The organism is Pseudomonas sp. GQ91, from assembly GCF_059758795.1.
Window position 1 is genome coordinate 1 of the sequence record NZ_JCAXED010000022.1, and the last position, 56,749, is coordinate 56,749.

Here is a 56,749-nt window from a genome sequence, read left to right on the forward strand (position 1 = left end):
CCAGGCCCATGGACCGCCTGACAGCGGTCCATGGGCAATTAGCCAAGGCAATCGTGATTTATGTCCAGTCAAACCATCAAGACGCCCTGCGTCGGCTTGTGTTCCACCGTCTACGGCGACCTGGTGTGCCGGGGCTGCAAGCGCTATCACCATGAAGTCATTCAATGGAATGGCTACAGCGCGCAGGCGAAACACGCCGTATGGCTGCGCCTCGAGCAATTGCTGGGGCAAGTCATGGCCAGCAAGCTGGAGGTGTTCGATGCCGCCCGCCTGCGTCAACAGCTGGAAGCGCGCAACATCCGGTTTATGCCGCAACAGTCGCCCTATTGCTGGGCTTATCAACTGATTGCCCGCGGCGCGCGGATGATTTCAAACCTGGAGGCCTATGGGCTGGCGCTGTTGCCAGAATTCCGTGAGCGCCCCTTGGCTGATTTGCGCGATGCCATTGACCGGGAGTTCTTCCTGCTGTCGGAGGCACATTACGAGCGCTATATTGCGCCTGAGTTTTTGCGGATGAGCGTCGGAGCGCCCTTGATAGCCACGTGCGCGTCACCCACCTGAAACAGCGCAATTGTGTTTAAAATGCCGCCCGCTCAATGACCACCGACGCTGCCCGATGACCCCAGACACACTCGCCACCCTCGACACTCACTTACTCGCCGCCCTGCGCACCGCACCCGCGGAGACCCGACGCCTGTTCCACGGTCGCGGCCGTTGCTGGCCGGGCCTGGAACAGTTGACGGTGGATTGGTTGCAAGGCGTGGTCCTGGTTTCGTTGTTCAAGGCGCCAGAAGCGGCGCACCTGCAAGCGCTGAAGCAACAGTTGACGCGGCTCCCCGCCTCCGGCGAATGGCAACAGGCCGGTGCCCATACGCTGGCGCTGCAGCACCGTTACTTACCGCAAAGCACCACTGAATGGTTGGTGGGGGAAGTGGTCGACGAATTGACCATCACCGAAGGCGGCCTGCGCTATCGCATCGATCTGGGCAAAAAGCAGAACAGCGGGTTGTTCCTCGATATGCGCTACGGCCGCAATTGGGTGCGTGAGCACGCTCAGGGCATGCGCGTGTTGAACCTGTTTGCCTACACCTGCGGTTTTTCCGTGGCGGCCATCGAAGGCGGCGCCGAGCATGTGGTCAACCTGGACATGGCGCGTGGCGCGCTGAGCCGTGGTCGCGACAACCATCGCCTGAACGGCCACGATATGGGCAAGATCAGTTTTCTCGGCCACGACCTGTTCAAGTCGTGGGCCAAGGTGACCAGCGGCGGTCCCTATGACCTGGTGATCATTGATCCACCGTCCTTTCAAAGAGGCAGTTTTCTGCTGACCAAAGACTACCAGCGGGTGCTGCGGCGCCTGCCCGACTTGCTGACGCCGCAGGGCACGGTGCTGGCCTGCATGAACGATCCGGCGTACGGCGAAGACTTCCTGATTGACGGCGTCACCCGCGAAGCGCCTGGTCTACGCTTTGCACAGCGCCTGGAAAACCCGCCCGAATTTCCCGACATCGATCCGCAGAGCGGCCTGAAGGCCTTGGTGTTCCGTCAGGGCTGATGCCGAATCATCCAACGCTTGCTACGCTAATCGTAACGCCGGGGTGGTGAACCTTATTCCCCCCTTTCCGGTCGATACTTGCATCCCTTGGCCAGATTCGACGGCCTTCCCCCGTCGGCTGTGCTGTTTCATCTTTTGGAGAACGTCCCTGTGATATCGACCCTGCATGTAGCCAGACTAAAAGCCTGGGGCGCCCATGGCTTTACCGCCACGGGCGTGGTCCTGGCCTTTCTGGCGACCCTCGCGTTGCTGGAAAACCAACCCAAGGCCTGCCTGTTGTGGCTCGGCCTGGCATTGGTGGTGGATGGGGTGGACGGTTCGCTTGCGCGTCGGCTCAATGTGCAGACGCTCTTGCCGAGTTTTGATGGCTCGGTATTGGACCTGGTGATTGATTACCTGACCTATGTGTTTATCCCGGCGCTGTTTATCTACCGTTATATCGACCTGCCGGACTTCACTCATCTGTTTACGGTGTCGGTAATTCTGGTGTCTTCGCTGTTCTGCTTTTGCAACGTGAACATGAAGAGCAAGGACAATTACTTCCAGGGTTTCCCCGCGGCCTGGAACGTGGTGGCACTGTGCGTGTACATCATCGACCCGCCCGCCTGGATCACGCTGGCGACGGTGATTGGCTTGGCGCTGTTGACGGTGACGCCGATGAAGTTTCTGCACCCGTTCCGGGTCAAGCGCTTTATGCCGATCAACATCGCGGTCACGACCGTGTGGTTGTTATGCAGTTTGCTGTTGGTGATCGACCATCCGTATACCAACAAGCTGACCATGGGCTTGTGGTTGTTGATGTCGGCGTATTTCCTGGGGATCTGTATTTGGCGCACGGCGGTGGAATGGCTGGATAAGTCGCGTCAGCCTTAGTGGGGGGAAGCCGCCTTCTGTAGGAGCGAGCGTGCTCGCGAATGACCGCCTCGGGGTATCAGATTTCCCCTGTCATGGTTAACGATTTTCGCGAGCAAGCTCGCTCCTACAGAAAAACGAGGGGATTTTCAGGCCGCCGTGCTTGCTCCGTTAAACTACGATGGCCGTAGTCCGACATTTCAGAACGCCAACTTAAACCCAATCAACCCCAACATCACCGCCAGACACGGCCGCAACAGCTCGTCCGAGACCCGGCCAGACATATGGCTGCCCACATAAATCCCCGGCAGCGAGCCCATCAACAAGAACCCCAACAACTGCCAATCCATATTGCCCATGCTCGCATGGCCCAGGCCTGCGACCAGTGTCAGCGGGACAGCATGCGCAATTTCGGTGCCTACCAGGCGTTTGGTGGCCAAGAATGGATACAGGATAAACAACGCCACCGTGCCCAACGCACCCGCGCCAATGGATGTCAGCGCCACCATGGCGCCAAGGATCGCCCCCGTGAAGACGGTCAGCCCGTTCAGATTGCGCGGGCTCATGTGGTAGTGGTCGCCGGCATGGCGCTGGGCGAAAGCCAAGAGCTTTTTCTTGAACAGAATCGCCAGGGCCGTCAGCAGCAGCACCATACCCAACGCCTGCTTGATCACCTCGTTCATCGCGCTGGGATCGGTGTGCAGGCTTTTGAGGAACCAAAGCGTCAACAACACCGCCGGGACACTGCCCAAGGTCAGCCAGCCGGTGATGGTCCAATCAATGTTCTTGTTCTTGCCGTGCACCGCCACGCCGCCGGCCTTGGTAATGGCGGCATACAGCAGGTCGGTGCCGACCGCCGTCGCCGGGTTGATCCCAAACCACAGCAGGATGGGGGTCATCAACGAACCACCGCCGACGCCGGTCATGCCGACGATAAAACCGACAATCAGGCCCGCCACCACGAAACCAAAATTACCTGCATCCATTACAACTACCTGTGGCCTTGTAAAATTCTCGCGGCAGCATAGCGATTTTTCTTATAACCACTTATACCAATGCGATCTGACTTTATTCCTTTTACGCTTAGAAGCCTGTCCAGCAGATTGATTTGCAGCGCGAGGCTCCGTTCACCGGGACCTGCGGTAAAGATGATCTAACGCTGGATTAAATCGCTCGCACGCGCCATCCTCCGCGTTTTACGCCGCCTTATCAGCGGCGCTGGACGCACTAAGGATATTTTCATGCACGATCAAGCCCTCGCCCCCGCCGATTTCGAGTTCATCGAAGAGATTCTGCTGACGTACGGCGACGATCACTCGGTATTGAACCTGGCCGAACTGGATGGCTACTTCACTGCCCTGGTCTCCGGCCCGGGCCTGGTGGATGTGGCCGTGTGGTTCCCGGCGATCTGGGGTGGGCAGCAACCGGATTGGGAGAGTGAGAGCCAAGCCAAGCGCTTCCTCGAACTGTGCGTGCGCCATATGAATGCCATCGCCGGCCAACTGGCGATGAACGCCCAAGGGTTCAAGGCGCGCTTCGAGGAAACCGAGCATCAGGAGCAACCCCTGACGCTGGCCGAAGAGTGGTGCTTTGGCTATATCCGTGGCGCGGCCGTCGGTGAATGGCCGGCACTGCCCGCCGAGCAGGCCGCACAGCTGGAAGCGATCGCCTGGTGCGCCGAACAGGACAACTTTGAATTACCCGCGGACCTGGACGTACAAGCCCACCAGCAACGCGTGGCAGCCATCGAGCCAGCCGCCAGGGCCTTGCACGATTACTGGTCAAGCAAGCGCTGATGCACCGGCGGTGACGGCATTTGACCATTCCCTGTGGTTTGGTCGATTATTCGTTTCCGCCAGCCGGCCACTCCCAGCCACCCTCGCCCTGAATCAGGAGCCTTGTCCCTTGAGTTCGCAGAAAACCGTGACCGTTACGCCGCCTAATTTTCCATTGAACGGCAAGGTAGCACCGCCCGGCTCCAAATCCATCACTAACCGTGCCCTGTTGCTGGCAGCCCTGGCCAAAGGCACCAGCCGTCTGAGCGGTGCCTTGAAAAGCGACGACACCCGACATATGTCGGTGGCGTTGCGGCAGATGGGCGTGGTCATCGATGAACCGGATGAGGTGACCTTCGTCGTAACCGGCCAAGGCAAGCTGCAATTACCCGCCCAACCGCTGTTTCTCGGCAACGCCGGCACCGCGATGCGCTTTCTCACGGCCGCGGTCGCGACGGTCCAGGGCTCGGTGGTGCTGGATGGCGACGCGTACATGCAAAAGCGCCCCATCGGCCCGCTGCTGGCAACCCTCGGCCAGAACGGTGTCCGGGTGGATAGCCCCAGCGGTTGTCCGCCGGTGACCGTGCATGGCACCGGCCGGGTTCAGGCCACGCGTTTCGAGATCGACGGCGGCCTGTCGAGCCAATACGTATCGGCCCTGTTGATGCTCGCCGCCTGTGGCGAAGCCCCGATTGAAGTGGCGTTGACCGGCAAGGACATCGGCGCCCGTGGCTACGTCGATCTCACCCTGGACTGCATGCGCGCGTTCGGTGCCCAGGTGGAAGTGGTCGACGACAGCACCTGGCGCGTAGCCCCCACCGGCTACACCGCCAACGACTACCTGATCGAACCTGACGCCTCCGCCGCGACCTACCTGTGGGCCGCGCAAGTGCTCACCGGCGGCAAGATTGACCTGGGCGTCGCCCCAGAAGATTTCACCCAGCCCGACGCCAAGGCCCAGGCAGTGATCGCGCAATTTCCACAGATGCCGGCCTGCGTCGTAGGCTCGCAAATGCAGGACGCCATTCCCACGCTGGCGGTACTCGCGGCCTTCAACAATACGCCGGTGCGTTTCACCGAACTCGCCAACCTGCGGGTCAAGGAATGCGACCGGGTTCAGGCGCTGCACGACGGCCTTAACGAAATCCGCCCCGGTCTGGCGACGATCGAGGGCGACGATCTGTTGGTGGCCAGCGATCCGGCACTCGCAGGCACGTCCTGCAGCGCCCTGATCGACACCCACGCCGACCACCGCATCGCCATGTGCTTTGCCTTGGCGGGCCTGAAAGTAGCAGGCATTAAAATCCAGGACCCGGACTGTGTCGGCAAGACCTACCCTGAATACTGGAACGCCTTGGGCAGTCTCGGCGTGCAGCTCAGCTACTGAGCATCAGGCGCCAACGTGGGGAGGGAGTGATCATGACAATTCGCCAGCCCTGCCCACCCGCTCTCTGTGACTGCGAGCGCGAGCGACTGCTGGCGCTTCCCGGCGCAGACCAGCGCATTCTGCAACTGACCCGCCAGGAAGAAAAACGCCTGCTGGAACGCCTGGAGAACCTGCAAAGCCTGGCGGACCTGGAGCGTATGCAGCAACTGATGCATCAGCAACTGGGCATTCGCGTACACATCGCCCCCGGCCACACCGAAGTCAAAAGCATGCGCGGGATTCAAATCGCTATCGATGAACTGCCGGGGCTTTGTCGCAAAACCCGGCAATCGATTCCGGCGGCAATCCGCAAGGGCCTGGAGAACCAGCCAGAGATTGCCTATCGCTTGCTCGATGCCCATGACTTGTTCAGAGAGGGTTGATGAGCGGTTGCGGACTAGAACGATAGCGCCGCTGTTTCATTGCATTTCGCACCAGCAAAGATCCCCTGCCCGGTGCGCCATGCGGCCTCCAGATGAACCTGCGGCGCGCGCAACTCGGACTCCAGCAACAACTGCGAACTCAGCACTTGCGCGCCGCAATAATCAAAAATCCCGTGGTCGATCTGCGTACGCAGTGCATTGGCATAGCCATGACGTTCGAACGTGCCTTCATCGGCTCCGCCCACGCCCAGCAGATGCACGCGCAAACGCCCCAGTTTCTTTATGGTTTTGCCAGTCTGCATGTCGTACTCCAAGGCCCAGCCATTGCTGAATACCCGGTCGATCCACCCTTTGAGCAGCGCCGGCATGGACCACCAATAAATCGGGTAGACCAGTATCAGCGCGTCAGCGCGGTCGATGCGTGCCTGCTCCGCCTGAACATCGGCCGGCGGCGTGGCGCGGGCGCGGTGCACGGTATGATCAGCGAGGGTGAACCGTGGATCGAAGCCTTCGGCGGCCAAGTCAGCGATTTCAGATGTATGCCCTTCGCTGGCAAGACCCGCTGCGACCTGCGCGGCCAGGCCATGAGTCAATGAACGAGGGTCGTGATGAGCGACAACGATAAGCGCATGCATGACGGATGCTCCAGTGATAAGCTGAGTTAAGTTACGATTAGTAAGTTACTTTTGGTATATAAGCATGTCAAGCACAGAAACACCTGCGCCCCGCCGCCGCCTTTCCCGGGAAGATCGTTTGCGCCAGTTACTGGACGTGGCCTGGCAACTGGTACGTGAAGAAGGCACCGAAGCGCTGACGTTAGGGCGTTTGGCGGAAATGGCAGGGATCACGAAACCGGTGGTGTACGACCACTTCACCACCCGTGCAGGCTTGCTGGCGGCGTTGTACAAGGATTTTGACGAACGCCAGAACGCCTTGCTCGCAGAAGCTCTGGCGGCCAGCGAACCGAGCCTTGAGGGTCGGGCCTGGGTGATCGCCTCATCCTATGTCGACTGCGTACTGCTTCAGGGTCGCGAGATACCGGGCGTGATCGCTGCCTTGAGCGGCGCTCCGGAACTGGACATCCTCAAGCGCGAGTACGAGATGATTTTCATGCTCAAGTGCCGCGATGTACTCGCGCCGTTCGCCCCTTCGGGCGACATCTCGCTGGCCGGGCTGCGGGCCATGCTGGGCGCGGCCGAGGCACTTTCCCAGGCAGCGGCCAGCGGTGAAATCAGCCCCGTGCAGGCCCAGGAAGAACTGCTGGAAACCATCAAGGCAATGGTCAATCGAAGCACGCGGCTGAAGAACTGAGGGCTATACCTGCCGCCCTTGCACAAACGCCTGGGCCTTGCGGGTCATCTGGTCAAAATGCCGGTCCCGTTGTTTCTCGGCATCGATCATTGCCCGCTTGCCGTGTTTTTGCAGCAGGTAGGTATGAATCTGCCGCACTTCCAGCGAGCTATAGATCGACGCCACGTCCAACAGGCCCATCAGGCCAGCGGTGCTGTAGTCACGGGTGTTCATCAACACCTGAGTGCCGCGCACGCCGCGGACGTTGAACCCCATGGACTCGAACGCCGGCACTTTCTCCACCGCGCAGGTCAATTCGGCGTGGGGATAGCGGCCGAGCATGTCCTGCAGCATTGCCCGCGCCACCCCTTTACGCCGCCAGGCCGCGTGCACCGCCAGATACGCCACGCCGCAGGCTTCGGGATCGTCCTTGACCGGCAGGTACAACAGGAAGCCGATGACCTTGTCCGGGTCCTGTTCGTCCAATGCAACGATCAACTCAACCGCAATCCCCTTGGAACCACCGACCGCCTCCAGGTAAAGATGCACCTCGTAGCCAATCGCATATTGATAAACGTTGTACAGCAGGTTGCTCGGAGGAATCGCGACCATGCTGATGTCAGTCAGGTAATCGACCACCATCTGCAGAATCTGGCTGTTGATGGGTTCCGGGCATGGGTTTGGGTAATGAGTCAGGGTGTACATCGAATTCCTGTTTCCTGGTATTTCGCATTAAGGCAGGGAAGAGTGTACCTGCTGCAGCAACGCTTCGACGCACCGACTGCCATCAACTCGCAGGGAAGGCTGTTTCAACTGTTTGAACCACGCCTCATGGCGTGGCCGGCTACGCCCGGCAAATGCGCCACGGTCATAGCCAGCGGCCCACGCCAAAAAAGCCAGATGGCTGGCATGCATATCCCCACCGGGTGCAACGCGCTCGCCAAAGCGCAGCGCCTCCCGCGCTTTGAGGCGCTTGATACGCAGCGGCGTCGGCGTATCAACCAACACCACCTGCTGCGCGTCCACGATCAGTTCGTCGCCCCAACCATCCAATGAACCGGATAACACCCAGTGGCCGTGCGCCAATGCCCGCTTGAGCAAAGCAACGCGATCAACCACAGGCCGCGATTGTACGTAGGGTGGGTCCGTGGGATACCAGTAATAATCGTCCACATCCACATGCGGCAGTTGCAGGGCCGAAGCCAGCGCCTTGCCCAGCGTGGTCACGCCCGCCCCGGAAGCGCCCGTCAGGTATATCCGCTGAATCATTGCGCGCACACCTCCCGCAAACAACTACGCAACCAACGATGCGCCAGATCGGCATCCAGTCGTGGGTGCCAGAGCATCGCCACACTGAACTCCGGCAGGTCGATGGGCAAGGCGAAGCTGTGCAGGCCATCTCGCAGGCCGCTGGTGTAGCGCTCCGGGACACTGGCGATCAGGTCGGTGCGATGCGCCAGAGCCACCGCCGTGGAAAAGCCAGTAACGATGCTGGCCACGTCGCGCGTGAGATGCAGGGCCTCGAGCGCATCGTCTATCTGCCCGCGTGCCCGACCGCGTCTAGACACGTAGATATGCTTGCCGGCAGCGTAGCGTTGCGCGTTGATTTCGCCGCGACTCAAGGGGTGGCCGTTACACACCACCCCGATAAACCGGTCACGAAACAGCAGTTGGGTCAGGACTTCGGGATGAGCGTGCTCGTCGACCACACCGGTTTCCAAGTCAACCTTGCCGTCGCGCAGTGGCGTGCCCTGCCCGTCCGGCTTGTGGACGAAGTGCAACCTCACGCCCGGAGCCTGTTCAGCCACGCGCGCGATCAACGCGGGGCCGAAGCTTTCGACGAAACCTTCGCTGGTGCGCAGGATAAAGGTCCGCACCAGTTGCGTAAGATCCAGGGCCTGCACCGGTCGCAGCACGGCTTCGGCGTCCTGCACCAATTGGCTGACCTGGGCGCGCAGTTGCTGCGCACGCGGCGTTGGCACCAGGCCTCGTCCGGCGCGTACCAAGAGCGGATCACCGGTGGTTTCACGCAAGCGCGCCAAGGCCCGGCTCATGGCTGAAGGACTCAGGCCCAGGCGCTGGGCGGCACGTGCCACGCTGCCTTCGGCCAGCAATACATCCAGGGTAACGAGCAGGTTGAAATCGGGATGCGACACGGGGTAGTTCCTTTCATGGCGTCTGATGCAGGTATAACGTGCAATCGCTGCGTCTTCCGCCATCTTAGGTGACGTCGTAGATTTCTGACAGCTGCCCATTTGGCGGTGGCCCAAATCAGGAATCCGTTATGACCTCTATTCCCCATCGCGGCGGCCTCGTCAGCCTGTCACTGGCCACACTGCTGGCATCCCTGGGCAGCAGTATCGCGAATGTCGGCCTGCCCGAAATGGCCCGGGCGTTCGAGGCCGCCTTTTCAATGGTGCAGTGGATTGTCTTGGCGTACTTGTTGTCCATCACCGCGATGATTGTCAGTGTCGGGCGACTTGGCGATCGGTTTGGCTACCGCCGCCTGTTGCTCGCGGGTTTGCTGCTGTTTGTCGTCGCATCCGCCTTGTGCGGCGTGGCGGCGTCCCTGGCTTGGCTTATTGCCGCCCGCGCGATACAAGGACTCGGCGCGGCGATGATGATGACAATGGCGCTGGCCCTGGCCGGCCAGACCGTGCCCAAGGCGCACACCGGCCGCGTCATGGGCCTGCTCGGGAGCATGTCGGCGATCGGCACGGCTGCCGGGCCGGCGGTCGGCGGAGTGATGATAGCCGGGTTCGGCTGGCGCGGATTGTTCCTCGCCCTGGTGCCGCTGGGGCTTGTGACCTTTGCCCTCGCCCGACGCGCCTTGAGCGTCGAGCCAACCGCGGCGCCTGCGAGGCGAGCCGCGTTCAGCCTGGTCGCGACGCTGCGCAACCGGCCGCTCGGGGCCGGCCTGATCATGAGCATGCTGGTGATGGCGGTGATGATGACCACGCTGGTGGCCGGACCGTTTTACCTGACCCGGGGCGTCGGGCTCAACCCGGCCTGGATGGGCTTGGCAATGGCTGTCGGACCGAGCGTTGCCGCGCTGGCGGGAGTGCCTGCCGGACGCTTGACCGAGCGTTTCGGCTGCCGGGGCATGATCCTGGTCGGGCTGATCGCGATGCTGGCCGGGTGTTTGTTGCTGGCGCTGATGCCACGGCAGGTCGGTCTCACCGGCTACATCGGCGCGCTGGTGATCCTCACTCTCGGCTACGCCCAATTCCAGACAGCCAACAACACCTCGGTGATGAACGACCTGGCGCCTGACCGCCGAGGCGTGATTGCAGGCCTGTTGAACCTTTCACGCAACCTGGGGCTGATCATCGGCGCCTGGGCATTGGCTGCGCTGTTTGCCTGGGTTACGGGAGATCTCAACCGCGCCTCACCCGAAGCAGTGAGCAGCGGCCTGCACGTCACCTTTGGCGTAGCGCTGGGGTTAATCCTGCTGGCCTTGACGCTGGCCATGAGTCGCCTGCCGAGTCCGGCGCTGAATGCACCAGCACCTTGATCAGGGAAAAAACCCGCCAAGGGGTGCATGGAGCCCCTTCATCGCGCATCATGTGCACTTTCATGCTCAAGGGAAACGTCCATGCGCGCGCTGTCATTGATGATGGTTTTTACGACGCTGGCCACCAGTCTGGTGTTTTGCGCCACGGCATCGGCGAGCGAAGAGAGTCAATTGGTCGATTCGATCAACCAGTACCGCAGCCAGGTGCAGCGCTGTGGTGACCAGGGTTCCCAGGAACTGCCGCCGCTGGCGGTCGATCCGCGACTGGTGCTGCCAGTCAATAATGTCGGCGACCTCCAACAGGCGTTGGCTCAGGTGGCCTACCCGATGGTCAATGTCCAGGCCATCAGCCTGTCCGGGCCTCGGGACGCCCAGTCCGCCATGAAAGCAGTCCGTGAAAGCTTCTGCCGCGTGGTCCTGGATCCGCAATTCGTCGACATCGGCGTCAGCAACAACGGCCAGGACTGGCGCATCGTCCTGGCCCGCCCACTGCTGACCAGCGGCCTGGGCAGCTCGCAAACGGCCGGGCAGCAAGTGCTCGACATGATCAACGCCGCCCGTAAGCAACCGCGCCAGTGCGGTACCCAAGCCTTTAAAGCCACCACGCCCCTGGTCTGGAATGCCCAGTTGGCGAGCGCCGCCGAAAGCCACTCGCGCAGCATGGCCAACAAAAACTACTTCGATCACCTGGACCGCGATGGCCGCACACCGGGCGATCGCGCGGAACTGGCGGGCTACATTGCGAAAAATATCGGCGAAAACATCGCTGCCGGCCTGGACACACCGCGCAAGGTGGTCGACGGTTGGCTCGCCAGCCCCGGTCATTGCGCGAACCTGATGAATCCACAGTTTCAGGAGCTGGGCGCCGCTTACGGGCTGGATCCGAAAAGCGATGCAGGGATCTATTGGACTACATTGTTCGGCACACAATAAGCGCCAACAACGTTCGCGCTGAACTGGCTGAGTTTGCCTGGGTCTGTTGCTTGGCAAACTGTATCAATCAAGTAATAGGCGATCCGGAAAAACAAGGTAGTGGGCGAATGAAAGACTGGCTGCAAGGCGACGGTGAAATGGCCGAACGGGTGCGCCGCCACGACTGGGCGAGCACGTCACTCGGAGCGATGGAGCAATGGCCAGATGTGCTCAAGACCACGGTGGCGCTGAGCTTCGCCTCGCATTTTCCTCAGGCGATTGTCTGGGGCCCCGATCTGATCATGCTGTACAACGACGCGTTCGTGCCCATTCTTGGCGACAAACCTGAAGCGCTGGGCCAGCCATTCAGCGCCGTGTGGCAGGAAGCCTGGGAGGTTATCCGGCCTATCGCCGACGCTGCCTTCGAAGGGCGCGCCACCTATATTGAAAATTTCCCGCTGATAATCGAACGTGGCGTCGGTCCGGAACAAGCGTATTTCACCTTTTGCTACAGCCCGATTCGTGACTCTCAGGGTGCCGTGGTGGGAATCCTCGACACCGTTACCGAAACCACCAACGCCGTGTTCATGGCACGGCGCCTGGCGGTGCTGGACGCAATCAGCAGCGCAATCGCCAACGCCACCGATCCGGCGACCATCATGGCGGTGACTACAGAAGTAGTGGCCAAGCACCTGCAACTGTCCAACTGTGCTTATGCGGATATGGAGCCCGACGAAGATGGCTTTACCATTCGCGGTAACTGGGCGGCGCCAGGCTCACCGAGCATCGTCGGGCATTACAGCCTGGCCGATTTCGGGCAATTGGCGGTCAGCCGCCTGCAAGCGGGTGAGCCGCTGATTATTCATGACAACCTGCTGGAACTGCCGCCGGAGGAAGCGGCATCCTTTCAAGCCCTTGGGGTGACGGCAACGCTGTGCATGCCGCTGATGAAAGATGGCCGTCTGGCCGCCTTGATGGCGATCCATGACAATAAGCCACGCCGGTGGTCGTCCTACGATTTATCGTTGTTGGGCGAAGTCACGGAAAGATCCTGGGCTCATATCGAACGGGTTCGCGCCGATGCCATCGTGCGCGAAGGTTTGTCGGCGCTGGAGGATTTGAATGCGACCCTGGAGCAGCGGGTCGAAGAGCGCACCACCCTGCTGATCCAGACCGAAGCCGCGCTGCGCCAATCACAGAAGCTCGAAGCCATCGGTCAGTTGACTGGCGGCGTGGCCCATGATTTCAACAACCTGCTGACGATCATTCGCTCGTCGGTAGACTTCCTGCGCTCACCCGACCTGTCCGAGGAACGTCGCCAACGTTACATGAATGCGGTGGCCGACACGGTGGAACGGGCCAGCAAGTTGACCAGCCAATTACTCGCGTTTGCTCGACGCCAGCCGCTGAACCCGGAAATATTCGACGCCGGCCAACGCGTCCGGAATATTGGCGACATGCTGGAAACGGTCACTGGCGCACGCATTCATGTGCAGGTGCAGCTACCCGAGCGCAGTTGCTATATCCGCGCCGACTCCAGCCAATTTGAAACCGCCTTGATCAACGTCGCGCTCAACGCGCGGGACGCCATGGACGGCCAGGGTACGCTGGTGTTGCGCCTGGAGGGCGACCGTCCGCTGCCGTGCATACGCGGGCACGGCGGCTCGAAAAAAGCCTTTGTGGCGATCTCCCTCACGGATACCGGGACGGGCATCTCCTCACAGACATTCGAGCACATCTTCGAACCGTTCTTCACCACCAAGGGCGTCGGCAAAGGCACCGGTCTCGGACTGTCGCAGGTGTTTGGGTTCGCCAAGCAGTCAGGGGGCAACGTCGATGTCGCCAGCGTCGTCGGCGAAGGCACGGTGTTTACTGTGTACCTACCGCAGGTAGAGCCTGAAGCGGTACTCGACAGCCACGCACAGGAAGTCCTCGAACCGGCCCTGGACGGGACACGACGACGCATTCTGATCGTGGAGGACAATCTGGAAGTCGGCCGTTTCGCCAATCAGATCCTGCAGGACCTTGGTTATCAGACTGTCTGGGCGACCCACGCCGACGAAGCGCTGGAGATGGTCGGCCCGGACGCCATGGCGTTCGATGGGGTTTTCTCCGACGTGGTCATGCCGGGCATCGGTGGCGTGGCGCTGGCCAAGGAGTTGCGTCGACGCAGACCAGGCTTGCCGGTGGTCCTGACGTCGGGTTACAGCGAGGAGTTGGCCAAGAACGGCTACGAGGGTTTTGAGTTTCTGGCCAAGCCTTACTCTGCCGACCAGGTTTCTCGGGTGCTGGCCAAGGCTATGTGCAGGGACTAGATCTTCAGTCCCGCCAGACATGGAGGGGTATTTACAGATTCTTTGGCGTGGGTTGGGTCGGTCTTTCCCAACCCGCCCCGCTCTCTAATTCTGCTTACAACGTGTAGGAGATACCCGCCTGCAGCGTACGTGGCGCGCCTGGGTAGGCGTAGTCGCCGAAAGCGCCTTCTTCATAATCGGCGTCGAACAGGTTTTTCAGATCCAGGTTGAGGCGGATCTTGTCGTTGACCTTGTAGTACGCCAGCAAATCCACAACGCTGTAGCTGTCCATCATGAACGCCGTGGCCGTTTGCTGACCGGCACGTTCGGAGACATATTTGCCGCCCAGGCCCAGACCCAGGCCCTTGAGGCCACCGTCCTGGAACTCATAGACGTTCAACAGGCTGAAGCTGTTGCGCGGGATGTTGAGCAAGCGTGTGCCGGACTTGAGCACACTGTCTTTTGCCACTTCGGCATCCACATAAGCGTAACCGCCGATCATCCGCCATTCGGGCGTCAGGTTGCCGGCCACGGTCAGATCGAAGCCGCGGCTGTGTACTTCACCGGTGGCGATCTTGAAGTTGCTGTCTAGGGGGTCGGCGGTCAGCACGTTGGTTTTTTCTATCTGGTACAGCGCCGCGTCAACACTCAACTGGCGATCCAAGGCTTGCCACTTGACTCCCACTTCATAGGACTTGCCCTTCTCCGGTTTGAACCCGGCTTTCTGGCGATTGGCGCCGGTATTGGGCTTGAACGAACGTGCAGTATCGGCATACACCGCCAGCGTGTCGGTCAAATCGTAGATCAACCCCAGGCGCGGGGTGACCGCATTATCACTGGCCGTCCAGTCATTGGCGCCTTCCACGTAGGTCTGGTAGTCATGCTCAAACCGCTCGAAACGTGCGCCGGCCAGCACTTTCAAGCGCTCGGTGAGGGCCACCTGGTCCTGGATGAACGCGGCGTAGGTCTTGAGGTTTTCCTTGTCATGGGTGGGCGTGCGCGTCAGCGGCGGACGCGGCAGGCCGTAGACCGGGTCGTAGATATCGATCGGGTACGTTCCGACATCCGCGGAGGAGCGCTGAATGATCGACTTGTAGTCGTAATCCTCGTACTCGATGCCGGTCAGCAAAGTGTGTTCAAACGCACCGGTGGAAAATTTACCGGTGAGGTTGAGCTGGTAGTCGCGGTCGGTCCATTCCAGCTTGCGATAGCTGAAATTACGCTCCAGGGTCCGACCGTCGGATCCAAGCCGCTGAGCCTCGACGGCGTTGCCCTGCAAGGTACCATCGAGCCATTGCATGCCGCCGGCCAAGGTCCAGTTATCGTTGAGCGAATGCTCGAAACGCAACTGCGCCATGTTGTTGTCGTTGTGCAACTTGCCGGCGTCTTTCTCACCGAAGAACGTGCTGCGCGAAGCCGTGCCACGCTGGTTCGAGTAGCGCGTGAGGCCGCGATCGAGCGGGTGATTGTTGCGCATGAAGTCACCCTCGAATATCACGCGGGTGCTGTCGTTGACCTGCCAGCTCAACACCGGGGCAATGCCGTAGCGCTCAGTCTCGACGTGATCGCGAAAGGTATCGCCGCCCTCGCCCACCACGTTCAAGCGATAGGAGAAACGTCCGTCTTCGTCCAGCGGCCCGGAGGTGTCGAGGGTGCCGCGACGCATGCCCTGATCATTGATCTGGCTGCCGAGAGTGACTGTGCGTTCGCTCAACGGCTGCTTGGACACGACGTTGAAGGTGCCGCCTGGATCACCCCGGCCATACAGCATGGTGGCTGGTCCGCGCAGCACTTCCAGGCGCTCGATGGTGTTGGCATCGGGCATGTTCGGGTAGCCACGGTTGACCGGGAAGCCATTGCGGTAGAACTCACCGGTGGTAAAACCGCGTACGGTAAAGGTGGTCAGGCCCTGGCCACCAAAGTTGTTGGCGCGCCCCACGCCTCCCGCGTAATCCAGCGCGTCCTGCAAGCGAGTGGCGCCGAGGTCTTCCACCACATCGCGGGAGACCACGGTAATCGACTGCGGGGTTTCATGAATCGAGGTGTCGGTACGTGTGGCGCTGGCCGAACGTGTGGCGTGGTAGCCCGTTACCGGCCCATAAGCGCTTTCAACCTGCTCTTCGCCCGTGATATCGATGGCTTGAAGCTGCAAGGTGGCCGGATCAGCCGCGACCGGCTCCTCTGCCCAAACGTTAAAAGAAGAGGCCTGGAGAACGCACAGAGAAACCATAAGCCGACGCATCGATGACTTGCCCTTGGATAGACGCCAAGCGCGGGAAACGCTCGGCCAAAAATATGCCGGGCAAGATACATGAATAAATTGTCATTTGATATTAGTTCCCATTAACTTATGCAGAATTTCGAGGCGAGCGCGATTGCGGGCCCGGCGGGAATCGTGCTTACGCAGCGCCCTGCGTCAAGATTTTGAGCCAAGGCCAGCGCGCCTGATAACTCTTGGCTTTCTGTTCGAACAAATCCGGTTGCGGGGTATGGGGGTTCGCCCGCAACAGACCCTGCTCCGCGTCCGTCAGCCCATAAGGCGCATACACCTCGCCCGAGGCCACGTCCAAGGCAATACAGGTACCTGCCACCAGGTAACGATCAACCCCGTCTCTGGCCGACCGTAACTGCGGGTAAGGCCTGCCAAAGCGTTGTGGGTACCAAAGGTGGACGCGGGCTTGATTCTTGATCTCGATGGTCGCGTCAAGGTCCTGGAAAAGCGCCTGCGCACGCTGGATGACCTGGTCTTCGGCCGCCCATGACAGATCGCTATCGAAGTAGAACACGTCATAGTCCTTCACCCCCCAGTCCGGCGAAAGGCCTGCCTGGAGATTCCACACCGCCTGGAACAGGCAGCCCGCCGTGAGCAGACACTGGTCCAGACCGAGCGCAGGCAAGCGCGCAATTACTTGCGCGTTGATGGGGTTGGCCAGGGCTATTTCGAGCAGGCGGTCAGCGGTCAATCTCATGTTCATTCCAGGGTCAAGGCGCACGTTTTTGCGGTTATTTTCCGCGCACACGGTTTTGAAAGGATCAACACCCCGGCGCTTCAACGTGGACCATCAGGCTAAGGCCAGGCAACTCCCGGTCAAGTCAGGGAACCCTGGAAAACGTGTTAACTGTTTCTTGCTCAAGGCTTTTTTGAACTAAAACAATCTGTCACACTAATACGAATAATTATCAGAAACATTAGTGTTTGCCATGGATGGCTTTCGGGAGAGTCAGATTCATGTCGGAGCAAGTCGCGCAACACCCTAAGCATTTTTCAGCAAATCTGCTAGCGATGGCCATCTGTGTCGCCAGCTCTCAGGTCGCTGCCGCCGCCCCCCAGGCGCTCGACGCTCAGACCGGGCAGCAGCCACCCGCTACGCTGGAACTGGGCGCCACCAACATCACCAGCGACCAGCTCGGGGCAACTACCGAAGATACCGGTTCCTACACCACCGGTATCATGCAGACGGCAACCAAACTGCCCCTGAGCATGCGTGAAACGCCGCAAGCGGTGACCGTCATCACTCGCCAGCGCATGGACGACCAGGCCATGACCAGCGTCAATGATGTGGTCAAACACACGCCTGGGCTATTCCTCAGCCAATCCAGCGGGCCGGGTCGTCAGACCTACAAGTCACGCGGTTTCGACATCGATAACATCATGTACGACGGCCTGCCCAGCGCCTATAACGGATGGAGCATGGGCGTCCAGCCAAACCTGGCGATGTTCGACCGCGTCGAGGTGATCCGGGGCGCGACCGGCCTGGTGACCGGAGCCGGCAACCCTTCGGCAGCCATCAACATGGTGCGCAAGCGTCCTACCGCCGACCAGCGGGTGACGCTGACCGGTGCGGCCGGCAGTTGGGATGACTACCGGGGTGAATTCGACGCCTCGAGCCCCTTGAACGAAAGTGGCACCTTGCGTGGACGCGTGGTGGGCTCTTACCGCGATACCAACAGCTTCCGCGACAAAGAGGCATCCGATCACGGGCTGTTCTATGCCATCGGCGAAGCCGACCTGAGCGACAGCACCACCGCAACCCTCGGCTTCTCGCGCCAGGAGGACCAGACCAACCTGTTCTGGGGCGGCTTGCCCGTCGGCACCAACGGGCATCACCTGAACCTGCCCCGCTCCACCTATCCCGGCAGCGATTGGGAAAACAAGGAATTGCAGGTCGATAGCGTGTTCGGTGATCTGGTACATCGTTTCGACAACGGATGGAAACTCAACGTCGCCGGCTCATCTTCATCCCTGGACGGTCTGTTCTCGGGGACTTATCTGTCGCGCTACGACGGCCCACTGGAAACCACCGCCTATCAATCCCGAGAGGATGAAAAGCAACTGGCTTTTGACACCTATGCCAGCGGGCCGGTGCAAGCCTTTGGTCGCACCCACGAAATAGTCGTGGGCACCAGCAAGCGCATCTATGACAAAACCACCAAGCAATACAGCCCCTACGACCTCGGCCTGCCCATTGCGGCGCCGAAGCCTGACTTCGTGCGCAGCGGTAAAAGCCACGACATCACCACCCAGGACGCGGTCTACCTCACCACCCGTCTCAGCCTCGCCGAACCGCTGAACCTGATTCTCGGCGGGCGCCTGGACTGGTATGACTTCGACGACCGTGCCGGCGATGCCGACTTCAAGGTCACCCGCAACCTGACGCGCTATGCGGGTCTGATTTACCAGCTTGACGACCACCATTCCGTGTACGCCAGCTACACCGACATTTTCACCCCGCAATCGTCCAAGGACCTGGCCGGCAAGACACTCGAGCCGATCGTGGGCGAGAACTACGAGGTCGGTATCAAGGGCGAATACTTCAATGGCGGCCTCAATGCCAGCCTGGCCGTGTTCCGGATGGACCAGAAAAACCGCGCCACCCAAGCCACGACGCAACTCGGCTGTCCGGTCCTCACCTGCTACGACACTTCCGGCATGATCCGCAGCCAGGGTATCGATCTGGAACTGCAAGGCGCGCTGACCGAGAACTGGCAGTTGGCCGCTGGTTATACCTACACCCGAACCCATTACATCAAGGACTCTGACGCGGCCAAAGAAAACCAACCGTTCGAGAGCGATACTCCCGAGCATCTGTTCAAAGTCTCAACCCTGTATCGCTTTCAGGGCCCGCTGGAAAAACTGCGCATCGGTGGCAACGTCTATTGGCAGAGCCGCATGTATAACGACCTGGACCTGGTCGGCGGCGGCAGCTATCGCCTTGAACAAGGCAGCTATGCCGTCGCCGATCTGATGGCGGGCTATCGAGTCAACAAGCACCTGGACCTGCAACTGAACGCGAATAACCTCTTTGATCGTGTCTACTATTCGGCGATTGGCACCAGCACTACCTGGGGCTCGACCGACACCTACGGCGTCCCGCGCAGCTATGCGCTGACGGCGAAGTACACCTTCTGAGCCCAACGGAGACTGCTGCTGCCGGTGATCGGCGGCAGCGCTGGGGAACCCGCGTCAGTGCAGTAAAAAACCCTGCCGCAAAGGGGAAAAATTCGATACGGTGAGCAAAATCCGTGCTGTACGAATCAGGACGCCCCCTGCATGCCACCCATCGACCCCAGCAAACGCAGCAGCCCTTGGGCGGTGTTTGTGATTTTCCTGCGCCTTGGCTTGACCTCCTTCGGCGGTCCCGTTGCCCATCTGGGTTACTTTCGCGACGAGTTCGTCAGCCGACGGCGCTGGTTGAGCGAGCGCAGCTATGCCGACCTGGTCGCGCTCTGCCAATTCCTGCCGGGACCGGCCAGCAGCCAGGTCGGTATCGCGCTGGGTCTGTCACGGGGTGGGTATGGTGGGGCATTGGCGGCCTGGGCAGGTTTTACCCTGCCTTCGGCGATTGCGCTGATCCTGTTTGCATCGGGTATTTCCGAATGGGGCAGCGCTTTTGCACCTGGCGTGCTACATGGCCTCAAAGTAGTCGCCGTGGCGGTCGTTGCCCAAGCGGTCTGGGGCATGGCGCGCAACCTGTGTACAGACGTGCCGAAAGTGACACTCATGCTCAGCGCCGCGTGTGTGGTGCTGTTGCTGCCATCCACGTGGACGCAGGTCAGCGTGATTATCGCAGCGGGCCTGGTCGGACTCCTGCTGTTCAAACCCACGCACGGCGGCGAACACGATCCACTGCCAATCACCATTAGCCGCCGCACCGGAGCGGTGTGGCTGGTAGTGTTCGGGGTTCTATTGGTGGGTCTGCCGCTCTTGGTCCGCTGGCTGCCTGGCCACACCCTGGCACTGGTAGATGCCTTCTACCGCGCCGGATCGCTGGTATTCGGTGGCGGCCACGTGGTGCTGCCCTTGCTGCAAGCTGAAGTGGTGCCCAGCGGCTGGGTCGGCAATGACGTGTTCCTTGCAGGCTACGGCGCCGCGCAAGCCGTGCCCGGTCCGCTGTTTACCTTTGCCGCCTTCCTCGGCGCGTCAATGGACACGCCTTCGGGCTGGGTCGCTGGCATCGTCTGTTTGCTGGCAATCTTTTTGCCATCGTTTCTGTTGATCTTCGGCGCCCTGCCGTTCTGGGAACAGTTGCGCCGCAGCGCACGCACACAGGCCGCGCTGGCCGGCGTCAGCGCGGCGGTGGTCGGTCTGTTGCTGGCGGCGCTGTATCAGCCGGTATGGACCAGTGCGATCGAGCAGCCGGCAGATTTCGCCCTGGCCTTGCTCGCGCTGGTCGCGTTGATGTTCTGGAGGCTGCCACCCTGGTTGGTGGTGGCGGCAAGCGCCGGCATCGGCTGGGGCTTGAGTCACCTTGGATGAACGCTCAGTTGGCTGGCGCCGCCACGCGCAACAGCAGTTCGACGCCGACCATGCCGGCCAGGCCCAACAGACAGATCATCCCGACCGCATAGGCCAGCGTGCGCCACGGTTGTCGGCCGCGCAGGTACATCACGCTATGCAGCACCCGTGCAACGCTGAACAGCGTGCACAGCCACGCCGTGGCAACGCTTGGGGTGTGCAGCGCCAGGCACAGCCCGCCGAGGACGAAGAACAACGGAATGTTCTCGAGGTCATTGGCCCACGCCTTGGCCGCTCGGCTGACCTCGGGCCATTCCTGCAGATTCGCGTTGCGGCCGAAAAAGCCGGCATCCTCCGGGTTGGTAAACGCCCGTTGCCTGAGACGGAAGAACCCCTGGTAGCAGGAAATCGCCCACATTTTTCCCGACAGCACCAGTACACACGCTGCATAGACGTGCAGCGCGCTGCTCATGGCCGATCACCTGACCGGCGAAACCCCTCGACCACGATGTACAGCAGCGGGCCGATCGAGACGAAGATCGCGGTCAATAGCAAGTAAGGCAGTATGCGGATCAGTGATTTGCCTTTGGCGCGTGCGTCCCGGTACATCCAGACGCATGCCATGCCGGCCATCAGATAGAGATCGATCACCACCTGCGCCGTGTCCGGCCTGGACATCAATTCGAGGCCGAAGGCAATCAGCGACTGATTGGCCGAGAACATTGTGCTCAGGGTATACAAAGAAAACATCAGCAAGCTCACAAGCGCGATATAGGGTCTGGTCATCAGCGTCTTCCTTGAGATAATCGGTCAAGATTGGGCAAGGCACAGATTAGTGATAACGTCCTCGGCATCTCAATGACCTGTGAGGTCATCGACGCGCCCGCCCCGCCCTGCCAGAGTCAGCCCATGAGCCGTCAATCCTTCCCCCGAACGAACGCCGATACCGGCGCTGGCGCAAAGCTGCGGCTATTACGCCGCCAGGCAAATTTGAGCCAATTGGAACTCGCACTGATCAGCGGGATTTCCCAGCGCCACCTCAGCTGCATCGAAACCGGCCGCGCCAGGCCCAGCCCGGGCACCTTGCATAATCTGCTGACCGCGCTGGAAGTACCGCTTGCGCAGTCCAACACGCTGTTCCTGGCCGCCGGTTATGCGCCCCGCTACGAAGCCACGCCGCTGGCTGCGCCGTCGATGGAGGTCATTCGTGATGCCATCGGCCACGTGCTGCAGGCGAACAATCCGGCACCCGCGATCGTGTTGGGCAGCCACTGGCAAGTACTCGCCGCCAACGCCAGCACGCACGTGCTGTTCGACCTGGTGGGACTGAACCCGGACGCAGCAACGGGGCTTAATCTACTGACGACCCTGCTGCAGCCCGGCGGCCTCGGCGACCACTTGATCAACGCCGAAGAAATCCGCACCCTCGCCTGGCAACGCGCGACCCGCGAGGCCCTGGACAACCCAACCCTGGCCGCACTGGTGGAAAGCCTGCCAGCGCCACAAAACACAGCGCCCCTGGCCAATGAACTACCGCCGCCGCTGGTGCTGACCCGAATCAACTCACGGCAGGGCGAGTTGAGTTTCCTGTCGACCTTCACCACGTTCGGCATGCCGCTCGACATCACCGTGACCTCATTGCGTATCGAGCATTTGATCCCGGCGGATGCGCCTACCTGGCAGGTGATGACAGCCGCTTATGAGCGATCTTCAGGCCCGCGGTGAACTTAAACCGATCTGTAGGAGCGAGCTTGCTCGCGAAAAACCTGAGGACGCCTCGGGGTGCCCGACTGCCCGCGTCATCGTTAACGACCTTCGCGAGCAAGCTCGCTCCTACAGCGGCGAAGGGCAGCTTTTTAACGCTCGACAGCCCCACCATGGTTTCATTTGCCGCCCTCACCCATTGCCAATCATCTGCCACAACGACGCCCCGACCCCGGTAATGCTTTCGCCGGCAATCAACCCCGCCGCCGCCGTAATGGCAAAGCGTTCGGTGAGGCGCGGCCAGCGACAGCTCACCAACCAGGTGAGCACCGCGCCCAGCGCCATCATCCATGACACCGAGGCCGGCAGGACAAAGGCCAGGCCCAAAGCAGCGGCGCTCGGCAGGTAGCGGCCACGCTGCGCGGGCAATAGGCCGTCGAGAACCCCCAACAGCAAACCAGCCAGGCCGCCGATGACAATCGCCCAGCGGATACTCACCGACAATGAATCCAGGCCATGGGTCAGGGTTTGCGCCACGGCTTTCCAGGTGGCCACCGCAGGGGCTGGCCACTCCTCGGTGAGCAGCATGGTGTGCGGGTCGGGGATCAGGGCGAGATAGGCGAATACCCCGACCACGCTACCGACAAAAATTCCCAGCATCTGAGCGATCAACTGTTTGTGCGGGGTCGCGCCGATCGCTTTGCCCACCTTGAAGTCGTTCATCAAGTCGGTGCATTGCCCCGCCGCACCACCGGCGGTGTTGGCACTCATCAGGTTGATCGGTACCTGCCCCGGCGCGACGATGCCGAAGCTCAGCTGCGACAGTTGGCCAATCGCGCCAATCGGCGGAATACCCGTGGCGCCGACCACTCGGGCCGCCACCGCTGCCAGGCAAATGGCCAAGGGGATGGTCAATAGCGCCATCCACAGATTGATCCCGAATAACAACGCCTGCAGGCTCACCACCAACCCGATCGCCAGCACGGAACCCACGACAGGCCAGGGTTTGGGTGCTATCCAAGCCAGCCCATCGGCGGTCTTGGTGGAACTGCGCAATGCCCATAACCGAATCGACAACGACGCCAGGGTCGAGCACACCATCAGACTCACGCCCGGCCACAGCAACCATTCCACCAATACCGCGAATTGCGGCCCGCTGCTGCCCGCCGGCAACTGCACCAGGCCCTGCGCCAGCAGCCACGGCGCCAGTCCGCCCCAGGCCAGCACGGCGCCGAGCAGCAGGGTCAGGCCAACACGAATACCGATAATTCCACCAAACCCCACCAACAGCAGCGAAGGCTCGGCGGTAAATGTCAGGCGCTCCAGTTGAGCGCTTGGCGACCAACGCGGGAAGGCCCATAAAAAAGTATCGACCCACTTCACCAGTCCGGACAGTAACGCGGCGCTGAACAGCACCTTCAAGCGCTTCGCTGCCTCGTGGCCGTGGTTGTAGATGTGCAACAGAGTTTCCAGGGTCGCCATGCCTTCGGGAAATTTCAGCGCCTTGTCGTTGAGCAACGAGGGCCGCAAGTACCAGGCGATCCAGATCCCCAGGAAGCTCACCGAAAAGACCCAGGCGATCATCGGCACCACGTCCAACTGCTGGCCGGTCAGCAAAGTGTAGGCCGGGATCGGCGCCACCAGTCCGCCGGAAATGATCGAAGCCGCGGCCGAAGCCATGGTCTGGTTGATGTTGCTTTCGTGCAGCGTCCACGGCAACTGCGTCGCCGAGCGCCTGGCCAGTCCTTGCCAGATGCCATAGCCGATCAGCAAGGCGATGATCGACATATTGAACGACCAGCCGATCTTCAACCCGGCGTACACATTCGACGGCGTCAGCAAGATACCCAGCACAGTCCCGGTAAGAACCGCACGCAGGCTGAGTTCGCGTTCGACAGGACCGCTCGGTGGGTTCGGTGGCGTGTTTGAATGCATGCGAATTCCTTATCGGCAACAAGACAGCGCGCTCATTCAACGCGGCGACCTAACAAGTGAACACAACAATCGCGCAAGGTTCACATGCCAGCGCACAGGTATCGACCTCCGCTTGCCGCCAGATTCGCGGTGGCGCAGCTTGCCCTAGGTGAACGGCTGATAGGTGTCTACGCCTGGAACATCTCGCACCAGGACTTCCGATGCATGAAGCACCGCTGAAGGTTTTTATCGAGGGCTGATTCCACGCTACTATCAGCCTTTATGCTGTTTTCCCCCGTCTCTGTAGCAGCCGGTACGGAAGGCGCATCGTCCCCGGTCGTACAGTGCGCGATCGACAGCACGGAGGCTGATATGAGCAATGCTGCAGGCACACGAGTGGTAGTGGTTGGCGCTGGAATCGTCGGCGCGTCCCTGGCGTATCACCTGGCCAGCAACGGTGCGGATGTCACCCTGGTTGAAGCCCAAAGCATAGCGTCCGGTGTGACTGCTACCTCATTCGCCTGGATCACCGCATCCCACAGCGGACCCGATCCGATCGCGCAACTACGCGGGTCAGCCATCGGTGCATACCAGCGACTCGAAAAGCAGGTGCCCGACTTGAAAATCCGCTGGACAGGTGCCCTTTCTTACGGCGAGAACGAGGATGAAGGACTGCAAGCTTCAGACATTCGCCCCTCGGCAGCCGTGGTTTCCCGTTCCCGGATTCTCGACCTTGAGCCCAACCTCAAGCACCCTCCTCGCCACGCCTTCTACAACGCTGAAGAGGGCGCACTGGATGCGGTGCAAGCCACGCACGCGTTGGTCTCGGCTGCCCAGGCCCAGGGGGCGAAAGTGCTCACCCAGACCCGGGTGCTCGGTTTTACCACACAGAACACCCAAGTCACTGGCATCAAAACCGCATCGGGCAACATTGACGCGGACATAGTGGTGTTAGCGGCGGGGACTGGCATTACGCAACTGACAGACATGCTCAATGCGCCCCTGCCAATAGAAGCATCCCCTGCAATATTCATCCGCTACATGTCACGCCCCCACCTCGTGCGCGGCATTATCTCCAACTCCGAAATGGAAGTGAGGCAAAACGCGGAGGGTGCGTTGCTGGCGGCGGAAGACTACCTGGATGAAACCTTGGACAATCAGCCAGAAGCCCTCGCCCTGCGTACCGCCAAGGCTATCCAGAAGCAACTTCACGGGGTGGGTTGCATACAACCGGATCTGGCTTGCGTGGGGCTTAGGCCGATGCCTGTCGGTGGCGTCCCCATTATCGGTTACCTACCCAATATTGGCGGCGTATACGTCTGCGCGCTGCATCCTGGCGTCGCTCTGGCGGCGATCGTCGGGCGTCTTGCCAGCGAAGAGATGATCGGCGACAAGGTGTTTGCAGCCCTTGAGCCATGTCGCCCTGATCGATTCTTTCAAACGTAGAGACACTCGTCTTCTTCGCCGGTCGCACAACGACATTGTTCTCAGCAACCACTCAACGCCGGCTGTGGCCGCTCGCCAGCAAAGAACAGCGGACGCAGACGCACGCCCACCCCGTTCCCGATAAACGCAGCGACCAGCCACAACCAACCATGCAGGCTGCCCGAGGCGATGCCGCTGAAGTACGCGCCGATGTTGCAGCCGTACGCCAGTCGCGAGCCATAACCGAGCAACAAGCCACCGATCACTGCCGCGAGCAATGAGCGGGCCGGAATGTTCAGGTTGGGGGCGAACCGCCCCGCCAGGCCAGCGGCCAACAGCGCCCCCAGGACGATGCCGATATCCATGACGCTGGTGATGTCTTCCCACACCGGCGCAGCCAAGGCCTTGGCATTGCCCGGCATTTGCCAGAACACCCAACTGCCGACATCCACACCCAACCCACTCGCGACCTTGGCGCCCCACAGCGCGAACGCCGAGGTAATGCCCCACGGCCGTCCGGCCAACGCCAACGTGGCGTAGTTGAGCAGGGCCAGGCCAACCGCGCCCCATACCAATGGCCACGGCCCGCGCAGGAAGCGGCGCAGACCTTGGTGCTCACTGTCGACACGCCCTTCAAGCTGCCCATGCCGGGCTTTTTCCAGGCGCACGGTCAGCGCCGCAATGCTCCCGAATACCGCCAGACTGACCAGCAATGCCGGCATCACGCCGAAGCTTTTGACAATGGATGTCGCCGGGAACGAAGGCAGCGAAAACCACCAGTCGACATGGTGAGTGGCAATCAACGAGCCGCAGATAAAAAACAGCAAGGTCACCAGCATGCGCGCATTACCGCCGCCCACCGTGAACAAAGTGCCTGACGCACATCCGCCACCCAACTGCATGCCGATGCCGAAAATGAACGCGCCGAAGACAACCGAAACCCCGGCCGGCGCCACCAGCCCGACCACGGGCTGACCGAATAAAGTGCCCGCCCCCAACGCCGGGAAGAACAGCAGCACCGCCACCGCCAGCATCACCATTTGCGCACGCAAACCGGCGCCACGCCGGTCCTTGATGAACACCCGCCAGGCCGAGGTAAAACCAAAGGCGGCGTGATACAGCGTCAAACCCAGCGCCGCGCCGACCACCAGCAACAGCACCTGGCGCACGCCGACGCTGACTTGCAGGAACGCCGCGCCAAGCAACAAAAAGACCAACGCCAGCAGCGGCGCGACCGGCGTGCGCGCAGGTGGCATAGAAAGGGAACGGCTCATGAGGTATCTCGGTTGGTTTGGGTTGCGATTTGGGCCGAGTATAACCCTGGAGAGTGTCGGATGTTCGCGTCACCCACACGTTGCCCTGGCGGCGGTCTGCCTGCGCTGCCACTCGTCAACTACATCGCCCATGGTCTTGGGAATGTCGCTGCGGATCCACGCCATAAACGCCCGGTCGAACTTGAACGTGGCGCCGCAATGTTCAAGCATGAAGCGGCGTACATTCTGGGTATTCTTATAGTGTTTGCAGATGCGAGTAGCGCGTGTGATCGCGCCGCTGTGCCAGTCAAAATCCATCGTTCCTGTCCTGCATCGTCCTGGTTCAGTTGAGCATAACGTGGCATTCCGGATGTGCCCATATGCACCGGCTAACAAGCCTGCACCACCCGCCTCACCGTCAGCAACGCCGCCCGCAACGCCACCCTGTCCACCGATCCCAGCGCCAGGCGGATCGCATGGGGCACATGCGCCGAGACGCAAAACGGTTCAGCGGTGGACACCGAGATATTTTCCCGCGCCAGCGCCAGGGCGACCTGACCGGCGCGCGCGTCCTCACCCAGGGGCAGCCACAAAAAATACGAAGCGCAATGGCTGCGATAATCCAATCCTGCCAGCACTTCTTTTGCCAGGGCTTGCCGGGCCCGGGCGTCCGCGCGCTTTTGCGCTTCGAGTTGCAAGACCGTGCCGTCGTCGATCCAGGCGGCCGCAATAGCGGTCATCACCCCCGGCGCGTTCCAGGCGGTCGCCATAAGCGTACGTTCCAGGGCGGGCACCCAATGCACCGGCGCGGCGACGAACCCCACGCGCAGGCCGGTGGCGACGCTTTTCGACAATCCACCCACATACACCGTGCGCTCCGGCGCCAGTTCAGCCAAGGGGGGTGGTGCATGCTCGGCGAGGAAGGCATAGGCCGCGTCTTCGATAAGATACAGATCATAGTCGCGAGCGATGGCGACCAAGTGCTGCCGCTGTTCGAGATCCAGCACCCAGCCCAACGGGTTGTGCAACGTCGGCATGCAGTACACCGCCCGCACCGAACGCCTCTGGCAAAGGTGTTCGAGAAATTCCAGGTCAGGCCCCGTTGCAGTCACCGGGATCGCGGCAATCTCCAGGTGCAACGTCTCGGCCAACACCTTGAAACCGGAATAGGTCAACGCATCTACCGCTATCACTTCACCCGGCTTGAGCAGCGCCATCATCGCCACGGTCAATCCATGCTGGGCGCCACTGACCAGCAACACGTGTTGCGCCTCAACCGTCAGCCCACGCTGCAGCAGATGCCGCGCCACCGACGCACGTTCGTGTGGCCGACCGGCGTGGGGCTGGTAACGCAGCAGCGCTTCCAGGTCGCCGGATAAGGCCAGTTGGCGCAGCGCCGTGCGCAGCAACTCGGCCTGTCCCGGCAAGGAGGGATAGTTGAAGTTCAGGTCGACCATGCCCGCCGCCACGGCAATCTGCCCGACGCCCTGCCCCGGTGACAGCGAAATCTCCCGCACGAAGGTGCCGCGCCCGGCCTCGCCACTGACCAACCCCATCGCCTCCAGTTCGGCATACACCCGGCTGGCGGTAACCAGCGCCAAGCCGTGGCTCGCCGCCAACTGGCGGTGCGTCGGCAAGCGGGTGCCAGGCACCAGGCTCCCGGAACGAATGTCCCGGGCAAAGGCATCCACCAATGACTTGTAGCGAGCGCGGGGCATAGAGGATGTATCCATGACAATTTTTTGATTGTCATGATTTTCAATCATAGGATGCGCGAAACACAACCCATCCATTTCGAGCGCACACCTCATGCAATGTACTTCGCAGCTCAACCCAAGCGCTCACGCCAGCCGGGGCTGGCTCAATGGTTTTATCGGCGTGCTGATTTTCAGCGGCTCGCTGCCGGCCACGCGCCTGGCGGTACTGGAGTTTGACCCGGTGTTCCTGACGGTGGCCAGGGCAAGTATCGCCGCGCTGCTGGGTCTCGGCCTGCTGGCTTTGTTCAAAGAGCAGCGCCCGACGCCCAACCAATGGAAACCGCTGCTGATCGTGGCACTTGGTGTCGTCATCGGGTTTCCGCTGCTCACGGCGCTGGCGTTGCAATACGTCACGTCTGCCCACTCCATCGTGTTCATCGGTTTGCTGCCCCTGGCCACCGCGGTATTTGGCGTGCTACGGGGCGGCGAACGGCCACGCCCGGTGTTCTGGCTGTTCTCGCTACTCGGCAGTGGGCTGGTGATGGCTTACGCGCTGTCCCACGGTTTGAACGCCGCGCCCGTTGGCGATCTGCTGATGTTGCTGGCGGTGCTGGTGTGTGGGCTGGGTTATGCCGAAGGCGCAACACTGTCCCGCACCCTCGGCGGCTGGCAAGTAATCTGCTGGGCGCTGGTGATATCGCTGCCGGTGGTGCTGCCGCTGACCGTGATCCTCGCACCCGCCACCTTCACGGGCATCAGCCTGCCGGCGTGGCTCAGCCTGGGCTACGTGTCGCTGTTCAGTATGTTGATCGGCTTTGTGTTCTGGTATCGCGGGCTGGCTCAGGGCGGTATCGCGGCCGTCGGCCAGTTGCAATTGCTGCAACCGTTTTTCGGCCTGACCCTGGCGGCGACCTTGCTGCATGAATCGGTCAGCGTGGGCATGCTGGTGGTCACCGTCGCGGTGATTGCGTGTGTGGCCGGGGCGAAGAAATTTGCACGCTAGGCGCGCGCACCAGTAGGCTCGGGGATCGGAGCCAGAACAACAAGGATCAGCCATGCAGCCCCTTTCCCTGCAAGACACCACCGCGCCTGACGGCATCTGTTACGGCTGCGGCGCGAGTAATCCCGACGGCCTGCACCTCAAAAGCCGCTGGGATGACGACGCTGTCCATGTCGTCGCCGAGCACCTGCCCGATGCCAAATACAGCGGTTGGCCGGACCTGGTCTACGGTGGGCTGATCGCAATGCTGGTGGACTGCCATTCCAACTGGACCGCCATGGCCTATCACTACCGCGCGCAAAACCGCGAGCCCGGCGACCTGCCGCGCATCGACTGCGTCACCGGCAACCTGGGCATCAAGTTCATCAAGCCCACGCCGATGGGCGTGCCGCTGACCCTGCGGGCCAGGGTCGAAGGTGAGGTCGGGCGCAAGACCCGCGTGGTCTGCGAGGTCTATGCCGCAGAGGTGCTGACCGCCGTTGGCGACTCGATCTTCGTGCGGGTCGATACCGGACAATTGGCGGCATCAGCGCATGGTCGGCCGGCCTAGGCATGGTCTACATTCAATGCCACCACCGATAAAGGAGCTTGCCGATGACTCGCCTGACCGCCAAAGACTTCGCCCCTGAACTGCTGGAACTCTATGACGGCTACGCCCACGGCAAGATCAACCGACGCGAGTTTCTCGATCGTGCGGCGCTGTTCACCTTGGGTGGCCTGACGGCTTCGGCGCTGCTGGCCTCCCTGAGTCCCGACTACGCATTGGCTGAGCAGGTGAAGTTTACCGATCCGGACATCGTCGCCGACTACATCACCTATCCCTCGCCCAAGGGCAATGGCGAGGTACGGGGCTATCTGGTACGCCCGGCGAAGGCCGACGGCAAGCTGCCCGCGGTAGTGGTCGTGCATGAAAACCGTGGCCTCAACCCCTACATCGAGGACGTCGCCCGGCGTTTGGCCAAGGCTGGCTTTATCGCCCTGGCCCCCGATGGCCTGACGTCGGTGGGCGGTTACCCTGGCAACGATGAAAAAGGCGTTGAGCTGCAGAAAACCGTCGCCCCGGCCAAGTTGATGAACGACTTCTTCGCCGCCATCGAATGGCTGATGCATCACGACGCAAGCACCGGCAAGGTCGGCATCACCGGTTTCTGCTATGGCGGCGGCGTGGCCAACGCCGCCGCGGTGGCCTACCCGGAACTCGGCGCGGCCGTATCGTTTTACGGACGCCAGCCCGAGGCCAAGGATGTGCCCAGGATCAAGGCACCGGTGATGCTGCATTTCGGTGAACTGGATACGCGGATCAACGAGGGCTGGCCGGCGTATGAAAAGGCCTTGAAGGCGGCCGGCACTCCCTATGAAGCCTATATCTACAAGGCTGCCAACCACGGTTTTCACAACGATTCCACCCCACGCTACGACGAGGCCGCGGCGAATCTGGCGTGGGAAAGGACACTGGGGTGGTTTCGCAAATACCTGGCGTAACCCCCGCCTTGAACCTCACCGGGCAAGCTCACAGCTGCTTGGGGCGGACCTTGGGTTTGTATCTACGCGCTGCAGGCACAACGCTCCTGCAACCAGCCTTTGAAGGCCAGCATCGCCGGCGTTTCGGTGCGTGACTGCAAGCGTGTCAGCCAATAACTGCCGGTGGTGATTCCCACATCAAACGGCTGCCGGATCACGTCCGTGGCCAATTGTCGCGAGAACATCAGCGCAGGCGCCAGCGCGACGCCGACGCCTTGCAGCGCCGCCTCCATCATCGCCAATGACGAGTCGAACACAATGCTGCGCGGCACCAGCGTATCGACGGGCAAACCGGCCGCCTGGAACCATTGCGTCCACTCGTCGCTGCGATAGGACCGTAGCAAGGTGTGCTTCAACACATCCGCCGGGTGCTGCAATTGCTCGGCTATCGGCGGCACACACAGCACCGTCAGCGGAGCATCCAGCAACTGGCAGGCGTCGGTCCCGTGCCAGGCGCCAGCACCGAAGCGAATCGCGTAGTCCAGGCCTTCGGCGGCCACGTCAACGCGGTTATTGTGGGTCGACAAGCGCAGATCGATAAACGGCTGCCGCGTCTGAAATTCGGCCAGCCGTGGTAGCAGCCAGCCGACGGCGAAGGTGCCCACCGCGCCAACCGTCAGCACTTCGCGGTAGTGCCCGCCTTCGAACTGACCGAGCGTCTGGGCGATGCGATCGAAAGTCTCGCGCAGCACCGGCAACAGGGTTTCACCTTCACTGGTGAGCATCAAGCCACGGGGCAGGCGCTTGAAAAGTGTGACATTGAGTTGCGCCTCAAGGCTTTTGACCTGATGGCTGACCGCCGCTTGGGTCACGCACAATTCAATGGCCGCCCGTGTGAAGCTCAAGTGTCGGGCCGCGGCTTCGAAGGCCCGCAGTGCATTGAGGGGCAAATGAGAACGGAGCATGACTTAACCCAAATTTTTCTAATGGCAGGTGCGAGATTTCATCGTTTGCCCGTGAGCAACAGACTGCCTACATTTGCGACGCCTGCGCAGGCAGTGGTTTTAACTCGATTACCTTCATGGAAGCGACCTTATCATGTACAAACAAGTGCGCAACGTCACATTCTTCACCTTTTTACTGGGTGCAGGCAACTGCATGGCAGCCACCGATATCCGTACAGTGGTGGACGACACCGTCCGGCCACTGATGCAACAGCAGGCGATTCACGGCCTGTCGGTGGCCATCGTGCAACACGGCAAGACCCAATACTTTAACTACGGTGTAGCGTCAAAAGACAGTCGGCAACCAGTCACTGAAAACACCCTGTTTGAAATCGGCTCCGTCAGCAAAACCTTCGCGGCAACCCTCGCCGGCTACGCCCAGGCCACCGGTAAACTGGACTTGGCAGCCCCCGCAAGCCAGTACCTGCCGGCGTTGCATGGCAGCCCTTTCGATCGCATCAGCGTGCTCAACCTGGGCACCTACACCGCAGGTGGCCTGCCGTTGCAGTTTCCGGGCGATGCGGACAACAGCAGCAAGATGATCAGCTACTTCCAGCACTGGAAACCCGATTTCGAGCCTGGCGCCCAGCGCCTCTACTCCAACCCGAGCCTCGGCCTGTTCGGCTATCTGGCGGCGCAAAGCCTGAAGCAGCCATTCAACGCAGCGATGGAAAACACCTTGCTGCCAAAGCTCGGGCTCAAACACACCTATATAAACGTACCCAAGGCGCAAATGAGCCTGTACGCCCAAGGCTACGACAAGCAGGACAAACCGGTGCGCGTCAGCCCCGGTGCTCTCGACGGAGAAGCCTACGGGGTGAAAACCAGCCCGGCAGACCTGATCCATTACGTAGCCATGAACATCAATTCGAGCAGCCTGGAGAAACCGCTGCAACAGGCCATCGCCGCGACCCATACCGGCTACTACCGTGTCAATAACACCCTTCAGGGACTCGGCTGGGAGATGTACTCCTATCCGGTCAAGCTTGACGCCCTGCTCGCCGGTAACTCGACACCCATGGCAATGGAACCCCACAAGGCCAACTGGCTGACCCCGGCGCAACCCTTGCGCGCCAACACCCTGGTCAACAAAACCGGCTCAACCGGTGGTTTTGGCGCCTACGTCGCGTACGTGCCGAGCAAGGAGATTGGCATTGTGATCCTGGCCAACAAGAATTACCCCAACGCCGAACGCGTGAAAGCCGCCCACGCCATCTTGAGCGCCATGGACCACTAAGGCATTTCAACCGTGGCCCAATCTGTAGCAGCATAGGTACCTACACAACTTTCACACACTGACGAGTGTCCCTGTGGCGAGCGGGCTCGTCCCGCGTAGGGCTGCGAAGCAGCCCCAGTAAGCTGAATGCGGTGTCAGATACTCCGTAGCGGCTGGTTTTAGGGCTGCTCGCAGCCCTACGCGGGACGAGCCCGCTCGCCACAACAGCGCTATCTGCCTGGATTTAAGCGTTGAGGCAACGTCAGGTGTTAGGGCTGGCTCGATTGTTCCGCCGCCTTGATCAGATCGGCGCCAATTTCATCTTCGAACTTTTTCCACACCGGGCGCATGGCTTCACGCCATGCCTGCCGCTGCTCCGGCGTCAGCACGATGATTTCACTGGTCTTGGCGTCAACGATCAACTGCTTGGCCGATTGGTTCAGCGCTTCAGCCTGTTTGTTCACTTCAACGGTGACCTCCACCAGGATTTGCTCCAGCACGCTGCGCACGTCCGGTGGCAGGCCATTCCAGAACGTGGCGTTGGTGATCACCATATAGTCGATCAGGCCATGATTGGACTCGGTAAAGTACTTCTGGACCTCGTTGACCTTCTGGCTTTCATAGTTCGACCAGGTGTTTTCGGTGCCGTTGACAGTGCCCGTCTGCAGCCCCTGATACACCTCGGCGAAGCTCATCTTGCGCGGGTTGGCGCGGATCACCTTGAACTGCTCCTCGAGCACACTGGAGGCCTGCACGCGGAACTTCAGGCCGCGCGCATCGGCAGGATCATGCAGGGCCTTGTTGGCCGACAGTTGCTTGAGACCGTTGTGCCAATAAGCCAGGCCGAGGATGTTTTTGTCCTGCATCGCCGTGAGCAACTGCTTGCCCTCGGCGGCCTGGAATCGGTCGACCGCCGCCAAGTCATCGAACAGGAACGGCAGATCGTATATCTGCATCTGTGCCGTGTAATGCTCAAACTTGGCCAGGGACGGGGCCAGCATCTGCACATCGCCCAGCAACAGCGCCTCCATTTCCTTGCCATCGCCAAACAACGACGAGTTCGGGTAGACCTCGACCTTGACCTTGCCCGGCAGGCGCTCCTCCGCCAGCTTTTTGAACAGCAGGGCGCCCTGCCCCTTGGGCGTGTTTTCAGCCACCACGTGGGCGAACTTGATGAGAATCGGCTCGGCCGCCTGGGCCAGGCCCACGGTCAACAAGGTAGCGGCGCAGAACAGCGCCCGGGAGAACTTGAGCATGGTATTCACCTTCTTATTGTTGTGGTGTAAGACAAGGCGCCTGGTGTAGCACGCACCCAGGATTTCGGTTGCTTGAGACTCCATGTTCGGCGTGGACGGACGCTAGGGTTGGGCGGCCAACAACCGTTGCGCGCGCAACAGCACGGGTGCATCCACCATCTGGCCGTCAATCTGGTAAGCCCCCGCGCCCTGCGCACCGGCCTCGACAACCCGACGGGCCCAGGCCAGGTCTTCGGCGCTGGGCGCCAAGGCTTGGTGGATGACCGCGACCTGTTTCGGATGAATGCACAGGGCACCGGCAAAGCCCATTTCATAGGCATGGCGAATCGAATGGCGCAGGCCCTCGGGGTCGTCGATAGCCGGATGAACGCCGTCCAGGGGCGGCACCAGTCCAGCGGCGCGAGAATGTAAGATCAGCGCCAGACGGGCCTGGTCCAAGGCGAATTGCGCCGCCACCGAGTGGCTGCTCAGGTTCAAATCCAGCGCCAGATCCAGGCCGCCAAAGGACAAACGCTCGACCTGCGGCGCCTGGGCAATCTGTTCGATCGCCAGCAGGCCCCTGGCGCTTTCGATGATCGGCCAGATAGGTTTTCCCGCCGCCGCCACCAGCGCCACGTGGGCGGCGCTTTCGACCTTGGGCAACAACACTCCGGCCACGCCGGTACAGGCTTGGCAAAACGCGATATCCGCGCGGTGCTCAGGATGCTCCGGCGCATTGACCCGCACCCACACCCGGACCGCAGGATTGCTCCGCAGGAATAGCTCGAGATTATCGCGGGCCTGACGCTTGAGCGGCTCTTCGACCGCATCCTCGAAATCCACAATCACCGCGTCGGCGCCACTGGCCAGGGCCTTGGCGAACCGCTCGGGGCGGCTGCCAGGGACGAACAACGCGGAGCGCACAATAGGGTTTGGCATCGCTCGACTCCTGATCAAATGACGCCGCGCAGGCGCAGGGCTTCGATGTTTTCGGGGGCGTAACCCAACTGCTCGAGAATCCCCTGGCTGTGCTGCCCCACCCCCGGCACGCCGTCCATGCGCGGGCTGAACGCGGCATTACCGGCCGGCGGCAACAGCGCGGGCAACGGCCCCACCGGGCTGTCCACTTCACGCCAGCGGTCACGGGCCTTGAGTTGCGGGTGATCCCAGACGCCTTGCATGTCGTTGACCCGGGCACTGGCGATCTGCGCCTCTTCCAGACGCTGGATCAGCGCGTCGGTGCTCAGTTGCGCGAAGCTGTCGAGAATGATCTGACGCAGCACTTCACGATTGGCCGAACGCTTGAAGTTGGCTGAAAAGCGTTCATCCGCGGCCAGCTCCGGGGCCAGCAGCACCTTGTCGCAAAACACCGCCCACTCGCGCTCGTTCTGCAGCCCGAGCATCACCGTACCGCCATCACCCGCGGGAAACGGCCCGTAGGGATAAATCGTCGAATGCGCCGCTCCTGCACGCGGCGGTGGGGACGCGCCGTCGAAGGCGTAGTACATCGGATAGCCCATCCACTCCACCAGGCTCTCGAGCATGCTGACGTCGACGTGACTGCCCTGCCCGGTATTACCCCGCAACAGCAGCGCCGACAGAATGCCGCTGTAGGCATACATGCCGGCGGAGATATCGGCGATGGAACACCCGGCCTTGGCCATCTGGTCGTCGCCAGCGCCGCCGGTCACCGAGAGAAAGCCAGCTTCACTCTGGATCAGCAGGTCGTAGGCCTTCTTTTTCGCATAAGGCCCACCTTCGCCATACCCGGAGATATCGCAGACGATCAGCCGGGGAAAGCGCTCATGCAGCGCTTCGAATGACAAGCCCATGCGCGCCGCCGCGCCGGGCGCCAGGTTTTGCACCAGCACGTCAGCATCGGCCAACAACGCTTCGAGGATGTCACCGGACTCTGCCTGCTTGAGGTCCAGGGTCAGGCTTTCCTTGGAGCGGTTGGTCCACACGAAATGCGAAGCCAAGCCACGCACGCGCTCGTCATAGCCTCGCGCAAAGTCACCGGTACCAGGACGCTCGACCTTGATCACCCGTGCGCCCAGGTCGGCCAATTGGCGGGTGCAGAAGGGTGCGGCAATCGCATGTTCCAGGCTGACGACGGTGATGCCGTCCAGCGGTCGTTGATTAGCGGTCATGGCGGTTCCTCAAAGCCAGTCAGTCATGGACGCAACGTTGCGCAAATCCCAGGTTTTCTGGATCAACGCATCGACCTGGGAGGGCGTGCGCGCACCGCTGAAGTGCGCCAGACGCTGGAATTTATCGGCCAGCTCCGCACGGCTCAGGGTATTGCCCGGATCGCCCTTGGGTTCGTCGATGGCGCCGTGCAACGTGCGGCCATCGGTGGTGGTGACAGTCACCCGGCCCAGCCAACGCTGGGGATAGGCGTCGTCGACTTCAGCGTCCAGGCACAGGCTGACCTTGTCGCGAAACGCCGCAACAGCCGCGTCGTTGAGCGCCAGCGCCTTGAACTCGGGGAGCCCGGCCTTGCCATGCACGGCGATCAGGCCCAATACGGTGCCCATGGAAAACTTGGCCTGATGCACGCTGGCCGGCACGCTCACGCGTCCCAGCACGTCAATCGCTGCCTGGTGGACGCGGGCTTGCACCGTGGCGATCTGCTGATGCTCTAGACCTTCGCGCTGCATCAACTGCAACAAGGCATCGGCGGCCGGATGAGTGTGACGGCAGGACGCGTGGAATTTGAACGAGGTTTCCAGCAAGGCCCAACGACTGCCCAGCCGGTCCGACAATCGCCGCGGATCGGCGTCGCTGGACATGCCAGCGGCCAACCCCTGATCACCTTCCAGAATATTACGCGCGCCCGTCAGGCCTTCCGCGGTCATATAGGCGGCGAGCAAGCCATCCGCGGCGGCCTTGGCGGTGTGCAGTTGCTTGGAGTCCGCTGCATCGCGCAAAAACTCCCAAAGCCCCGCGGCCTGCGTGCCGGCGCTGCCCAGCAGATTGATGAACTGCTCTTCGTCGAAGTCCAGCAGTTTGCCCACCGCCACAGCCGCCGCCAGGGTGCCGACAGTGGCGCTGGTGTGGAAGATCCGGTAGTGGGAACGGCCCATGAATTCACCGATCCGAATCCCCGCTTCGTAGCCGGCGACCGAGGCCAGGAGCAACTCGCGCCCCGACTTTCGAAGATCTTGCGCAGCGGCAAATGCTGCGGGAAAGACCACGGTTGCCGGGTGCAGGACCGAGCTGTTGTGCAGGTCGTCCTGCTCCACCAGATGCGACGCCGCGCCATTCACCAGCGCCGCGAAATAGGCGCTGCTGCCCGCGCCATTGACGATCACCTGCGCAGGTCCCGAGTCCGGCCCCATCTTGCGAGCGTAACGTTCAAACAACGGGATCGGATGAGCGCCCTGGCTGGCCAATGCCGAGGCGAGCCAATCGAGAAACAGCTCTTCGGTGCGCGCCAGCACCGGGTCTGGCAACTGCTCATGACTGAGCGTCGCGAGAAACCGGCAGAGGGCTTGGGTATCGCTCATGCTCAGGCCCTCAGAAGCTGCGTGGCAGTTCGAGCAAGTGCTCGGCCACGTAGGACAGGATCAGGTTGGTGGAAATCGGCGCCACCTGGTACAGGCGGGTCTCGCGGAACTTGCGCTCGACATCGTATTCACAGGCAAAACCAAAACCGCCGTGGGTCTGCAGACAGGCGTTGGCGGCTTCCCAGGACGCCTTGGCTGCCAGGTACTTGGCCATGTTGGCGCTGGCCCCGGCGTTGACGCCGCTGTCGTACTCGGCGCAGGCACGCCAGCGCATCAGATCAGCCGCCTCGATCTCGATATGCGCTTCGGCAATCGGGAACTGCACGCCCTGGTTCTGTCCGATGGGCCGGCCAAACACCACACGGTCGCGGGCATAGGCGCTGGCCTTTTCGATAAACCAGCGACCGTCACCGATGCATTCGGCGGCAATCAGCGTGCGTTCGGCGTTCAGGCCATCGAGGATATAACGGAAGCCCTGGCCCTCCTCGCCGATCAAGCTGCTGGCGGGCAACTCCAGGTTATCGAAGAACAGTTCGTTGGTTTCGTGATTGACCATATTGGCAATCGGCTGCACGGTCAGGCCGTGGCCGATGGCCTCGCGCAAGTCCACCAGGAAAATCGACATGCCTTCGGACTTTTTCTTCACCTCGGCCAACGGCGTAGTGCGCGCCAGCAGGATCATCAGGTCGGAATGCTGCACCCGTGAGATCCAGACCTTCTGGCCATTAATCACGTACTTGTCGCCGCGCTTGATCGCGCTGGTCTTGATCTTGGTGGTGTCGGTACCGGTAGTCGGCTCGGTGACGGCCATCGATTGCAGGCGCAATTCGCCGCTGGCCAACTTAGGCAGATAGAAACTTTTCTGCGCCTCACTGCCGTGGCGCAGCAACGTGAACATGTTGTACATCTGGCCGTGAACCGTGCCGGAATTGCCGCCACAGCGATTCACTTCTTCAAGGATCACCGACGCCTCGGCCAGGCCCAGGCCCGAGCCGCCATACTCCAGCGGGATCATCGCCGCCAGCCAGCCGGCGTGGGTCAGGGCCTTGACGAAGGCTTCAGGGAAAGCCTTTTCCTGATCGATCCTACGCCAGTAGCCCGCATCGAATTCCGCGCAGAGGGCACGCACGCCGTCGCGAATAGCATTCAGTTCTTGGTTGTCATTGGGATTGATCATGGGGCTATGCGCCTATGGTGCCTGTCAGGGATTATTCGAAAAACAGTTCGGCCCGTTGCGCCAACCCATCGGCGTTGCCCGCCCAGAGTTCAGCCTCGCCCGGCGCAGTGACGCGCCCGCCCACCTCAAACGGCTGCGGCGCAATCAGCGGACGCACACCGCGATAGACAAAGCGGCGCAAGGTCGCTTGAGGATGGGCCCGGCAAAACGCACGCAGGCTCAGGGTCGCGATCATTGGGCCGTGGACCACCAATCCCGCATAGCCTTCTGTGCCGGTGACGTAGGGATAGTCGTAATGAATGCGGTGACCATTGAAGGTCACGGCGCTGTAACGGAACAGCAGGGTCGGCGTCGGCTCGATCGATTCGTACCACTCGCCGGGGACCAGAGCCTCACCGGAACCCTGCTTGGGCGGCGTGGGCTCGCGGTAGACGATGTCCTGTTCTTCGCGGATCGCCAGGCGACTGCCTTGCGAGTAGTCGTGACGCACGGTGACAAACAGCAGCGAGCCGGTACGACCGGTCTTTTCTTCCACCTGGGTGATGGTCGACACGCGACTGGCAGACTCACCGACGCGCAGCCCCTCGAAGAATTCGATGCGCCCGCCGGCCCACATGCGGTGGCGATTATCGGCTGGCGGCAGGAATCCGCCACGGGCCGGGTGGCCATCGCCACCCAGTGCTGACTCCGGCATTGGCTCCTGGAAAAAGCACCACTGCCAGAGCGGTGGCATAAGCTCGCCATGTGCCGGAGCGGCTTCACCGAACGTCGCGGCAATTCGCTTCAGCAGGTTATGGCTCAGGTGATCGTGGGCCGTTTCGCTGCGGCCAATCCAGTCTGCAGGGCTCATCAGATGCATATTCTCTGGCATGGGATCTGCCCGCATCATGCAAGGCCGTTGCCGTTCTGAGAATTTAGATTTTTATAAGCCAGCGTTCGGCTATGCTGAACGCCAAGGCGCTGATCGCCTCATCCGCGTGCCCGTGGATCGGCCCGTACCTACGTCACGTTCCATGAACAACTTGCGCTTGCTCACCGAATCCACGGGAGAGGTTTAAAGGAGTTTGTATGCACTTCGACTTGGCCGACTTGCGCCTGTTTATCCATATCGCCGAATCCCCCAGCCTTACCCAGGGCGCCAAGCGTGCGTTTCTGTCGCCCGCCGCCGCCAGTGCGCGCATCAAGGCGCTGGAAGGCCAACTCGATACACGCCTGCTGTACCGCGACAGCCGCGGCGTGGAAATCACTCCGGCCGGTGAGCGATTGCTGCATCACGCCCGCTTGATCATGCGTCAGGTCGATTATCTGAAAAGCGAATTCACCCAATACGGCGCCGACTCTGCAGGGCACATCCGCATTTTTGCCAACACCACGGCCGTCACCGAGTTCCTGCCCGAGGTGCTGGCGGGTTTCCTGTCCCAACGCCCCGGCGTGACGGTGGACCTGCAGGAGCGCCTGTCCCGCGACATCGTGCGTGGCGTGCTGGACGGCACCAGCGACATGGGCATTATCGCCGGCCCCGTGGAAGCGGCAGGCTTGCAGGTGCTGCACTTCAGCACCGATCACCTGGTGCTGATGGTGCCGGTGGGCCATCCGCTGGCCGAGCAGTCTGCGGTAACCCTGGAGCAGACGCTGGCCTATCAACACATCGGCCTGCATGAAGGCAGCACCCTGCTGAGTTTCCTGCGCGAGCATGTCGAACGTAGGGGCAAGCACTTGTCGCTGCGCATCCAGGTGTCCAGCTTCGAGGCCATCTGCCGGATGGTCGAGGCCGGCGTGGGCATTGGCATCATTCCCGAGTCCGCGGCCGTGCGGCACAGCCGGACCATGCAACTGGCAACGATCAGGCTGGATGAAGCCTGGGCGATTCGCGAACGCAGCATCCTGGTGCGCGAACTGGATGCCTTGCCCGGCACCATCCGGGCGTTAATCGCCACGCTGATGCCGGAACACCCGATGTAACCAGGCCCCTGCATTGCAGGGGAGAACATTTACCTTGCTCGAAGACTCCCACCCTTACTCGCTATACGCCCGGGCTGGCGATGTCGAACAACTGCGCCGCCGTCAATATTGGCGATGAACGCCCTGCGTATTTTTTAACCTCTCAAGCACCAATATCCGCCGCCCTCTGCACGAGTAAAAACGCCATAATCTCAACGACACCTCTGGTTCAAGCTATTGATCGGCTGTCAGTTGACTCTTTGATTCACTGAAACGAGAGCACCATGCGCAAGGATTACCTGGCTTTTTTCATCTCATTGTTCCTGTCACGGCTGGCGGACCAGATCCTGCTGTTTATCGTACCGCTGATCGTGTTCCAGACCACCAATAGCGTGGCGTGGGCCGGGCTGGCGTTTTTCGTCGAGTCACTGCCGCGCTATCTGGCATTTCCAGTATGCGGGGCGCTGTGCGACAAGTTCTCGCCGGTGCGCATCCTGCACATCAGCCAGGTTTACCGGGCATTGGCCTGTGGGGTGGCGGTGGCGCTGTACGGGGTGTTCGACGGCATCTATTGGCTGGTGATCCTGTCGGCGCTGTGTGGCGTGTTGACGACCCAGGGCATCATGGCGCGGGAAGTCGTCATGCCACACATTTTCAAGCATTACACCTACGCCAAGACCTTGTCCTATTCGCAGATCGCCGACCAGAGCGGCCTGGTGCTTGGCCCGCTGGTAGCCGCGCTGATGCTTGAGGTGTGGGCCTGGCATTGGGTGGTGTTGGGAATTGCCGGGTTGTTTGTGCTGGCGGACCTGGCGATGCTGATCTGGCAACGCAACACCACGGTAAACCTGGAAACCTTCGAGCAACACCGGGATATCTGGCTGCAACCACTGCGCATTGCGTTCAGACACATTCGTAGCCTGGCGGAATTGAGGCGCATCATTGCCCTGGCGGTGGGGGTGAATCTGATCATCGGCGTGACACTGGCCACGTCTGCGGCCATGGTCACAGGCCAATTCGCGGCGGGCAAAGATGCTTATGCCGGGGTGCAAGCGGCCGGCGCCGTGGTGACTATCGTGATTTTGTTCTACCTGGCACGCTCGACGCTGTCGTTGAAGGTGCTGGGCGGGCTGTCCTATTCGATGATTGCAGTCGGGGCCTTGATCACGGCGATCAGCCCCGGCCTGTGGGCCTACACCCTCGGTTTCCTGCTGGTCACCGGTTTCGACAAGATGTTCAACGTGTATATGCGCAGCACCCGTCAACGGGTAATCCCGGTGCAGGACTTCGGCAAAACGGTGGGTGTGATCACGTTGCTCAACAACCTGGCGCAACCCTTGGCCGGGCTGGCGATTGCCGTGCTGGCCGCGCCCTTGGGCACCCAGACGGTGATCCTGCTGCTGAGCGGGATCACCGCACTGATCGGCGTGGCCGTGGCCTCAGGCTGGCACGCCACTGTGAAAGCGGAACTCGATGTCGGGTGACTCGATCAGTTCCTGCTCGGCTCCCCTCACCCGCTCAATCACCTGGGCGATGTCCTTGGCATCGCCGTACTGGTAGGCCAGTTTCAGATAACCCTGAAAGTGCCGCGCCTCGCTTTTCAGCAGGCCAAAGTAGAACTTGCCGAGTTCTTCATCCAACTGCGGTACCAGCGCCTCGAAACGCTCGCAACTGCGGGCTTCGATAAAAGCGCCGACCACCAGGGTATCCACCAGTTTGACCGGCTCGTGATTGCGCACGACCTTGCGCAAACCCGAAGCGTAACGGCCAGCGGACAGTTGGCGCAGTTCAACCTTGCGCTTTTTCATCAGCCGCATGACCTGCTCGTGGTGCACCAGTTCTTCCCGCGCCAGGCGCGACATCATGTTGATCAGGTCGACATGGCCGTGGTACTTGGCGATCAGGCTCAAGGCAGTACTCGCGGCCTTGAATTCGCAGTTCTTGTGGTCGATCAGCAGGGTTTCCTGATCGGCCAACGCCGCCTGGATCCAGGCATCGGGAGTGCGGCAGCCGAGGAATTCGTGGATTTCGGGCAGGTTCATCGGGCTCACGGGCAAAGGATCGGAAAAAGGCCGCCGATTATACCGACCCCGCCGCAGACCACCAGTCACCGGGCTTGATGTGCATCAACATCACGCTTGGCGAGCAGCAACTATAGTTGTGCAACGCCCCTTTTCCTGGAGATCCCGATCATGCAAGCCATCCGCAGCATCCTGGTGGTCATCGAGCCCGAACATTCGGAGAGCCTGGCCCTGAAGCGCGCAAAGCTGATCGCGGGGGTCACCGACGCCCACCTGCATTTGCTGGTCTGTGACAAAAAACATGAGCATTCGGCCATGTTGAGTGTGCTCAAGCAGGGATTACTCGCGGACGGCTACAGCGTCACCACTGAACAAGCCTGGAATGACAGCCTGCATGAAACCATCATCGAGGTGCAGCAGGCCGAAGGTTGTGGGCTGGTGATCAAGCAGCACTTTTCTGACAGCCCGCTGAAAAAAGCCCTGCTGACCCCGGCGGACTGGAAGTTGTTGCGTTATTGCCCGACGCCGGTGCTGCTGGTGAAGACCGCCACGCCCTGGGCCGACGGGGTGATCCTGGCCGCCGTCGACGTGGGCAACCTCGACGGCGAGCATAAATCCCTGCATGCCGCAATCATCGACCATGGTTTCGACATCGCCAGCCTGGCCAAGGCACAGCTGCATGTGATCAGCGCCCACCCGTCACCGATGCTGTCGGCCGCCGACCCGGTATTCCAGCTCAAGGAAACCATCGAAGCGCGCTATCGCGAACAGTGCAAGGCGTTTCAAGCCGAGTTCGATATCGATGACGCCCGCTTGCATATCGAGGAAGGCCCGGCGGATGTGCTGATTCCGCACTTGGCCCATACGTTACACGCGGCAGTGACGATCATCGGCACAGTGGCACGCACCGGTATCTCGGGGACCTTGATCGGCAACACCGCCGAGGTGGTGCTGGATGCGGTGGAAAGCGATGTCCTGGTACTCAAGCCCCAGGCGCTGATGGATCATCTACAGGAACTGGCCAGCACCCCTTGACGCCGATCCTCCAGACAGTGAGGACCCACTGTAGGAGCGAGCTTGCTCGCGAAGGTCGTCAACGATGACGCGGGAAACCTGACACGCCGAGGCGCTCTCGGGTTTTTCGCGAGCAAGCTCGCTCCTACAGAAGACGGCTCGGCCCTGGCTGTTGATCCTGGGCGCGACGCTGAGCAGTGTAGGAGCGAGCTTGCTCGCGAAGGTCGTTAACGATGACGCGGGAAACCTGACACGCCGAGGCGCTCTCGGGTTTTTCGCGAGCAAGCTCGCTCCTACAGAAGACGGCTCGGCCCTGGCTGTTGATCCTGGGCGCGACGCTGAGCAGTGTAGGAGCGAGCCTGCTCGCGAAGGTCGTCAACGATGACACGGGAAACCTGACACGCCGAGGCGCTCTCGGGTTTTTCGCGAGCAAGCTCGCTCCTACAGAAGACGGCTCGGCCCTGGCTTTTGATCCTGGGCGCGACGCTGAGCAGTGTAGGAGCGAGCTTGCTCGCGAAGGTCGTTAACGATGTCACGGGAAACCTGACACGCCGAGGCGCTCTCGGGTTTTTCGCGAGCAAGCTCGCTCCTACAGGGGGTCATGCGGGGTCAGTTGGAAAATACATCCTTGAGAAACCCCGGGGCGATGTAGCGCTGGTAGTGCGCCTCGGACAGGATGAAAAACTCGCGGTCGATGGCATCGCGCAACCGCGGCAGGTTCCAGTCGCGAAACTCCGGCAGCAGCACCATGCCGTAGGCCTCAAGATTAGTGATGACCCGCGCGCCACGGGCGATCAACTGGTAAGCCCAGCAGTACTCGGACTGGTGCGGCACAAAGCGGATCTTGCGCTGCTCCAACTGCCCGCGCAGGGTTTTGGGGTCGAAGACTTCCAGCTTGCCGGCCATCACCTGCACCAATAACTGCTCCAGCCGCAGCCATACTGCGCGTTTTTCTTCTTCGTTATAGCCATTCCACTGGATCACTTCGTGGTGAAAGCGCTTGCAGCCGCGGCACACAAGATCGCCGTAAACCGTGGAACACAGGCCTACGCAGGGGGTCTTGATGGTTTGGTTGGACATGATCGACAACGCACAAATCAGCGAAACAGTTCGACATGTTAGCCCTTTGTCTAAGGTTCATCACCCTGCAAACTTAGCGCGGCAACTTACCTTTAGCTTTTTTTTGCCGTAGAATCATCCGGCCTTGTAAGGCGCCAATAATCCGCTGGAAGCTGTTTTCAAAGCGTCACGAGCACAGTCGTTCCTTCAGAACGGTGTTGGCGCTGGTTATTACCCGGTAGGTCAATAACCAGCGCCAACCCTCATCAGCTCCGTTCTGCAGGCGTAAAACTTTGAAAGCAGCTTCTATAAGGAATGGCGGCAGCGCTGGCTTTGCGGCCCAAAAAGCCCCCGAGCGCATGCGTGCCGTTCATTTCTGGATGAGCGTCCCGTGGGACTACTGATGAGGGTAATAACTGTGCTTGAAGCCTACCGCAAACATATCGAAGAGCGTACAGCCCTGGGTATCGTTCCCCAGCCACTTAACGCCGAACAAACCGCAGGCCTGGTCGAGCTGCTGAAAAATCCCCCGGCTGGCGAAGAAGAGTTCCTCGTTGACCTGATCACCAACCGCATTCCACCAGGCGTTGACGAAGCTGCCTACGTCAAGGCCGGCTTCCTGTCTGCCCTGGCCAAGGGCGAAGCAACTTCTCCCCTGATCGACAAGAAACGCGCCGTTGAACTGCTGGGCACCATGCAAGGTGGCTACAACATCGTGACCTTGGTCGAGCTGCTGGACAACGCCGAGCTGGCGCCTGTCGCGGCTGCCCAGCTCAAGCACACCCTGCTGATGTTCGATGCGTTCCACGACGTGGCCGAAAAAGCCAAGGCTGGCAACGCGTACGCCAAAGCCGTGATCCAGTCCTGGGCCGACGGCGAGTGGTTCAAGAACCGCCCGACGCTGGCCGACAAGATCAGCCTGCGCGTGTTCAAGGTTACTGGCGAAACCAACACCGACGACCTGTCCCCTGCCCCGGACGCCTGGTCCCGCCCTGACATCCCGCTGCACGCCCTGGCCATGCTGAAAATGGCCCGTGACGGCATCGTCCCGGACGAGCAAGGCAAGACCGGCCCGATGAAGCAGATCGAAGAAATGCGCGGCCAGGGTTTCCCTATCGCTTACGTCGGTGATGTGGTCGGTACCGGTTCGTCGCGCAAATCCGCCACCAACTCGGTCCTGTGGTTCTTCGGTGACGACGTGCCTTACGTGCCGAACAAGCGCGCTGGCGGTTTCTGCTTCGGCAGCAAAATCGCTCCGATCTTCTACAACACCATGGAAGATGCTGGCGCACTGCCCATCGAATTTGACGTCACCAACATGCACATGGGCGACGTGATCGACCTCTACCCGCATGCTGGCAAAGTCTGCAAGCACGGCACCGATGAAGTCCTGACCACCTTCGAAATGAAGACCCCGGTGCTGTTGGACGAAGTACGCGCCGGCGGCCGTATCCCGCTGATCATTGGCCGTGGCCTGACCGAAAAGGCCCGCGCCGAACTCGGCCTGCCACCCTCCGACCTGTTCAAGAAGCCTGAAGCACCGGCTGAAAGCACCAAGGGCTTCACCCTGGCGCAGAAAATGGTCGGCAAGGCCTGCGGTGTAGAGGGCGTTCGCCCAGGTACCTACTGCGAGCCGAAGATGACCACCGTCGGCTCCCAGGACACCACCGGTCCAATGACCCGTGACGAACTGAAAGACCTGGCGTGCCTGGGCTTCTCCACCGATCTGGTGATGCAGTCCTTCTGCCACACCGCGGCCTATCCAAAGCCGATCGACGTGACCACCCATCACACCCTGCCTGACTTCATCATGACCCGTGGCGGCGTGTCCCTGCGTCCGGGCGACGGCATCATCCACAGCTGGCTGAACCGCATGCTGCTGCCGGACACCGTCGGCACCGGTGGTGACTCCCACACCCGTTTCCCGATGGGCATCTCGTTCCCGGCCGGTTCCGGCCTGGTGGCGTTTGCCGCCGCCACTGGCGTAATGCCACTGGACATGCCGGAATCGATCCTGGTGCGCTTCAAAGGCAAAATGCAACCCGGCATCACCCTGCGTGACCTGGTGCATGCCATTCCTTACTACGCGATTCAGAAAGGCCTGTTGACCGTAGAGAAGAAAGGCAAGAAAAACGCCTTCTCCGGCCGCATCCTGGAAATCGAAGGCCTGGACGACCTGAGCATCGAGCAGGCTTTCGAACTGTCCGACGCCTCGGCCGAACGTTCGGCTGCCGGTTGCACCATCAAGCTGTCGAAAGAGTCCATCACCGAGTACCTGAACTCCAACATCACCCTGCTGCGCTGGATGATCGGCGAAGGCTACGGTGATGCGCGGACCCTGGAACGTCGCGCCCAAGCGATGGAAGCCTGGGTTGCCAACCCTGAACTGATGGTGGCCGACGCCGACGCGGAATACGCCGAAGTGATCGAGATCGACCTGGCCGAAATCAATGAGCCTGTGCTCTGCGCGCCAAACGATCCGGACGACGCCCGTCTGCTGTCCAGCGTCGCTGGCGAGAAGATCGACGAAGTCTTCATCGGTTCGTGCATGACCAACATCGGTCACTTCCGCGCTGCCGGTAAACTGCTGGATCAGGTCAAGGGTCAGCTGCCAACCCGTCTGTGGCTGTCGCCGCCGACCAAAATGGACGCTCACCAACTGACCGAAGAAGGCTACTACGGCATCTACGGCAAGGCTGGCGCGCGCATGGAAATGCCGGGCTGCTCGCTGTGCATGGGTAACCAGGCACGTGTAGAGCCGAACTCGACAGTTGTGTCGACATCGACCCGTAACTTCCCGAACCGTCTGGGTGACGGCGCGAACGTCTACCTGGCGTCGGCCGAGTTGGCGTCGGTGGCCTCGATCCTGGGTCGCCTGCCGACCGTCGAGGAGTACATGGAATACGCCGCGAAGATCAACACCATGGCCAGCGATGTCTATCGCTACCTGAGCTTTGACCAGATCGCCGAGTTCCGTGAAAGCGCGGCCAACGCGAACATTCCGGTGCTTCAAGCCTAAGGTTTCACGTTATAGCTGCACCCGTTAAAAAACGCCGCGTATCGCAAGATACGCGGCTTTTTTATGCCTGCCCCACGACAAAACACTGACTGACGACCAGCCCTGCGCAATGACCTACCAGATCAGGTAGTTGTCCCTCCGCGCCTTGAAGACTAAAACTCTCTACACCGTGACGCCTGCGTCATGGGGTCTGCCTGCTTTGGATGTTCTTCGCGTTGTAAGCCGTACTACTTCTAATAAAAAAAACAGCCATGCCTTGCCCTCGGCGCTTGAGCCCAGTGGCAGGGGCGTTTTCGCCCGTTTTTCAAGTGCTTGCTGGAGGTGTGTTATGTGGCGCAACCAATATGTGATCAAGAAGGTTTTCAAGGACTACACAGTGTCAGTGGAACAGATCGGCGATGCTCCCGACAGAAAAAACGTATTGCTGGTCAATGGAGCGATGGCCACGACGTCGGCTTTTGCCCGTACCAGCAAATGCCTGGCCGAGCACTTCAACGTGGTGCTGTTCGACTTGCCGTTTGCCGGAAACTCCCGCGCCCACAACCCGGATCGGAGCCTGGTGACCAAGGACGACGAAGTGCAGATCCTGTTGGCATTGATCAAGCGTTTCAACATCCACCACCTGGTTTCCGCGTCCTGGGGCGGCCTGTCGACCCTGCTGGCCCTCGCCAAAAAGCCGGATGGCATCGAAAGCTCGGTGGTCATGTCATTCGCTCCGGGCCTCAATGCTCCGATGCTCGACTACGTCAGCGGTGCCCAGGCCCTCATGGCCCGAGGTGACAATGCGGGTATCGGCCATTTGCTCAACCAGACCCTGGGCAAGCACCTCCCGGCCCGACTCAAGACCGCCAATCAACAACACATGGCGCTGTTGGTCAACGCCGAACCGCATCAAGCGCGGTTCCATATCGACCAGGCCCTCAAGCTCAACGAAGGGGCTTACCTGCCGCAGCTGTCGAGCATCGACAGCCATGTTCACTTCTTGAACGGCGCCTGGGATGAATACACCAGCGCAATCGACGTTCAGCGTTTCAAACAGTACATCCGCGATTGCAGCTTCTCCACCGCAGAAAGCAGCGGGCATTTTCTGGACCTGGAGTCGAGAGCGGCCGCCAACGGCGTACACAGCGCATTGCTGGGCCATTTGCTGGAGCCTCGCAACGCACCGCCAGAGGCGATGTGCAGCTCGCTCCCTCACCGAGCGCAGTTGAGTTTCGCGTGAGCACTTTTCAACAAGGATGTGGATGATGCGAGTAATCATGATTGCCATCGGCTCGGCCGGTGACGTATTCCCCTTTATCGGCCTCGGCGCCGCCCTGACCTTGCGCGGTCATCAGGTGACCTTGTGCAGCATGCCGGCGTTTCAACACACCATCGAAGCCCGGGGCCTGGAGTTTGTGCCGTTGTGCGATGAGGCGACCTACAACGCCGCCATGGGCGATCCCCGGTTGTGGGACCCGAAAACCTCCTTCACCGTGTTGTGGCAAGCGATTGCCGGCCTGTTGGAGCCGGTCTATGACTATCTCGCCGCCCAGGACCATGACGATACGGTGGTGGTCGGCTCGCTGTGGGCCTTGGGTGCACGCATCGCCCATGAGAAATACGGCTTTCCCTACTTGTCCGTCCAGGTGTCTCCTTCAACGCTGTTGTCGGCGCACTTGCCGCCGATCCACCCCACGTTCAACGTGTCGCCGCGGCTGCCCTTGACCTTGCGCAAATGGCTTTGGCGCGGGATCGAATACCTGAGCCTGGATCGTACCTGCGCACCGCAGATCAATGCGCTGCGCCACAAGCGCGGGCTGCCGGGCACGGCGAAGCACATCTTCAGTCAGTGGATGCATGCGCCCCAAGGGGTGATCTGCCTGTTTCCCGACTGGTTCGCACCGGTACAGCAAGACTGGCCGCAGCCATTGCACATGGCCGGCTTCCCACTGTTCGACGGCGGCAGTATTGGGCTCGATGAACAGACCCAAGCCTTTCTGAAGGCCGGACCGGCGCCGATTGTCTTCACCCAAGGTTCCACCGAACATTTCGACCAGCAGTTCTATCGCTTCGCCCTGGCAGCGCTGCACAGGGCCGGCGCACGCGGCATTTTCCTGACCGGTGATCGGCCAGACATCGCAGACCTGCCATCCACTGTGATGCAGCGACCGTTTTTACCCATGAGCTCGCTGCTGCCGCACGCCGCCGGCCTGGTTCATCCCGGCGGTATCGGCGCGATGAGCCAGGCCCTCGCGGCCGGCATCCCGCAAATCGCCCTGCCGATCGCCCATGACCAGTTCGATAACGCTGAACGGCTGGTGCGCATGGGTTGTGGGATACGTCTCGCCTTGCCATTGGATAAACACGACCTGCAAGGTGCGATCAGCGCACTCCTACAGGACACCCGTTTGCAAAAAGCCTGTCGTCGAGCGAGCAGCCTGACGCCCGCCGATGCAGCTTCCTGCGAGACAGCGGTCAACGCCATTGAACAATGCCACGCCCGCTATTCAATACCTCGACTGCGCCAAGCCTCATGAATGACCCGCCTCGTAGGCGAGAGTACCGTGCCAGAGCCATCGGGAAGCGTAGGAAAAGGTTGACAGACAGAACACGTGGGCTAGATTGCCAAAGGTTCCAGGAATCGAGGCGACTGTCCATGGAGAAGGAAAACGACCTCATCCGCTGGTGGAATCGCTTGCGGATCGAGATGCTCACGCTACAGACAGGGGCTCACGTGTTTGCGCTTCTGGAACGGGAAGTGTTGCAGTTGGGGTTCGAGTATTACGCCTATGGTATACGCCATCTGACCCCTTTTACCCGCCCGAAAACCGAGATTTACGGTTCATACCCCGAACGATGGCTGGAACATTACGAGGCCCAGAACTACGCGGCGGTCGATCCGTCGATTCTCCGTGGCCTGCGCTCTACCGAGATGATGCTCTGGAACGACGCGCTGTTTGATAACAGTCCAAAGCTTTGGCAAGAGGCCCGGGAATGGGGCCTGTGTGTCGGCGCCACGCTACCGATCCGCAGCCACGATCATTCGTTGCGAGTACTGTCCGTGGCCCGGAGCCAGGAGCGTATTTCACCGGCCGAAAGCGTCGAAATTCAATTGCGCCTGCGTTGCCTCCTCGAACTGGTGACACTGCGCCTCACCGACCTGGGCCACAGCGAACACGCCCACGAGTCGGTCTGCCTCAGCCTGCGTGAGCGGGAAATCCTGCAGTGGACCGCCGACGGCAAGAGTTCGGGCGAGATCGCGCTGATCCTCGCCATCTCCGTCAACACCGTGAACTTTCACCTCAAGGCCATCCAGAAGAAGTTCGGGGCAGCCAACAAAACACTTGCGGCCGCCTATGCCGCCGCACTGGGCCTGCTTTAAACCCCCACGATCACGATAAGGACATCCAATGATCAACATCATCACTCGTCATCACCATGAACTGTCTACAGCGCTCGAGGACGACCTGGGCCGCTATCGATATGAGGTATTCATCCAGCAACTGGGCTGGCAACTGGATTCCACCTATGCCCTGCCCCAACGCGAATTCGACCAGTTCGACCAGGCCGACACCCGCCATATCCTTGCCCTGGATGCCAGGCGTCGGGTCTGCGGATGCGCGCGACTGTTGCCGACGACACAACCCTATCTGTTATCGGAAGTCTTCGGATTTCTATGTGACCAGCCCATCCCCCAAAGCAGCGACACCTGGGAAGTCTCGCGTTTTGCCGCCCGCGCCCTGGAGCGCGGCACATTGCCGATGCGGGTCTGGTGGAACAGCCTGCATCATGCCTGGAGCCAAGGGGCCAACCGAGTGGTGGCGGTGACCACACCGGCGCTGGAACGTTATTTCCTGAAAAATGGCGTGCAGCTGAGTCGTCTCGGTTCCCCGCAACGCGTGAACAACGACCATGTGGTAGCGCTGAGCTTTCCGGCCTGGCAGAAAAACGGCCGAATCGCGCTGCACGCGGAATCGGCCGTTGTCTAGCGATGAGCGCTCTACTCATGTGAGCAAAGCCGAGAGCGCCGGCTCTGTCCAGATCAAGGAATCAGCGAATAAACCAGAGAGGAAATGGCCACCAGGCCGACCAGGGTCACGAACACGTTGGAGGCCTGTCCACGGTACCTGGCCATGGCCGGAACCTTGCGGATGGCGTACATCGGCATCAGGAACAGGATCGAGGCAATGATCGGTCCGCCCAGTGTCTCGATCATGCCCAGGATGCTCGGGTTCAGCGTCGCCACGACCCAGCACACGATCAGCATGAATGCCGCCGTCATGCGGTCCAGCGCCTTGGCGCCCGGACGCTTGCCACTTTTCACGACCAGACCCTTAAGGCCTTCGCTGGCACCGATGTAGTGGCCCAGGAACGACTTGGCAATTGCCACGAAGGCAATCAACGGCGCCGCGAAGGCGATGGTCGGGTTGCTGAAATGGTTGGCCAGGTAGGACAGGATCGACAGGTTCTGCGCCTTGGCCTCGGCCAGTTGCGCAGGTGACAGCGTCAGCACGCAACTGAAGACAAAAAACAGCACCATCGCGACCATCAACACGTGCGCGCGGGACAGGATCTGCGAGCTGCGCTCTTCGGCGTGGGCGCCATACTGGCGTTTCTGGTCCACCGCAAAGGCCGAGATGATCGGCGAATGATTGAACGAGAACACCATCACCGGAATCGCCAGCCACAACGTGTGCAACAACGCCGACGGCTCAGGCAGCGTAGTCGCGGTGCTGAGAATGCCACCATTCCAATGCGGCACCAGGTAGACCGCGAGAAACAGCAAGGCGACGATAAACGGGTAGACCATCAGGCTCATGGCCTTGACGATCACGTGCTCGCCACAACGCACCACGGCCAGCAGCCCGAGGATCAGCACAAACGACAACAGCGCCCGCGGTGGTGGCTCGATGTGCAGTTGATGCTGCATGAAACTGCCGACAGTATTGGTCAAGGCCACGCTGTAGATCAGCAGGATCGGAAAGATCGCAAAGAAGTACAACAAGGTGATCACCGCACCGGCCTTGATCCCGAAATGCTCCTCGACCACCTCGGTAATGTCCGAACCCGCACGGCCCGAAAGGACAAAGCGTGTCAGGCCACGGTGCGCATAGAACGTCATCGGGAAGGCCAGCAGCGCGAGGAACAGCAGCGGCCAGAAGCCGCCGAGGCCCGCGTTGATGGGCAGAAACAGTGTGCCGGCGCCAATCGCCGTGCCGAACAGGCCGAGCATCCAGGTCGTGTCCTGGCGGCTCCAGCCGGTGAGGGTTACAGGTGTCGTTGCGTAGCGTTCATCGACGCTATTGGCCTGATCATTCATCCGCTCGGATCTCCGCATTCATACGGTCGCGGCGAGTCAGAAAACCCTGACAGGCAGCGCCACAACCGTAACAGGGGCGCGATTGTCCAAGATTCACCTGAAGAAGCAAAGACTTAGCTGAGGAATGGTCAGGTTGGAAGGCGGCCCACGGAGGTCGCGAAACCGCTGAACGGAGCGTCCATCAGGCCGGTCAAAGGGATTGATCACGTGTACAAGGCATCAGTTTTTTTCTATGCCTGTAGACAGTCCGTCCTGGAAAATACCCCATACTCTCCCCCACCAAAGCCCTCAGGAAGAACCTCGCATGCCCGCCACTGTTCTGGTCCTGGTCGAAACCATCAACGACTATTTGCCCATCATCGAGAGCAATGACTTTCATGTAATCCTCGCGCCCACGCCCACCGAACGGCGTGAGGCGATCAAGCACCATGGCGGCCAGATCCAGGCCGTACTGACCCGCGGCCCCTTGGGGCTTTACGCTGAAGAAATCGCCGCCCTGCCGTTGCTGGAAATCATCTGCGTGATCGGCGCGGGTTATGAACAGGTGGACCTGCAAGCCGCCAGCGACCGGGGAATCATTGTCACCAACGGCGCCGGCGTGAATGCTCCGTCGGTGGCGGACCACGCCCTGGCGCTGTTGCTGTCGCTGGTGCGAGGCATTCCTCGAAGCGACGCCGCGGTTCGGCGTAGCGAATGGCCCAAGGTGATGCGCCCTTCGCTCTCGGGTAAACAGTTGGGCATCCTGGGCCTGGGTGCCGTCGGCATGGCTGTCGCCAAACGCGCGGCCCTGGGCTTCGACATGCACATCAGCTATCACAGCCGCCAGCCACGCGGCGATGTCGACTACACCTACTGCTCAACGCCGGTGGAGCTGGCACGCACCTCGGACTTTCTGATCATCGCCACCCCGGGCGGCCCGGGAACCCGGCATTTGATCGACCGCCAGGCGTTGGATGCCCTCGGGCCCAACGGCTTTCTGGTGAACATCGCGCGTGGCAGCGTGGTGGTGACGGCGGACCTGATCAGCGCGCTGGAGCAACGGCGCATTGGCGGCGCCGCGCTGGATGTGTTCGACGACGAGCCCAACGTCCCCGACGCCTTCAAGTCGCTGGCCAATACGGTACTGACGCCGCACGTCGCCGGCCTGTCGCCGGAAGCCGCTCACGACACCGTGCAGCGGGTGGCGGACAACCTGGTGGAACACTTCGCCGGCCGCCCGGTGCTGACCCCCGTAACGTTGCCACCGCGCAACCGCATGCCCGAGAAATGACCGATCAGGCACGCTGATCATCATCCAACACGCTAACCTATTAAGCCGACCCGACCTTGTCGCGGGTCGGCCGCGCGCATTAGATTAGCCAATAGTCCAAGGCCTCAAGAATAAGCAGAAGGGATAAGCATGGCGCTCAACGACCAATCGACCCAGATTCGCCCCGGCGAAGAACTTGATGCCAGTCTCATCGATCCCTACCTCAAGGCCCATATTCCGGGCCTGAGCGGCACGCCGAAAATCAGCCAGTTCCCTGGTGGGGCGTCCAACCTGACCTACCTGCTGGAATACCCCGAACAGGAGTTCGTCCTGCGCCGTCCGCCCTTTGGCCACAAGGCCAAGTCCGCCCATGACATGGGGCGTGAATTTCGCATTCTCAACCAGCTCAAGGACGGCTTTGCGTATTGCCCCAAGACGTACGTGCATTGCACCGACGAATCGGTGATCGGCGCCGAGTTCTACGTGATGGAACGGGTCAAGGGCATCATCCTGCGCTCGGACCTGCCACCGGAACTGGGCCTGGACGCAGCGAAGAGCGAGGCGCTATGCAAGAGTTTCATCGACAAGTTCGTCGAACTGCACCAGGTCGACTATGCCGCCTGCGGCCTGGCCGACCTGGGCAAGCCCGAAGGTTACGTGGCGCGGCAGATTCGCGGCTGGAGTGATCGCTACGAGAAAGCCTTGACCCCTGATGCGCCGAAATGGGCAGCGGTGCGCGCCTGGCTCAACGACAAGATGCCCGCCGATCACCCGACTTCCAGCATCGTCCACAATGACTACCGCTTCGATAACGTGATCCTCGACCCACACAATCCGATGCAGATCATCGGCGTGCTGGATTGGGAACTGACCACCCTTGGGGATCCGTTGATGGACCTGGGCAACAGCCTGGCCTATTGGATTGAAGCGGACGACCCGGCGCCCGTGCAATTGATGCGTCGCCAACCGAGCAATGCACCGGGCATGCTCACCCGCCGCGAATTCGTCGATTACTACGCCGCACGCTCGGGCATCCAGATCGACAACTTCGACTTCTACTACACCTACGGCCTGTTCCGCCTCGCCGGCATCGTGCAGCAGATCTACTACCGCTTCTTCCATGGCCAGACCCAGGACAAACGCTTTGCGCAGTTCATTCAGATGAACAAGCTGCTGGAGCAGATGAGCCTGAATGTCATCGGCAAATCCGTACTCTGATAGTCCGAGCTATGACCTCACAAGGAAAAACCATGTCCAAGACTCAGTTGTTCGACCTCGACGGCAAGATCGCTTTTGTTTCCGGCGCCAGCCGCGGTATCGGCGAAGCCATCGCCAAACTGCTGGCCCAGCAAGGCGCGCATGTGATTGTGTCGAGCCGTAAGATCGACGGCTGCCAGCACGTCGCCGATGCGATCATCGCCGCCGGCGGCAAGGCCACGGCGATTGCCTGCCACATCGGCGAGATGGAACAGATCAGCGCGGTGTTCGCCGGCATCCGCGAGCAATTCGGGCGCCTGGATATCCTGGTCAACAACGCGGCCACCAACCCGCAGTTCTGCAATGTGCTGGACACTGATCTCGGCGCATTCCAGAAAACCGTCGATGTGAACATTCGCGGCTACTTCTTCATGTCCGTGGAAGCCGGCAAGCTGATGCGCGAAAACGGCGGCGGCAGCATCATCAACGTGGCCTCGATCAACGGTATTTCCCCTGGGCATTTCCAGGGCATCTATTCGGTGACCAAGGCCGCGGTCATCAACATGACCAAGGTCTTCGCCAAGGAATGCGCGCAGTTCGGCATTCGCTGCAACG

The 56,749-nt window shown here is 61.0% G+C and carries 52 protein-coding genes (1 of these 52 cut by a window edge); 29 read left to right on the plus strand and 23 right to left on the minus strand.

The features are described 5' to 3' along the window. Positions 1-60 precede the first annotated feature (60 nt). The 3 genes from AC6CIA_RS24795 to pcsA all read left to right on the plus strand — a co-directional run bounded on the left by AC6CIA_RS24795 (position 61) and on the right by pcsA (position 2,428). Positions 61-561, plus strand: a complete 501-nt coding sequence (locus AC6CIA_RS24795; protein ID WP_498315735.1) for a DUF1289 domain-containing protein — start codon at positions 61-63, stop codon at positions 559-561. Positions 562-616: 55 nt separating this feature from the next. Beyond that, complete coding sequence (locus AC6CIA_RS24800) at positions 617-1,555, plus strand: class I SAM-dependent methyltransferase (RefSeq protein ID WP_498315736.1); 939 nt, start codon at positions 617-619, stop codon at positions 1,553-1,555. 150 nt (positions 1,556-1,705) lie between these two features. Beyond that, positions 1,706-2,428: a phosphatidylcholine synthase gene (pcsA, locus tag AC6CIA_RS24805; RefSeq protein ID WP_084381438.1), complete on the plus strand. Its 723-nt coding sequence runs from the start codon at positions 1,706-1,708 to the stop codon at positions 2,426-2,428. A 179-nt stretch (positions 2,429-2,607) separates the two neighbouring features. Here the strand turns inward: pcsA and AC6CIA_RS24810 are convergent, their stop codons facing one another. Further along, on the minus strand, positions 2,608-3,393 hold the full coding sequence (locus tag AC6CIA_RS24810) for a sulfite exporter TauE/SafE family protein (RefSeq protein WP_498315737.1): 786 nt from the start codon (positions 3,391-3,393) through the stop codon (positions 2,608-2,610). A gap of 255 nt (positions 3,394-3,648) precedes the next feature. Here AC6CIA_RS24810 and AC6CIA_RS24815 point away from each other — a divergent pair, with 255 nt between their 5' ends. The 3 genes from AC6CIA_RS24815 (at position 3,649) to AC6CIA_RS24825 (ending at position 5,991) form a co-directional block, all read left to right on the plus strand. Next, the gene (locus tag AC6CIA_RS24815; protein WP_498315738.1) at positions 3,649-4,203 is read left to right on the plus strand and encodes a UPF0149 family protein; all 555 of its coding nucleotides are present in this window, start codon (positions 3,649-3,651) and stop codon (positions 4,201-4,203) included. A gap of 109 nt (positions 4,204-4,312) precedes the next feature. After that, positions 4,313-5,569 carry a 3-phosphoshikimate 1-carboxyvinyltransferase gene (gene aroA / locus AC6CIA_RS24820; RefSeq protein ID WP_498315739.1) on the plus strand — a complete coding sequence of 419 codons (1,257 nt, stop codon included), beginning with the start codon at positions 4,313-4,315 and terminating at the stop codon, positions 5,567-5,569. Between the two features lie 32 nt (positions 5,570-5,601). Continuing rightward, on the plus strand, positions 5,602-5,991 hold the full coding sequence (locus tag AC6CIA_RS24825; RefSeq protein WP_498315740.1) for a hypothetical protein: 390 nt from the start codon (positions 5,602-5,604) through the stop codon (positions 5,989-5,991). Positions 5,992-6,005: 14 nt separating this feature from the next. Here AC6CIA_RS24825 and AC6CIA_RS24830 read toward each other — a convergent pair whose 3' ends face one another. Continuing rightward, complete coding sequence (locus tag AC6CIA_RS24830) at positions 6,006-6,626, minus strand: NAD(P)H-dependent oxidoreductase (RefSeq protein ID WP_498315741.1); 621 nt, start codon at positions 6,624-6,626, stop codon at positions 6,006-6,008. A 64-nt stretch (positions 6,627-6,690) separates the two neighbouring features. Between AC6CIA_RS24830 and AC6CIA_RS24835 the strand changes: the two genes are divergently transcribed. Further along, positions 6,691-7,302 carry a TetR/AcrR family transcriptional regulator gene (locus AC6CIA_RS24835; protein WP_498315742.1) on the plus strand — a complete coding sequence of 204 codons (612 nt, stop codon included), beginning with the start codon at positions 6,691-6,693 and terminating at the stop codon, positions 7,300-7,302. Between the two features lie 3 nt (positions 7,303-7,305). Here the strand turns inward: AC6CIA_RS24835 and AC6CIA_RS24840 are convergent, their stop codons facing one another. The 3 genes from AC6CIA_RS24840 to AC6CIA_RS24850 are packed head-to-tail and all read right to left on the minus strand — an operon-like array spanning position 7,306 to position 9,437. After that, entirely contained in the window at positions 7,306-7,986 is a 681-nt protein-coding gene (locus AC6CIA_RS24840) for a GNAT family N-acetyltransferase (RefSeq protein WP_498315743.1), read from the minus strand. Positions 7,987-8,013: 27 nt separating this feature from the next. Continuing rightward, on the minus strand, positions 8,014-8,550 hold the full coding sequence (locus AC6CIA_RS24845) for an AAA family ATPase (RefSeq protein ID WP_498315744.1): 537 nt from the start codon (positions 8,548-8,550) through the stop codon (positions 8,014-8,016). Next, positions 8,547-9,437 carry a LysR family transcriptional regulator gene (locus AC6CIA_RS24850; protein ID WP_498315745.1) on the minus strand — a complete coding sequence of 297 codons (891 nt, stop codon included), beginning with the start codon at positions 9,435-9,437 and terminating at the stop codon, positions 8,547-8,549. The genes AC6CIA_RS24845 and AC6CIA_RS24850 overlap by 4 nt, the downstream gene beginning before the upstream one ends. Before the next feature lie 128 nt (positions 9,438-9,565). Between AC6CIA_RS24850 and AC6CIA_RS24855 the strand changes: the two genes are divergently transcribed. The 3 genes from AC6CIA_RS24855 to AC6CIA_RS24865 all read left to right on the plus strand — a co-directional run bounded on the left by AC6CIA_RS24855 (position 9,566) and on the right by AC6CIA_RS24865 (position 14,022). Further along, on the plus strand, positions 9,566-10,795 hold the full coding sequence (locus AC6CIA_RS24855; protein ID WP_498315746.1) for an MFS transporter: 1,230 nt from the start codon (positions 9,566-9,568) through the stop codon (positions 10,793-10,795). Between the two features lie 81 nt (positions 10,796-10,876). Further along, on the plus strand, positions 10,877-11,728 hold the full coding sequence (locus tag AC6CIA_RS24860; protein WP_498315747.1) for a CAP domain-containing protein: 852 nt from the start codon (positions 10,877-10,879) through the stop codon (positions 11,726-11,728). A 107-nt stretch (positions 11,729-11,835) separates the two neighbouring features. Continuing rightward, positions 11,836-14,022 (plus strand): GAF domain-containing protein, encoded by a 2,187-nt coding sequence (locus AC6CIA_RS24865; protein ID WP_498315748.1) that lies wholly within the window; start codon positions 11,836-11,838, stop codon positions 14,020-14,022. Positions 14,023-14,116: 94 nt separating this feature from the next. Here the strand turns inward: AC6CIA_RS24865 and AC6CIA_RS24870 are convergent, their stop codons facing one another. After that, complete coding sequence (locus tag AC6CIA_RS24870) at positions 14,117-16,243, minus strand: TonB-dependent siderophore receptor (protein ID WP_498315749.1); 2,127 nt, start codon at positions 16,241-16,243, stop codon at positions 14,117-14,119. A gap of 157 nt (positions 16,244-16,400) precedes the next feature. Further along, complete coding sequence (locus tag AC6CIA_RS24875; protein WP_498315750.1) at positions 16,401-16,970, minus strand: nucleotidyltransferase family protein; 570 nt, start codon at positions 16,968-16,970, stop codon at positions 16,401-16,403. A gap of 260 nt (positions 16,971-17,230) precedes the next feature. On the opposite strand from AC6CIA_RS24875, the gene AC6CIA_RS24880 reads away from it, so the two are divergent. Continuing rightward, positions 17,231-19,411, plus strand: coding sequence for a TonB-dependent siderophore receptor (locus AC6CIA_RS24880; protein WP_498315751.1), 2,181 nt, complete (start codon positions 17,231-17,233; stop codon positions 19,409-19,411). A gap of 141 nt (positions 19,412-19,552) precedes the next feature. Next, positions 19,553-20,758, plus strand: coding sequence for a chromate efflux transporter (gene chrA / locus AC6CIA_RS24885; protein WP_498315752.1), 1,206 nt, complete (start codon positions 19,553-19,555; stop codon positions 20,756-20,758). Between the two features lie 4 nt (positions 20,759-20,762). Here chrA and AC6CIA_RS24890 read toward each other — a convergent pair whose 3' ends face one another. Next, positions 20,763-21,209 (minus strand): MAPEG family protein, encoded by a 447-nt coding sequence (locus tag AC6CIA_RS24890; RefSeq protein WP_498315753.1) that lies wholly within the window; start codon positions 21,207-21,209, stop codon positions 20,763-20,765. Further along, positions 21,206-21,523, minus strand: a complete 318-nt coding sequence (locus tag AC6CIA_RS24895; protein WP_498315754.1) for a DUF2834 domain-containing protein — start codon at positions 21,521-21,523, stop codon at positions 21,206-21,208. Before AC6CIA_RS24895 ends, AC6CIA_RS24890 begins: the two co-directional genes overlap by 4 nt. A 123-nt stretch (positions 21,524-21,646) precedes the next feature. Here AC6CIA_RS24895 and AC6CIA_RS24900 point away from each other — a divergent pair, with 123 nt between their 5' ends. Then, positions 21,647-22,462: a helix-turn-helix domain-containing protein gene (locus AC6CIA_RS24900; protein ID WP_498315755.1), complete on the plus strand. Its 816-nt coding sequence runs from the start codon at positions 21,647-21,649 to the stop codon at positions 22,460-22,462. Positions 22,463-22,633: 171 nt separating this feature from the next. Here AC6CIA_RS24900 and AC6CIA_RS24905 read toward each other — a convergent pair whose 3' ends face one another. Continuing rightward, positions 22,634-24,376, minus strand: a complete 1,743-nt coding sequence (locus AC6CIA_RS24905) for an OPT family oligopeptide transporter (RefSeq protein WP_498315756.1) — start codon at positions 24,374-24,376, stop codon at positions 22,634-22,636. Positions 24,377-24,637: 261 nt separating this feature from the next. Here AC6CIA_RS24905 and AC6CIA_RS24910 point away from each other — a divergent pair, with 261 nt between their 5' ends. Beyond that, positions 24,638-25,801, plus strand: coding sequence for an NAD(P)/FAD-dependent oxidoreductase (locus AC6CIA_RS24910; protein WP_498315757.1), 1,164 nt, complete (start codon positions 24,638-24,640; stop codon positions 25,799-25,801). A gap of 41 nt (positions 25,802-25,842) precedes the next feature. Here AC6CIA_RS24910 and AC6CIA_RS24915 read toward each other — a convergent pair whose 3' ends face one another. The 3 genes from AC6CIA_RS24915 to AC6CIA_RS24925 all read right to left on the minus strand — a co-directional run bounded on the left by AC6CIA_RS24915 (position 25,843) and on the right by AC6CIA_RS24925 (position 28,751). Beyond that, entirely contained in the window at positions 25,843-27,054 is a 1,212-nt protein-coding gene (locus AC6CIA_RS24915; protein ID WP_498315758.1) for a YeeE/YedE family protein, read from the minus strand. 69 nt (positions 27,055-27,123) lie between these two features. Further along, the gene (locus AC6CIA_RS24920) at positions 27,124-27,351 is read right to left on the minus strand and encodes a DUF6434 domain-containing protein (RefSeq protein ID WP_498315759.1); all 228 of its coding nucleotides are present in this window, start codon (positions 27,349-27,351) and stop codon (positions 27,124-27,126) included. A gap of 71 nt (positions 27,352-27,422) precedes the next feature. Then, complete coding sequence (locus AC6CIA_RS24925; protein ID WP_498315760.1) at positions 27,423-28,751, minus strand: aminotransferase-like domain-containing protein; 1,329 nt, start codon at positions 28,749-28,751, stop codon at positions 27,423-27,425. Positions 28,752-28,842: 91 nt separating this feature from the next. On the opposite strand from AC6CIA_RS24925, the gene AC6CIA_RS24930 reads away from it, so the two are divergent. From AC6CIA_RS24930 to yghX, 3 genes are read left to right on the plus strand one after another with little or no spacing between them, the layout of a single operon-like run. Beyond that, on the plus strand, positions 28,843-29,733 hold the full coding sequence (locus AC6CIA_RS24930; protein ID WP_498315761.1) for a DMT family transporter: 891 nt from the start codon (positions 28,843-28,845) through the stop codon (positions 29,731-29,733). A gap of 52 nt (positions 29,734-29,785) precedes the next feature. Further along, positions 29,786-30,280 carry a PaaI family thioesterase gene (locus AC6CIA_RS24935; RefSeq protein ID WP_498315762.1) on the plus strand — a complete coding sequence of 165 codons (495 nt, stop codon included), beginning with the start codon at positions 29,786-29,788 and terminating at the stop codon, positions 30,278-30,280. 44 nt (positions 30,281-30,324) lie between these two features. After that, positions 30,325-31,212 carry a YghX family hydrolase gene (gene yghX, locus AC6CIA_RS24940; RefSeq protein ID WP_498315763.1) on the plus strand — a complete coding sequence of 296 codons (888 nt, stop codon included), beginning with the start codon at positions 30,325-30,327 and terminating at the stop codon, positions 31,210-31,212. Between the two features lie 62 nt (positions 31,213-31,274). Here yghX and AC6CIA_RS24945 read toward each other — a convergent pair whose 3' ends face one another. Beyond that, positions 31,275-32,156, minus strand: coding sequence for a LysR family transcriptional regulator (locus tag AC6CIA_RS24945; protein ID WP_498315764.1), 882 nt, complete (start codon positions 32,154-32,156; stop codon positions 31,275-31,277). Between the two features lie 133 nt (positions 32,157-32,289). On the opposite strand from AC6CIA_RS24945, the gene ampC reads away from it, so the two are divergent. After that, positions 32,290-33,432, plus strand: coding sequence for a class C beta-lactamase (gene ampC, locus AC6CIA_RS24950; protein WP_498315765.1), 1,143 nt, complete (start codon positions 32,290-32,292; stop codon positions 33,430-33,432). Between the two features lie 248 nt (positions 33,433-33,680). On the opposite strand, the gene AC6CIA_RS24955 is transcribed toward ampC, so the two are convergent. The 6 genes from AC6CIA_RS24955 to AC6CIA_RS24980 all read right to left on the minus strand — a co-directional run bounded on the left by AC6CIA_RS24955 (position 33,681) and on the right by AC6CIA_RS24980 (position 40,182). Beyond that, positions 33,681-34,667, minus strand: a complete 987-nt coding sequence (locus AC6CIA_RS24955; RefSeq protein ID WP_498315766.1) for a TRAP transporter substrate-binding protein — start codon at positions 34,665-34,667, stop codon at positions 33,681-33,683. A gap of 102 nt (positions 34,668-34,769) precedes the next feature. Then, positions 34,770-35,585: an HpcH/HpaI aldolase/citrate lyase family protein gene (locus tag AC6CIA_RS24960; protein WP_498315767.1), complete on the minus strand. Its 816-nt coding sequence runs from the start codon at positions 35,583-35,585 to the stop codon at positions 34,770-34,772. A gap of 14 nt (positions 35,586-35,599) precedes the next feature. Continuing rightward, positions 35,600-36,796, minus strand: coding sequence for a CaiB/BaiF CoA transferase family protein (locus AC6CIA_RS24965; RefSeq protein WP_498315768.1), 1,197 nt, complete (start codon positions 36,794-36,796; stop codon positions 35,600-35,602). Between the two features lie 9 nt (positions 36,797-36,805). Next, positions 36,806-38,155: an MmgE/PrpD family protein gene (locus AC6CIA_RS24970; protein ID WP_498315769.1), complete on the minus strand. Its 1,350-nt coding sequence runs from the start codon at positions 38,153-38,155 to the stop codon at positions 36,806-36,808. Between the two features lie 10 nt (positions 38,156-38,165). After that, on the minus strand, positions 38,166-39,329 hold the full coding sequence (locus AC6CIA_RS24975; protein ID WP_498315786.1) for an acyl-CoA dehydrogenase family protein: 1,164 nt from the start codon (positions 39,327-39,329) through the stop codon (positions 38,166-38,168). Between the two features lie 34 nt (positions 39,330-39,363). Beyond that, on the minus strand, positions 39,364-40,182 hold the full coding sequence (locus AC6CIA_RS24980) for an HTD2 family dehydratase (RefSeq protein ID WP_498315770.1): 819 nt from the start codon (positions 40,180-40,182) through the stop codon (positions 39,364-39,366). A gap of 218 nt (positions 40,183-40,400) precedes the next feature. Between AC6CIA_RS24980 and AC6CIA_RS24985 the strand changes: the two genes are divergently transcribed. Further along, positions 40,401-41,294, plus strand: a complete 894-nt coding sequence (locus tag AC6CIA_RS24985) for a LysR family transcriptional regulator (protein ID WP_498315771.1) — start codon at positions 40,401-40,403, stop codon at positions 41,292-41,294. A 263-nt stretch (positions 41,295-41,557) separates the two neighbouring features. Then, positions 41,558-42,757 (plus strand): MFS transporter, encoded by a 1,200-nt coding sequence (locus AC6CIA_RS24990; RefSeq protein WP_498315772.1) that lies wholly within the window; start codon positions 41,558-41,560, stop codon positions 42,755-42,757. On the opposite strand, the gene AC6CIA_RS24995 is transcribed toward AC6CIA_RS24990, so the two are convergent. Beyond that, the gene (locus tag AC6CIA_RS24995) at positions 42,713-43,315 is read right to left on the minus strand and encodes a MiaE family protein (RefSeq protein ID WP_498315773.1); all 603 of its coding nucleotides are present in this window, start codon (positions 43,313-43,315) and stop codon (positions 42,713-42,715) included. The two genes, AC6CIA_RS24990 and AC6CIA_RS24995, sit on opposite strands and share 45 nt — an antisense overlap. Positions 43,316-43,465: 150 nt before the next feature. Here AC6CIA_RS24995 and uspL point away from each other — a divergent pair, with 150 nt between their 5' ends. Further along, positions 43,466-44,329: a universal stress protein UspL gene (gene uspL, locus AC6CIA_RS25000; RefSeq protein WP_498315774.1), complete on the plus strand. Its 864-nt coding sequence runs from the start codon at positions 43,466-43,468 to the stop codon at positions 44,327-44,329. Between the two features lie 588 nt (positions 44,330-44,917). On the opposite strand, the gene AC6CIA_RS25005 is transcribed toward uspL, so the two are convergent. Then, a complete protein-coding gene (locus AC6CIA_RS25005) occupies positions 44,918-45,388 on the minus strand; it encodes a DUF1289 domain-containing protein (protein ID WP_498315775.1) in 471 nt (156 codons plus the stop codon). A gap of 397 nt (positions 45,389-45,785) precedes the next feature. Here AC6CIA_RS25005 and acnB point away from each other — a divergent pair, with 397 nt between their 5' ends. From acnB to AC6CIA_RS25030, 5 genes are all read left to right on the plus strand, one after another. Next, positions 45,786-48,386, plus strand: coding sequence for a bifunctional aconitate hydratase 2/2-methylisocitrate dehydratase (gene acnB / locus AC6CIA_RS25010; RefSeq protein WP_498315787.1), 2,601 nt, complete (start codon positions 45,786-45,788; stop codon positions 48,384-48,386). A gap of 328 nt (positions 48,387-48,714) precedes the next feature. Then, positions 48,715-49,608, plus strand: a complete 894-nt coding sequence (locus AC6CIA_RS25015) for an alpha/beta fold hydrolase (protein WP_498315776.1) — start codon at positions 48,715-48,717, stop codon at positions 49,606-49,608. 25 nt (positions 49,609-49,633) lie between these two features. Continuing rightward, entirely contained in the window at positions 49,634-50,905 is a 1,272-nt protein-coding gene (locus tag AC6CIA_RS25020; protein WP_498315788.1) for a glycosyltransferase, read from the plus strand. Positions 50,906-51,024: 119 nt separating this feature from the next. Next, on the plus strand, positions 51,025-51,750 hold the full coding sequence (locus tag AC6CIA_RS25025; protein WP_498315777.1) for an autoinducer binding domain-containing protein: 726 nt from the start codon (positions 51,025-51,027) through the stop codon (positions 51,748-51,750). 28 nt (positions 51,751-51,778) lie between these two features. Continuing rightward, entirely contained in the window at positions 51,779-52,357 is a 579-nt protein-coding gene (locus AC6CIA_RS25030) for an acyl-homoserine-lactone synthase (protein WP_498315778.1), read from the plus strand. 53 nt (positions 52,358-52,410) lie between these two features. On the opposite strand, the gene AC6CIA_RS25035 is transcribed toward AC6CIA_RS25030, so the two are convergent. Beyond that, the gene (locus AC6CIA_RS25035) at positions 52,411-53,688 is read right to left on the minus strand and encodes a serine/threonine transporter (protein WP_339532619.1); all 1,278 of its coding nucleotides are present in this window, start codon (positions 53,686-53,688) and stop codon (positions 52,411-52,413) included. A gap of 304 nt (positions 53,689-53,992) precedes the next feature. Here AC6CIA_RS25035 and AC6CIA_RS25040 point away from each other — a divergent pair, with 304 nt between their 5' ends. From AC6CIA_RS25040 to AC6CIA_RS25050, 3 genes are all read left to right on the plus strand, one after another. Continuing rightward, positions 53,993-54,958 carry a 2-hydroxyacid dehydrogenase gene (locus AC6CIA_RS25040; protein ID WP_498315779.1) on the plus strand — a complete coding sequence of 322 codons (966 nt, stop codon included), beginning with the start codon at positions 53,993-53,995 and terminating at the stop codon, positions 54,956-54,958. Between the two features lie 129 nt (positions 54,959-55,087). After that, positions 55,088-56,155, plus strand: a complete 1,068-nt coding sequence (locus tag AC6CIA_RS25045; RefSeq protein WP_498315780.1) for a phosphotransferase family protein — start codon at positions 55,088-55,090, stop codon at positions 56,153-56,155. A 32-nt stretch (positions 56,156-56,187) separates the two neighbouring features. Next, positions 56,188-56,749 carry the 5' portion of an SDR family oxidoreductase gene (locus AC6CIA_RS25050; RefSeq protein ID WP_498315781.1) on the plus strand. It continues 206 nt past the right edge of the window, so the window shows 562 of its 768 coding nt (coding positions 1-562); its start codon is at positions 56,188-56,190; its stop codon lies beyond the right edge, outside the window.

Bases quoted from the DNA above. Each gene is read 5' to 3' on its own strand.
- AC6CIA_RS24795 (WP_498315735.1), top strand. From the start codon at position 61: ATGTCCAGTCAAACCATCAAGACGCCCTGCGTCGGCTTGTGTTCCACC.
- AC6CIA_RS24800 (WP_498315736.1), top strand. From the start codon at position 617: ATGACCCCAGACACACTCGCCACCCTCGACACTCACTTACTCGCCGCC.
- AC6CIA_RS24810 (WP_498315737.1), bottom strand. From the start codon at position 3,393: ATGGATGCAGGTAATTTTGGTTTCGTGGTGGCGGGCCTGATTGTCGGT.
- AC6CIA_RS24815 (WP_498315738.1), top strand. From the start codon at position 3,649: ATGCACGATCAAGCCCTCGCCCCCGCCGATTTCGAGTTCATCGAAGAG.
- AC6CIA_RS24825 (WP_498315740.1), top strand. From the start codon at position 5,602: ATGACAATTCGCCAGCCCTGCCCACCCGCTCTCTGTGACTGCGAGCGC.
- AC6CIA_RS24830 (WP_498315741.1), bottom strand. From the start codon at position 6,626: ATGCATGCGCTTATCGTTGTCGCTCATCACGACCCTCGTTCATTGACT.
- AC6CIA_RS24835 (WP_498315742.1), top strand. From the start codon at position 6,691: ATGTCAAGCACAGAAACACCTGCGCCCCGCCGCCGCCTTTCCCGGGAA.
- AC6CIA_RS24840 (WP_498315743.1), bottom strand. From the start codon at position 7,986: ATGTACACCCTGACTCATTACCCAAACCCATGCCCGGAACCCATCAAC.
- AC6CIA_RS24845 (WP_498315744.1), bottom strand. From the start codon at position 8,550: ATGATTCAGCGGATATACCTGACGGGCGCTTCCGGGGCGGGCGTGACC.
- AC6CIA_RS24855 (WP_498315746.1), top strand. From the start codon at position 9,566: ATGACCTCTATTCCCCATCGCGGCGGCCTCGTCAGCCTGTCACTGGCC.
- AC6CIA_RS24860 (WP_498315747.1), top strand. From the start codon at position 10,877: ATGCGCGCGCTGTCATTGATGATGGTTTTTACGACGCTGGCCACCAGT.
- AC6CIA_RS24865 (WP_498315748.1), top strand. From the start codon at position 11,836: ATGAAAGACTGGCTGCAAGGCGACGGTGAAATGGCCGAACGGGTGCGC.
- AC6CIA_RS24870 (WP_498315749.1), bottom strand. From the start codon at position 16,243: ATGCGTCGGCTTATGGTTTCTCTGTGCGTTCTCCAGGCCTCTTCTTTT.
- AC6CIA_RS24875 (WP_498315750.1), bottom strand. From the start codon at position 16,970: ATGAGATTGACCGCTGACCGCCTGCTCGAAATAGCCCTGGCCAACCCC.
- AC6CIA_RS24880 (WP_498315751.1), top strand. From the start codon at position 17,231: ATGTCGGAGCAAGTCGCGCAACACCCTAAGCATTTTTCAGCAAATCTG.
- chrA (WP_498315752.1), top strand. From the start codon at position 19,553: ATGCCACCCATCGACCCCAGCAAACGCAGCAGCCCTTGGGCGGTGTTT.
- AC6CIA_RS24890 (WP_498315753.1), bottom strand. From the start codon at position 21,209: ATGAGCAGCGCGCTGCACGTCTATGCAGCGTGTGTACTGGTGCTGTCG.
- AC6CIA_RS24895 (WP_498315754.1), bottom strand. From the start codon at position 21,523: ATGACCAGACCCTATATCGCGCTTGTGAGCTTGCTGATGTTTTCTTTG.
- AC6CIA_RS24900 (WP_498315755.1), top strand. From the start codon at position 21,647: ATGAGCCGTCAATCCTTCCCCCGAACGAACGCCGATACCGGCGCTGGC.
- AC6CIA_RS24905 (WP_498315756.1), bottom strand. From the start codon at position 24,376: ATGCATTCAAACACGCCACCGAACCCACCGAGCGGTCCTGTCGAACGC.
- AC6CIA_RS24910 (WP_498315757.1), top strand. From the start codon at position 24,638: ATGCTGTTTTCCCCCGTCTCTGTAGCAGCCGGTACGGAAGGCGCATCG.
- AC6CIA_RS24915 (WP_498315758.1), bottom strand. From the start codon at position 27,054: ATGAGCCGTTCCCTTTCTATGCCACCTGCGCGCACGCCGGTCGCGCCG.
- AC6CIA_RS24920 (WP_498315759.1), bottom strand. From the start codon at position 27,351: ATGGATTTTGACTGGCACAGCGGCGCGATCACACGCGCTACTCGCATC.
- AC6CIA_RS24925 (WP_498315760.1), bottom strand. From the start codon at position 28,751: ATGCCCCGCGCTCGCTACAAGTCATTGGTGGATGCCTTTGCCCGGGAC.
- AC6CIA_RS24930 (WP_498315761.1), top strand. From the start codon at position 28,843: ATGCAATGTACTTCGCAGCTCAACCCAAGCGCTCACGCCAGCCGGGGC.
- AC6CIA_RS24935 (WP_498315762.1), top strand. From the start codon at position 29,786: ATGCAGCCCCTTTCCCTGCAAGACACCACCGCGCCTGACGGCATCTGT.
- yghX (WP_498315763.1), top strand. From the start codon at position 30,325: ATGACTCGCCTGACCGCCAAAGACTTCGCCCCTGAACTGCTGGAACTC.
- AC6CIA_RS24945 (WP_498315764.1), bottom strand. From the start codon at position 32,156: ATGCTCCGTTCTCATTTGCCCCTCAATGCACTGCGGGCCTTCGAAGCC.
- ampC (WP_498315765.1), top strand. From the start codon at position 32,290: ATGTACAAACAAGTGCGCAACGTCACATTCTTCACCTTTTTACTGGGT.
- AC6CIA_RS24955 (WP_498315766.1), bottom strand. From the start codon at position 34,667: ATGCTCAAGTTCTCCCGGGCGCTGTTCTGCGCCGCTACCTTGTTGACC.
- AC6CIA_RS24960 (WP_498315767.1), bottom strand. From the start codon at position 35,585: ATGCCAAACCCTATTGTGCGCTCCGCGTTGTTCGTCCCTGGCAGCCGC.
- AC6CIA_RS24965 (WP_498315768.1), bottom strand. From the start codon at position 36,796: ATGACCGCTAATCAACGACCGCTGGACGGCATCACCGTCGTCAGCCTG.
- AC6CIA_RS24970 (WP_498315769.1), bottom strand. From the start codon at position 38,155: ATGAGCGATACCCAAGCCCTCTGCCGGTTTCTCGCGACGCTCAGTCAT.
- AC6CIA_RS24980 (WP_498315770.1), bottom strand. From the start codon at position 40,182: ATGAGCCCTGCAGACTGGATTGGCCGCAGCGAAACGGCCCACGATCAC.
- AC6CIA_RS24985 (WP_498315771.1), top strand. From the start codon at position 40,401: ATGCACTTCGACTTGGCCGACTTGCGCCTGTTTATCCATATCGCCGAA.
- AC6CIA_RS24990 (WP_498315772.1), top strand. From the start codon at position 41,558: ATGCGCAAGGATTACCTGGCTTTTTTCATCTCATTGTTCCTGTCACGG.
- AC6CIA_RS24995 (WP_498315773.1), bottom strand. From the start codon at position 43,315: ATGAACCTGCCCGAAATCCACGAATTCCTCGGCTGCCGCACTCCCGAT.
- uspL (WP_498315774.1), top strand. From the start codon at position 43,466: ATGCAAGCCATCCGCAGCATCCTGGTGGTCATCGAGCCCGAACATTCG.
- AC6CIA_RS25005 (WP_498315775.1), bottom strand. From the start codon at position 45,388: ATGTCCAACCAAACCATCAAGACCCCCTGCGTAGGCCTGTGTTCCACG.
- AC6CIA_RS25015 (WP_498315776.1), top strand. From the start codon at position 48,715: ATGTGGCGCAACCAATATGTGATCAAGAAGGTTTTCAAGGACTACACA.
- AC6CIA_RS25020 (WP_498315788.1), top strand. From the start codon at position 49,634: ATGCGAGTAATCATGATTGCCATCGGCTCGGCCGGTGACGTATTCCCC.
- AC6CIA_RS25025 (WP_498315777.1), top strand. From the start codon at position 51,025: ATGGAGAAGGAAAACGACCTCATCCGCTGGTGGAATCGCTTGCGGATC.
- AC6CIA_RS25030 (WP_498315778.1), top strand. From the start codon at position 51,779: ATGATCAACATCATCACTCGTCATCACCATGAACTGTCTACAGCGCTC.
- AC6CIA_RS25035 (WP_339532619.1), bottom strand. From the start codon at position 53,688: ATGAATGATCAGGCCAATAGCGTCGATGAACGCTACGCAACGACACCT.
- AC6CIA_RS25040 (WP_498315779.1), top strand. From the start codon at position 53,993: ATGCCCGCCACTGTTCTGGTCCTGGTCGAAACCATCAACGACTATTTG.
- AC6CIA_RS25045 (WP_498315780.1), top strand. From the start codon at position 55,088: ATGGCGCTCAACGACCAATCGACCCAGATTCGCCCCGGCGAAGAACTT.